Source organism: Pseudomonas sp. HAR-UPW-AIA-41 (assembly GCF_002304225.1).
Taxonomy (GTDB): Bacteria; Pseudomonadota; Gammaproteobacteria; order Pseudomonadales; family Pseudomonadaceae; genus Aquipseudomonas.
This window is the reverse complement of sequence record NZ_NSLB01000006.1, coordinates 115344-171619: the sequence shown is the minus strand read 5'-3', so window position 1 is coordinate 171619 and position 56276 is coordinate 115344. Positions and strand designations below refer to the sequence as shown.

The 56276-nt window shown below is 61.7% G+C and carries 54 protein-coding genes and 4 tRNA genes (2 of these 58 cut by a window edge); 23 read left to right on the top strand and 35 right to left on the bottom strand.

Translation table 11 applies throughout. The features are described 5' to 3' along the window. The 3 genes from CK486_RS13315 to nudC form a co-directional block, all read left to right on the top strand. Positions 1 to 784, top strand: the 3' portion of a protein-coding gene (locus CK486_RS13315) for an Orn/Lys/Arg decarboxylase N-terminal domain-containing protein (protein ID WP_095940799.1). It extends 1475 nt beyond the left edge of the window; only the last 784 of its 2259 coding nucleotides appear in the window; its start codon lies off the left edge, out of view; the stop codon is at positions 782 to 784. 288 nt (positions 785 to 1072) lie between these two features. Continuing rightward, positions 1073 to 2746: a ferrous iron transporter B gene (locus tag CK486_RS13310; protein ID WP_095940798.1), complete on the top strand. Its 1674-nt coding sequence runs from the start codon at positions 1073 to 1075 to the stop codon at positions 2744 to 2746. Continuing rightward, positions 2743 to 3576 carry an NAD(+) diphosphatase gene (gene nudC / locus CK486_RS13305; RefSeq protein WP_095940797.1) on the top strand — a complete coding sequence of 278 codons (834 nt, stop codon included), beginning with the start codon at positions 2743 to 2745 and terminating at the stop codon, positions 3574 to 3576. Before CK486_RS13310 ends, nudC begins: the two co-directional genes overlap by 4 nt. Here nudC and CK486_RS13300 read toward each other — a convergent pair. Next, positions 3544 to 4329, bottom strand: a complete 786-nt coding sequence (locus tag CK486_RS13300; protein ID WP_095940796.1) for a TSUP family transporter — start codon at positions 4327 to 4329, stop codon at positions 3544 to 3546. The two genes, nudC and CK486_RS13300, sit on opposite strands and share 33 nt — an antisense overlap. A 99-nt stretch (positions 4330 to 4428) precedes the next feature. Here CK486_RS13300 and CK486_RS13295 point away from each other — a divergent pair, with 99 nt between their 5' ends. Beyond that, entirely contained in the window at positions 4429 to 5079 is a 651-nt protein-coding gene (locus tag CK486_RS13295) for a hypothetical protein (RefSeq protein WP_095940795.1), read from the top strand. 68 nt (positions 5080 to 5147) lie between these two features. Here the strand turns inward: CK486_RS13295 and CK486_RS13290 are convergent, their stop codons facing one another. The 4 genes from CK486_RS13290 to CK486_RS13275 form a co-directional block, all read right to left on the bottom strand. Further along, entirely contained in the window at positions 5148 to 5915 is a 768-nt protein-coding gene (locus tag CK486_RS13290; RefSeq protein ID WP_021699567.1) for an SDR family oxidoreductase, read from the bottom strand. Between the two features lie 58 nt (positions 5916 to 5973). Continuing rightward, the gene (locus tag CK486_RS13285; protein WP_095940794.1) at positions 5974 to 7041 is read right to left on the bottom strand and encodes a phosphotransferase family protein; all 1068 of its coding nucleotides are present in this window, start codon (positions 7039 to 7041) and stop codon (positions 5974 to 5976) included. A 182-nt stretch (positions 7042 to 7223) separates the two neighbouring features. Next, entirely contained in the window at positions 7224 to 7535 is a 312-nt protein-coding gene (locus CK486_RS13280; RefSeq protein WP_095940793.1) for an SCP2 sterol-binding domain-containing protein, read from the bottom strand. A gap of 59 nt (positions 7536 to 7594) precedes the next feature. After that, positions 7595 to 8305, bottom strand: a complete 711-nt coding sequence (locus tag CK486_RS13275; protein WP_095940792.1) for a histidine phosphatase family protein — start codon at positions 8303 to 8305, stop codon at positions 7595 to 7597. 198 nt (positions 8306 to 8503) lie between these two features. Between CK486_RS13275 and sohB the strand changes: the two genes are divergently transcribed. Next, positions 8504 to 9526, top strand: coding sequence for a protease SohB (sohB, locus tag CK486_RS13270; RefSeq protein WP_095940868.1), 1023 nt, complete (start codon positions 8504 to 8506; stop codon positions 9524 to 9526). Positions 9527 to 9536: 10 nt separating this feature from the next. After that, positions 9537 to 10526, top strand: a complete 990-nt coding sequence (locus CK486_RS13265; protein WP_095940791.1) for a YhdH/YhfP family quinone oxidoreductase — start codon at positions 9537 to 9539, stop codon at positions 10524 to 10526. Between the two features lie 61 nt (positions 10527 to 10587). Here the strand turns inward: CK486_RS13265 and CK486_RS13260 are convergent, their stop codons facing one another. Then, entirely contained in the window at positions 10588 to 11085 is a 498-nt protein-coding gene (locus CK486_RS13260) for a DUF934 domain-containing protein (RefSeq protein ID WP_095940790.1), read from the bottom strand. Further along, positions 11069 to 12727, bottom strand: coding sequence for a nitrite/sulfite reductase (locus CK486_RS13255; protein ID WP_095940789.1), 1659 nt, complete (start codon positions 12725 to 12727; stop codon positions 11069 to 11071). Before CK486_RS13255 ends, CK486_RS13260 begins: the two co-directional genes overlap by 17 nt. Positions 12728 to 13148: 421 nt before the next feature. Between CK486_RS13255 and CK486_RS13250 the strand changes: the two genes are divergently transcribed. After that, positions 13149 to 14237, top strand: a complete 1089-nt coding sequence (locus tag CK486_RS13250) for an ABC transporter substrate-binding protein (RefSeq protein WP_095940788.1) — start codon at positions 13149 to 13151, stop codon at positions 14235 to 14237. On the opposite strand, the gene CK486_RS13245 is transcribed toward CK486_RS13250, so the two are convergent. Genes CK486_RS13245 through CK486_RS13235 form a run of 3 tightly spaced genes read right to left on the bottom strand, consistent with a single transcriptional unit; the run spans position 14219 to position 16490 of the window. Continuing rightward, entirely contained in the window at positions 14219 to 14437 is a 219-nt protein-coding gene (locus tag CK486_RS13245) for a DUF2970 domain-containing protein (protein ID WP_095940787.1), read from the bottom strand. The genes CK486_RS13250 and CK486_RS13245 overlap by 19 nt on opposite strands. A gap of 37 nt (positions 14438 to 14474) precedes the next feature. Beyond that, on the bottom strand, positions 14475 to 15500 hold the full coding sequence (locus CK486_RS13240; protein WP_095940786.1) for a lipase secretion chaperone: 1026 nt from the start codon (positions 15498 to 15500) through the stop codon (positions 14475 to 14477). A 51-nt stretch (positions 15501 to 15551) separates the two neighbouring features. Then, positions 15552 to 16490, bottom strand: a complete 939-nt coding sequence (locus CK486_RS13235) for a triacylglycerol lipase (protein WP_095940785.1) — start codon at positions 16488 to 16490, stop codon at positions 15552 to 15554. A 208-nt stretch (positions 16491 to 16698) separates the two neighbouring features. Here CK486_RS13235 and CK486_RS13230 point away from each other — a divergent pair, with 208 nt between their 5' ends. Continuing rightward, positions 16699 to 17478: a helix-turn-helix domain-containing protein gene (locus tag CK486_RS13230; protein WP_095940784.1), complete on the top strand. Its 780-nt coding sequence runs from the start codon at positions 16699 to 16701 to the stop codon at positions 17476 to 17478. Here CK486_RS13230 and CK486_RS13225 read toward each other — a convergent pair. Together CK486_RS13225 and xthA are read right to left on the bottom strand one after the other, a co-directional pair. Continuing rightward, complete coding sequence (locus CK486_RS13225) at positions 17472 to 18830, bottom strand: substrate-binding domain-containing protein (protein ID WP_095940783.1); 1359 nt, start codon at positions 18828 to 18830, stop codon at positions 17472 to 17474. The genes CK486_RS13230 and CK486_RS13225 overlap by 7 nt on opposite strands. Positions 18831 to 18944: 114 nt before the next feature. Next, positions 18945 to 19757, bottom strand: a complete 813-nt coding sequence (gene xthA, locus CK486_RS13220) for an exodeoxyribonuclease III (protein ID WP_095940782.1) — start codon at positions 19755 to 19757, stop codon at positions 18945 to 18947. A gap of 131 nt (positions 19758 to 19888) precedes the next feature. On the opposite strand from xthA, the gene CK486_RS13215 reads away from it, so the two are divergent. From CK486_RS13215 to CK486_RS13190, 6 genes are all read left to right on the top strand, one after another. Continuing rightward, positions 19889 to 20530, top strand: coding sequence for a GNAT family N-acetyltransferase (locus CK486_RS13215; protein WP_095940781.1), 642 nt, complete (start codon positions 19889 to 19891; stop codon positions 20528 to 20530). Positions 20531 to 20630: 100 nt separating this feature from the next. Continuing rightward, a complete protein-coding gene (gene tpx / locus CK486_RS13210) occupies positions 20631 to 21131 on the top strand; it encodes a thiol peroxidase (protein WP_095940780.1) in 501 nt (166 codons plus the stop codon). Positions 21132 to 21286: 155 nt separating this feature from the next. Next, positions 21287 to 22546 (top strand): MdtA/MuxA family multidrug efflux RND transporter periplasmic adaptor subunit, encoded by a 1260-nt coding sequence (locus tag CK486_RS13205; protein WP_095940779.1) that lies wholly within the window; start codon positions 21287 to 21289, stop codon positions 22544 to 22546. Then, positions 22546 to 25617, top strand: a complete 3072-nt coding sequence (locus CK486_RS13200; protein WP_095940778.1) for an MdtB/MuxB family multidrug efflux RND transporter permease subunit — start codon at positions 22546 to 22548, stop codon at positions 25615 to 25617. The genes CK486_RS13205 and CK486_RS13200 overlap by 1 nt, the downstream gene beginning before the upstream one ends. Further along, positions 25614 to 28724: an efflux RND transporter permease subunit gene (locus tag CK486_RS13195; protein ID WP_095940777.1), complete on the top strand. Its 3111-nt coding sequence runs from the start codon at positions 25614 to 25616 to the stop codon at positions 28722 to 28724. The genes CK486_RS13200 and CK486_RS13195 overlap by 4 nt, the downstream gene beginning before the upstream one ends. After that, the gene (locus CK486_RS13190; protein WP_095940776.1) at positions 28721 to 30187 is read left to right on the top strand and encodes an efflux transporter outer membrane subunit; all 1467 of its coding nucleotides are present in this window, start codon (positions 28721 to 28723) and stop codon (positions 30185 to 30187) included. The genes CK486_RS13195 and CK486_RS13190 overlap by 4 nt, the downstream gene beginning before the upstream one ends. Here the strand turns inward: CK486_RS13190 and CK486_RS13185 are convergent. From CK486_RS13185 to CK486_RS13170, 4 genes are all read right to left on the bottom strand, one after another. Further along, positions 30177 to 30746, bottom strand: coding sequence for a flavin reductase family protein (locus tag CK486_RS13185; RefSeq protein ID WP_095940775.1), 570 nt, complete (start codon positions 30744 to 30746; stop codon positions 30177 to 30179). The two genes, CK486_RS13190 and CK486_RS13185, sit on opposite strands and share 11 nt — an antisense overlap. Before the next feature lie 202 nt (positions 30747 to 30948). Continuing rightward, entirely contained in the window at positions 30949 to 31827 is an 879-nt protein-coding gene (locus CK486_RS13180; RefSeq protein WP_095940774.1) for a metal-dependent hydrolase, read from the bottom strand. Between the two features lie 33 nt (positions 31828 to 31860). Next, positions 31861 to 32691 carry an SDR family oxidoreductase gene (locus CK486_RS13175; RefSeq protein WP_095940773.1) on the bottom strand — a complete coding sequence of 277 codons (831 nt, stop codon included), beginning with the start codon at positions 32689 to 32691 and terminating at the stop codon, positions 31861 to 31863. Positions 32692 to 32727: 36 nt separating this feature from the next. Beyond that, the gene (locus tag CK486_RS13170) at positions 32728 to 34254 is read right to left on the bottom strand and encodes an NAD(P)/FAD-dependent oxidoreductase (protein ID WP_095940772.1); all 1527 of its coding nucleotides are present in this window, start codon (positions 34252 to 34254) and stop codon (positions 32728 to 32730) included. Between the two features lie 145 nt (positions 34255 to 34399). On the opposite strand from CK486_RS13170, the gene CK486_RS13165 reads away from it, so the two are divergent. Beyond that, positions 34400 to 35662, top strand: coding sequence for a CdaR family transcriptional regulator (locus CK486_RS13165; protein WP_095940771.1), 1263 nt, complete (start codon positions 34400 to 34402; stop codon positions 35660 to 35662). Positions 35663 to 35961: 299 nt separating this feature from the next. Further along, a complete protein-coding gene (locus tag CK486_RS13160; protein WP_095940770.1) occupies positions 35962 to 36426 on the top strand; it encodes a copper chaperone PCu(A)C in 465 nt (154 codons plus the stop codon). A gap of 48 nt (positions 36427 to 36474) precedes the next feature. Here the strand turns inward: CK486_RS13160 and CK486_RS13155 are convergent, their stop codons facing one another. Further along, entirely contained in the window at positions 36475 to 37098 is a 624-nt protein-coding gene (locus CK486_RS13155; protein ID WP_095940769.1) for a trimeric intracellular cation channel family protein, read from the bottom strand. 14 nt (positions 37099 to 37112) lie between these two features. Next, complete coding sequence (gene gorA / locus CK486_RS13150) at positions 37113 to 38465, bottom strand: glutathione-disulfide reductase (protein WP_095940768.1); 1353 nt, start codon at positions 38463 to 38465, stop codon at positions 37113 to 37115. A 90-nt stretch (positions 38466 to 38555) separates the two neighbouring features. Between gorA and CK486_RS13145 the strand changes: the two genes are divergently transcribed. Beyond that, entirely contained in the window at positions 38556 to 38999 is a 444-nt protein-coding gene (locus tag CK486_RS13145; RefSeq protein ID WP_095940767.1) for a VOC family protein, read from the top strand. A gap of 24 nt (positions 39000 to 39023) precedes the next feature. Here CK486_RS13145 and galU read toward each other — a convergent pair whose 3' ends face one another. From galU to CK486_RS13090, 11 genes are all read right to left on the bottom strand, one after another. Further along, on the bottom strand, positions 39024 to 39863 hold the full coding sequence (gene galU, locus CK486_RS13140; protein WP_095940766.1) for a UTP--glucose-1-phosphate uridylyltransferase GalU: 840 nt from the start codon (positions 39861 to 39863) through the stop codon (positions 39024 to 39026). Positions 39864 to 39911: 48 nt separating this feature from the next. Further along, on the bottom strand, positions 39912 to 41273 hold the full coding sequence (locus CK486_RS13135; protein ID WP_095940765.1) for a UDP-glucose/GDP-mannose dehydrogenase family protein: 1362 nt from the start codon (positions 41271 to 41273) through the stop codon (positions 39912 to 39914). Between the two features lie 88 nt (positions 41274 to 41361). After that, the gene (locus tag CK486_RS13130) at positions 41362 to 42303 is read right to left on the bottom strand and encodes a DUF808 domain-containing protein (protein WP_095940764.1); all 942 of its coding nucleotides are present in this window, start codon (positions 42301 to 42303) and stop codon (positions 41362 to 41364) included. Between the two features lie 72 nt (positions 42304 to 42375). Continuing rightward, a complete protein-coding gene (locus CK486_RS13125) occupies positions 42376 to 42711 on the bottom strand; it encodes a hypothetical protein (RefSeq protein ID WP_141248909.1) in 336 nt (111 codons plus the stop codon). Positions 42712 to 42793: 82 nt separating this feature from the next. Beyond that, positions 42794 to 42880: transfer RNA gene (locus CK486_RS13120), tRNA-Leu, on the bottom strand. A gap of 134 nt (positions 42881 to 43014) precedes the next feature. Beyond that, positions 43015 to 43088: transfer RNA gene (locus tag CK486_RS13115), tRNA-Cys, on the bottom strand. A 36-nt stretch (positions 43089 to 43124) separates the two neighbouring features. Continuing rightward, a tRNA-Gly gene (locus tag CK486_RS13110) sits at positions 43125 to 43200 on the bottom strand. Positions 43201 to 43267: 67 nt separating this feature from the next. Further along, a complete protein-coding gene (gene pgsA / locus CK486_RS13105) occupies positions 43268 to 43831 on the bottom strand; it encodes a CDP-diacylglycerol--glycerol-3-phosphate 3-phosphatidyltransferase (protein WP_095940762.1) in 564 nt (187 codons plus the stop codon). Positions 43832 to 43862: 31 nt separating this feature from the next. Further along, complete coding sequence (uvrC, locus tag CK486_RS13100) at positions 43863 to 45701, bottom strand: excinuclease ABC subunit UvrC (protein WP_095940761.1); 1839 nt, start codon at positions 45699 to 45701, stop codon at positions 43863 to 43865. After that, positions 45688 to 46332 (bottom strand): UvrY/SirA/GacA family response regulator transcription factor, encoded by a 645-nt coding sequence (gene uvrY / locus CK486_RS13095; protein WP_095940760.1) that lies wholly within the window; start codon positions 46330 to 46332, stop codon positions 45688 to 45690. Before uvrY ends, uvrC begins: the two co-directional genes overlap by 14 nt. Positions 46333 to 46447: 115 nt before the next feature. Then, a tRNA-Ser gene (locus CK486_RS13090) sits at positions 46448 to 46537 on the bottom strand. Between the two features lie 197 nt (positions 46538 to 46734). Here CK486_RS13090 and CK486_RS13085 point away from each other — a divergent pair. From CK486_RS13085 to CK486_RS13060, 6 genes are all read left to right on the top strand, one after another. Then, positions 46735 to 47403, top strand: coding sequence for a Bax inhibitor-1/YccA family protein (locus CK486_RS13085; protein WP_095940759.1), 669 nt, complete (start codon positions 46735 to 46737; stop codon positions 47401 to 47403). A 102-nt stretch (positions 47404 to 47505) separates the two neighbouring features. Then, positions 47506 to 47898, top strand: coding sequence for a sulfurtransferase complex subunit TusD (gene tusD / locus CK486_RS13080; protein WP_095940867.1), 393 nt, complete (start codon positions 47506 to 47508; stop codon positions 47896 to 47898). Beyond that, on the top strand, positions 47898 to 48257 hold the full coding sequence (gene tusC / locus CK486_RS13075) for a sulfurtransferase complex subunit TusC (protein ID WP_095940758.1): 360 nt from the start codon (positions 47898 to 47900) through the stop codon (positions 48255 to 48257). Before tusD ends, tusC begins: the two co-directional genes overlap by 1 nt. Then, complete coding sequence (gene tusB, locus CK486_RS13070) at positions 48257 to 48556, top strand: sulfurtransferase complex subunit TusB (RefSeq protein WP_095940757.1); 300 nt, start codon at positions 48257 to 48259, stop codon at positions 48554 to 48556. Before tusC ends, tusB begins: the two co-directional genes overlap by 1 nt. Continuing rightward, positions 48553 to 48888 carry a TusE/DsrC/DsvC family sulfur relay protein gene (locus tag CK486_RS13065; RefSeq protein ID WP_095940756.1) on the top strand — a complete coding sequence of 112 codons (336 nt, stop codon included), beginning with the start codon at positions 48553 to 48555 and terminating at the stop codon, positions 48886 to 48888. Before tusB ends, CK486_RS13065 begins: the two co-directional genes overlap by 4 nt. Then, a complete protein-coding gene (locus CK486_RS13060; RefSeq protein WP_095940755.1) occupies positions 48885 to 49862 on the top strand; it encodes a glycosyl transferase family protein in 978 nt (325 codons plus the stop codon). The genes CK486_RS13065 and CK486_RS13060 overlap by 4 nt, the downstream gene beginning before the upstream one ends. Here CK486_RS13060 and cysG read toward each other — a convergent pair whose 3' ends face one another. The 6 genes from cysG to ftsK form a co-directional block, all read right to left on the bottom strand. Next, positions 49863 to 51257: a siroheme synthase CysG gene (gene cysG, locus CK486_RS13055; RefSeq protein WP_095940754.1), complete on the bottom strand. Its 1395-nt coding sequence runs from the start codon at positions 51255 to 51257 to the stop codon at positions 49863 to 49865. Positions 51258 to 51327: 70 nt separating this feature from the next. Further along, on the bottom strand, positions 51328 to 52608 hold the full coding sequence (serS, locus tag CK486_RS13050; RefSeq protein ID WP_095940753.1) for a serine--tRNA ligase: 1281 nt from the start codon (positions 52606 to 52608) through the stop codon (positions 51328 to 51330). A 98-nt stretch (positions 52609 to 52706) separates the two neighbouring features. Then, positions 52707 to 53081 (bottom strand): fluoride efflux transporter CrcB, encoded by a 375-nt coding sequence (gene crcB / locus CK486_RS13045; RefSeq protein ID WP_095940752.1) that lies wholly within the window; start codon positions 53079 to 53081, stop codon positions 52707 to 52709. Then, complete coding sequence (locus CK486_RS13040) at positions 53078 to 54403, bottom strand: replication-associated recombination protein A (protein WP_095940751.1); 1326 nt, start codon at positions 54401 to 54403, stop codon at positions 53078 to 53080. Before CK486_RS13040 ends, crcB begins: the two co-directional genes overlap by 4 nt. Positions 54404 to 54411: 8 nt before the next feature. Next, positions 54412 to 55038 carry an outer membrane lipoprotein chaperone LolA gene (gene lolA, locus CK486_RS13035; protein ID WP_095940750.1) on the bottom strand — a complete coding sequence of 209 codons (627 nt, stop codon included), beginning with the start codon at positions 55036 to 55038 and terminating at the stop codon, positions 54412 to 54414. An 18-nt stretch (positions 55039 to 55056) separates the two neighbouring features. After that, on the bottom strand, positions 55057 to 56276 hold the 3' portion of the coding sequence (gene ftsK / locus CK486_RS13030; RefSeq protein ID WP_095940749.1) for a DNA translocase FtsK. 1189 nt of this gene lie beyond the right edge of the window; the window shows 1220 of its 2409 coding nt (coding positions 1190–2409); its start codon lies beyond the right edge, outside the window; its stop codon occupies positions 55057 to 55059.

The window sequence follows — 56276 nt, the reverse complement described above, 5'->3', positions numbered from 1 at the left end:
CGGCAGTGAGCGGATTGCCACCGAGGACTGGCTGCTGGCGGCTGAGGATGACTGGCATGGCTTCGGCCACGTGGCCGACGATTACGTGTTGCTCGACCCGATCAAGGTCACCCTGGTAACGCCTGGCCTTACCGCCAACGGCTCGCTGGAGGCTTCAGGTATTCCCGCGGCTGTGGTCAGCAAGTTCCTCTGGGAGCGTGGTCTGGTGGTGGAGAAAACGGGCCTGTATTCGTTCCTGGTGTTGTTCTCCATGGGCATCACCAAGGGTAAATGGAGCACGCTGCTGACCGAGTTGCTGGAGTTCAAGCGACTGTATGACAGCAATGCCCCGCTCAGTGTGGCGCTGCCAAGTCTCAGTGCGCAGGCCGGCAGCCGCTATGCCGGCATGGGCCTGCGCGATCTGTGTGACCAGCTGCATGGCTGCTATCAGGACAATGCTACGCCAACCTCCATGCGTCGCATGTACACGGTGTTGCCGGAGATCGCCATCAAACCGGCCGATGCCTACGACAAGCTGGTGCGCGGCGAGGTGGAGTCGGTTCCGATCGAGGACCTCGAAGGGCGACTCTCGGCAGTGATGCTGGTGCCGTATCCGCCGGGCATTCCGCTGATCATGCCGGGTGAGCGTTTCACCGCGCAGAGCCGGGCCATCATCGATTATCTGGCATTTGCCCGCAGCTTCGATGCGCAGTTCCCGGGCTTCGATGCGGACGTTCACGGCCTCAAGCGCGAGGAGCGTGAGGGTCAGGTGCACTACAGTGTCGAGTGCATTCGTCAGGCCTGATGGTGCGTTAGTAAAATCAGGCGCTTAGACGGACTATGTAAGGCACGCTGTGAACTCGGAGGGCGTGCCGTGGTTCACAGTGGCCAGCATCGACATTTATATCTCTCTTGTTATAGTGAACAGGTTTATATGTTCACTATATTTCTATGCAGGGCATTAATCCTGCAGCGTTGTACTGCCCTTGTCGCTGGTTTGTTTCAGGCAACTGCCACGACGCGTTGAAATGACAATAATTAATAAGCGCTGGCTGGTGTAAGGCGCACTCCGAACAAGAGGTGAACTCGTTCTATGGTCACTGGAGCTACATCCCTCAGTCTGGTGCGTGACGAGTTGTTTGCCACCATCGAACAGGCCGAGCTGAGTCTCGAGCAGTTCATTGGTGAGCGCAGCAACGGGAACTTGTTGCAGCAGGCTGTTGAAGGCCTGCAGCAGATCCGTGGCACGCTCAAGCTGATCGAGCTGACTGGCGCGGAAATGCTTGCTCAGGAAATGCTCGACCAGGCTAACGACATTCCGGCTGGCGCGGGCAATGAGCGCGATGATCAGCTCACGGCGCTGAGCAGCGCACTCTATGTGCTGCGGCGTTATCTGGAGAGCGTCGACGCCCATCGCCAGGAAATCCCCGAGCTGCTGTTGCCGACCATCAACGAACTGCGTCGGGCCGGCGGTCAGCCGCTGTTGCCGGAAAGTTTCTTTTTCAGTGCCCGTCTCGATCAGCCGCGTCCACCGCGGACTCAGGCTGCCAGCGATGATGTGCATGCCGATGGCCGCCGCCTGCGTCACATGTATCAGGTCGGTCTGCTGGGTTATATCCGTGAGCAGAATGCTGTTGCCAGCCTGCGCCTTATGGGCCGCGCCATGGAGCGGCTGGACTCGCTGCTGGGTGAGCAGACTGCTGCACGCTTGTGCTGGATTGCGGCCGGGGCTATCGAGGCCATCATCGATGGTCAACTGTTGCCCCGGCGCTCGCGCAAGCAGCTGTTCTCGCGTCTGGACCGTGAACTGAAGAACCTGCTGGGCAAGCCGGGCTATGAGCCGCCGCGCGCCATGCTCAAGGAACTGCTCTATCTGGTGGCGCTGGCTGACAGCAAGGGCGAGCGCTGCGAACAGCTGCGCGAAGCCCTGAGCTTCACCTCGCTGCCGTTTACCGATCACATGCTCGAAGAGGAGTATCAGCGCCTGGCCGGACCCGGTCACGCCGTGCTGCGCTCCTTGTCCTCCGCTATTCGTGACGAGCTGACGGCGGTCAAGGACCTGCTCGACCTGATCGAGCGCGGTAGCGCTCAGGGCGAGAGCTTCGGCAACCTCCACGCCGTACTCGGCAAGCTGGGCAAGACACTTGGCATGGTCGGCCTGACCTCCGCCGGCAATGCCCTGCAGGCCCAGATGCCGGTTGTCGCCAGCTGGAGCGAGGGAGGTGAAGTCACCTCCGAGGCGCTCAATCGTCTGGCTGAGGCCGTGCTTTACGTGGAGAGCATGGTTGCCAGTCTCGAGCGCGGCGAGCGCCGAGATGTTCGGCCGCAGGAGGTGCTGCCGGGACAGGAAGCGGAGTCCTTCGCCACGCATCAGCTGGCCGAGGCGCGAATTGTGGTGGTCGACGAGGCTCAGGCCGGTCTGTCGCTGGCCAAGCGGGCGATTACCGCGTATCTGGAGTCCAGTGGCGACAAGCTGCACCTGGCCAACGTGCCCGTGACTCTGCAGGCGGTACGCGGAGGCTTGTGGTTCCTCAATCAGGGACGCGCCGCCATGCTGGTGGGAGCCTGCGCCGATTACATCCAGAGCAAGATGCTGGAAACCTCGCAGATGCCTTCCGAGCAGATGCTGGAAACACTGGCCGATGCCCTGACCAGTCTTGAGTACTACCTGGAAGCGGGTGCTGTGCTGCGCCCGGAAACCACACCGAGTGTGCTGGATCTGGCAGAAGAGAGTGTGCGTGCTTTGGGCATGCCGCTGAGCGCCTGATGCAGCAGTGGCAGCCAGGGCTGCTGGATGCCCGCGCGGTCAAGGGGGGCTGGGCGCTGGCCGCTCTGGACGGGCGCTTTCTGGCTGATTCCAATGGCGTACTATTTCCTTTGCACTGGCTGCGTCAGCAGGAACTGCCGGTGCGCGCAGAGCACGGCCTGGGCCATTACCAGGGCCAGCCTCTGGTGGTGCTGGAGCTGCAGTATCCGGCCGATATTGCCGGTGCCCAGTGGCTGACCTTGCGTCAACTGATGATGCAGTCGGAGCCGACCACCTTCAAACTGCTGGGCTATGCCAGCCAGATCATCACCTGGGCGCGGGAGCATCGTTTCTGTGGCGCCTGTGGCCAGCCGCTGCAGCATCTGGCCGGTGAGCGTGCCATGCACTGCGAGCCTTGCGGGCTGCGTCTTTATCCCAAGCTGTCACCGAGCATCATCGTGCTGATCACCCGCGGCGAGGAAATCCTCCTGGCGCGCTCACCACACTTTGCACCGGGTTACTACAGCACCCTGGCCGGCTTCGTCGAACCGGGCGAGTCGCTGGAGGAGTGTGTGCATCGTGAAGTGTTCGAGGAGGTAGGGGTACGGATTGCTGCGCCGGTTTATCAGGGCAGTCAGAACTGGCCATTCCCGCACTCGCTGATGCTGGGTTTTCATGCCGAGTATGTCAGTGGCGATATCGTCCCGCAGGAAGGCGAGATCGAGGATGCCCAGTGGTTCCACTGCGACCGGCTACCATCCCTGCCGCCGGCGCAAGCCATCTCGCGCTACCTGATCGACCTCTATCTGGCGCGTCGCTCAGGTGGCCGCGAACCAGTGCTGCCAGGCTAGGCGCGCGGTCAGGCACAGCACCACGACAATGAACACCGGGCGAATGATTTTCGCCCCGCCGCCGATGGCGGTACGTGCCCCCCAGTAGGCGCCGAGCATCAGGGCGCCGCCCATGCACAGTCCCAGTGTCCAGTCGACCTGCCCGGCTGCGGCGAATACGCCGAGGGCGAAGGCATTGCTGATGAAGTTCATGCTGCGCGCGACACCACTGGCGCGCAGCAGGTCCAGGGGATACAGCAGCAGGGTGCTGACGGTCCAGAAGGCGCCGGTGCCGGGGCCGGCCACGCCATCATAAAAGCCCAGGGCCAATCCCTGAGGCCACTGCCGCCAGATTTTCGGTCGCAGGCCCTGTACCTGGTGCGGTGCGGGTGTGCGGCCAAACAACAGATACAGGCCGCAGAGGAAAACCACCAGCGGCAGCATCTGGTTGAGCCATTGTGCGGGGAGCAGGTGGGCGGCATAGGCGCCGCAGGCGGCGCCGAAAGCCGTGCCGAGCAGGGCATTGCGCCATTGCCTGGGGTTGAACAACTGGCGGCGATAGAAGGTGTAGCTGGCGGTGGCTGAGCCAAAGGTGGCGCACAACTTGTTGGTGCCCAGCACCAGATGAGGCGGCAAGCCGGCCGTGAGCAGGGCTGGTACGGTCAGCAGGCCCCCGCCACCGGCAATGGCATCGATGAAGCCGGCCGTGAATGCCACGGCGGCCAGCATCAGCAAAGTGGGCAGGTCGACCGCCAGTTCAAACGGGAATAACATGAATTAGCCGCCGGATGCGCAATGCGTGCGCTGGGTACTGGCCGGCGCACGCCGGGCTTTGCATAATGCCGACCTTTGCGCCGATAAGGAATTGCCCGCATGCAGTATGACGGATTGGCCTGGCTGACCGCTCTGGTGGCTTTGCTCATTGCCCTGCTGGCCGCGCGGGTGCTGTTCAACCTCGGCTGGTTGCTGGGCTGGTTGCGCGGCACCCTGGGGTTGGCCTTTGCCGCACTGGCTGGCGTGGTCGGCCTGGCCGCCTATGATCTGACCCGCTACAGCCCACTGCCGCAGGACAAGCCGCTGGTAACCATCAGCTTCACCGCAGCCGGCGAGCAGCGTTTTGAGGCGACCTTGCTGGAAGGCGGACACGAGCGTCAGGTCACGCTCGAGGGGGATCTGTGGCAATTGGATGCCCGGCTGTTCGGCTGGAAGGGGCTGGCGGCACTGATCGGCCTGCAGCCCGGCTATCGCCTCGAGACCCTGTCGGGACGTTATCTGGCGATCGAGCAGCAGAAGCTGACGCTGAATACACCGCAGGCGCTGGCTGCCAGCCCTTATGGCGTGGATGTATGGCGCTGGGTGCGCAACAGCGGGCGCGATTTTCTGCTTTTTGACCTGCAGCCGGCCCGGGTCAATTACCTGCCCATGGCGGCTGATGCGGTGTACAGTGTCAGCCTGACCCCGACCGGTCTGCTGGCCCAGCCGATGAATCAGGCGGCCCAACAGGCCTTGCGTGACTGGCAGTAATGCCGGAGTAGGTCGCTGAATCGAAAAAGGGGAGCCGAAGCTCCCCTTTTTCATGCCTGTGATCCGGATCAGGACAGAAAACCACCGTCGACATTCAGAGCAACACCGGTGGTATAGCTGGACGCTTCGCTGGCCAGGTACAGCACGGCGCCGGCCATTTCGCTCGGTGCCGCTACGCGCTTGAGCGGAATGCGCTGCAGTGCCATGTTGAGGATGGCGTCGTTCTTGGTCAGAGCCGAAGCAAACTTGGTGTCGGTCAGGCCCGGCAGCAGGGCGTTGCAGCGGATGCCGAACTGCGCGCACTCCTTGGCGAAGACCTTGGTCATGCTGATCACGGCGGCCTTGGTCACCGAGTAGATGCCCTGGAACTCGCCCGGCGAGACGCCGTTGATCGAGGCAACGTTGATGATCGAGCCGCCGCCGTTGGCCTTCATCAGCTTGCCGCCTTCTATGGACATGAAGTAGTAGCCGCGGATGTTCACATCCACGGTCTTCTGGAAAGCGCCCAGATCGGTATCCAGTACGTTGCAGAACTGCGGGTTGGTGGCGGCGTTGTTGACCAGAATGTCGAGGCGGCCGAACTGCTCGCGGATGAAGGCGAAGACGCTCTGGATCTGCTCCATTTCGCCAATGTGGCAGGCAATGGCGGTGGCTTTGCCGCCGTCAGCCACGATGGCGTCGGCAACCTTCTGGCAATCATCGATCTTGCGGCTGGAGACGATCACGTGGGCGCCTTGCTGGGCCAGCAGCTTGGCAATGGCTTCACCGATACCGCGGCTGGCGCCGGAGACGAAGGCAATCTTGCCGTCGAGATCAAACAGATGCGTCTTGGACATGGGAGTTCCCTGGTGGTTTTCGTCTGAGCCGGCCCGCTGTGCGAGCCGGTGCGGTGGATCAGAGGGTGGATTTGCCGATGACCTGCAGGCTCATCATTTCCAGCAGCTTGTTCATCTGCACGAACTGCGCGAAACGCTTGTCCTGGGTCTGGCCGTGGTAATAGCGGTAGTAAATCTGCTGCACGATGCCGGCCAGGCGGAACAGACCGTAGGTGTAGTAGTAGTCGAAGTTGTCGATCTGAATGCCGGCCTGTTGCGCGTAGTAATCGACAAATTCGCGGCGAGTCAGCATGCCCGGCGCATTACTCGGCTGGCGGCGCATCAGTTGCACCGGCGCCGGATCATTCGCCTCGATCCAGTAGGCCAGGGTGTTGCCCAGGTCCATCAGCGGATCACCGATGGTGGTCAGTTCCCAGTCCAGCACGCCGATGATCTGCATCGGGTTGGCGGGATCGAGGATCACGTTGTCGAAGCGGTAGTCGTTGTGCACGATGCCCGGCTTATGGTGGTCGGCCGGCATCTTGTCGCGCAGCCATGCTTTTATCGGCTCCCAGGTGGGCGCATCGGGTGTCAGGGCTTTTTCGTAGCGGTCGCTCCAACCTTCGATCTGGCGCTTCACATAACCTTCCGGCTTGCCCAGATCGCCCAGGCCGCAGGCGTTGTAATCGACGTTGTGCAGCTCGACCAGCTTGTCGATGAAGCTTTTGCACAGCTCGCGGGTCTGCTCGGCGCTGAAGTTCAGTTCGGCCGGCATGTCGCTGCGCAGAATGATGCCCTTGACCCGCTCCATGACGTAAAACTCGCAGCCCAGGACCGACTCATCAGTGCAGTGCACATAGGCTTTCGGGCAATACGGGAAGCCGGCATTGAGCTGGTTGAGGATACGGTACTCGCGCCCCATGTCATGGGCCGACTTGGCCTTGTGACCGAAAGGGGGGCGGCGCAGGACAAATTCCTGCTCGGGATACTCGATCAGGTACGTCAGGTTCGAGGCGCCACCAGGGAACTGACTGATGTTCGGCGTGCCTGACAGGCCGGGGATATGGGCCTTGAGGTACTGGTCGATGACGCTGGCGTCGAGTTCCTCACCGTCGCGGATGCGGGTGGACTGATCGGTAAGAGTCATGCGTATCCCTTCTGCTTATGATGGGGGCTATAGATTATTGGCTAATCTAATGCTGGTGACTGAGGGGCTCAAGCCAAAAGCGCCGTTATAGACTGGCGTGTTGCTGCCCATTGATCATCTGAATGGCGAAAAAAAACCGGAGCGCCAGGCTCCGGTTTTTCGTACGGGATAAGCCGTTGGGCTTAGACCGGGAACAGTTCGCCGAGCTTCATGGCGAGCATCATGTCGCCTTCAGCGCGCAGCTTGCCGGCCATGAAAGCCTGCATGCCATCGGTTTCGCCGCTGGTGATGCCCTGCAGGGTAGCGGTGTCCATGATCAGGGTGACGTTGGCATTGGCGTTGGTGCCTTGCTCAACGGCGCAGGTGCCGTCCTTAACGATCAGGGCGTAGTTTTCGCCGTCTTCGATGTTGAACTGGAATACCAGATCCAGGCCGGCGGCAGCGCTGGCGTTGAACTTGGACTGCATGGTGGAAATGATGTCAGCAACGCTCATGGTTCTTTCCCTTGTTGTTTCAGGTTATGGGTGGCCTGTGCGGCCAGAATGGGCCGGGCTTATCGAAAGGTGATCAGCTCCGGCGCCTTCAGCAGCTCAAGATGCACCTGACTGTTGAAGGAAGCTAGTGCCACTTCGCGCCCTCGGAATTTCAGGCGGCTCAGTGATGTGTTGACGATCTGCCAGTTCAGCTCGAAGGCCTTGTCCGCCGGCACGCCGGTAATCAGGCGGAGCAGGGCTGTAATGGTGCCGCCCGAGGTGAAGATGGCGATATTGTGTTTGCTCTCGGCCTGCTCCAGTACCCGCTGCAGGCCACCGGTCACGGTTTCGACGAAGTCGTCCCAGCTCTGCAGGCCGGGCTTGTCGTGCTCACCGGACACCCAGCGCTGGATCAGCAGGGAGAACAGGCGCTGGAATTCGGCGCGGTTCTGCGCGCCATTGCGCAGCACGTCGAGGGCATGGGGTTCCTGCGGCAGCAGGTCAGGCAATAGGTGGCGAATCACTTCATCGGCATCGAACTCATTGAACGCCGGGTCGATTTCGACATCGGCGGCGTGCAATCCGGATACGCGCAATTGGCCGATGGCTGCTTCGGCGGTGTGCTGCTGACGGCGCAGGTCGCCACTCAGGCAGCGATCGAGGCTCACACCCAGTTGGCCAAGATGGCGGCCCAATACTTCGGCCTGGCGCACACCGACGGGCGATAGCACATCGTAGTTGTCGCTGCCGAAGGACGCCTGGCCATGTCGAATCAGGTAAATACTGCCCACACCCTAACCCCGGCAGTGAGTAAAGTGTCGCGAGGTTATGGCCACTGGCCGGGCACTGTCAACGAAAAAACATACGCTTGTTTGAAATTGCGCGAACAAATGTTTCCCCGCCTGCGGCGCGGCTGGCAGGGGCTGAGGGGCATGGGTATGCTTGCCCGCTGCTACTGACCGATCGTCGGACAGGCTAGGAGGATGATTGTGGAGTTTCTTGCGGAATATGCCGGCTTTCTTGCCCGCACGGTGACCGTTGTGGTGGCCATCGTGGTGGTCCTGCTGGTGATAGCGGTGTTGCGCCAGAAGGGGCAGCGCAGCAGCGGGCACCTGAGTGTGCGCAAGCTCAATGAGTTTTACCGCGAGCTGCGTGAGCATCTGGAAGACAGCGTGCTGCACAAGGATCAGCTCAAGCGTCAGCGCAAGGCAGAAGCCAAGGCGCACAAGGCCGAGCAGAAAAAGCCGGTCGAGAAGCCGCGGGTGTTTGTCTTGGATTTTGATGGTGACATCAAGGCATCGGCCACCGAGCAGCTGCGCCATGAAGTCACCGCCGTGCTGAGCATGGCCCAGCCGGCCGATGAAGTGGTGGTGCGCTTGGAAAGTGGCGGCGGCATGGTCCATGCCTATGGTCTGGCGTCGTCGCAGCTGGCGCGTTTGCGCGATGCAGGCGTGCCGCTGACCGTGTGCGTCGACAAGGTGGCGGCCAGTGGCGGCTACATGATGGCCTGCGTTGCCAACCGGGTGCTCGCAGCACCCTTTGCTGTGCTCGGCTCGATCGGCGTTGTGGCCCAACTGCCCAATGTTCACCGGCTGTTGAAGAAGCACGATATCGATGTTGAAGTGCTAACGGCCGGTGAGTTCAAGCGCACGCTGACGGTATTTGGCGAAAATACCGAGAAAGGCCGGGAAAAGTTCCAGGAAGACCTGGAGCTGACTCACCAGCTGTTCAAGGGCTTTGTCAGCCGCTACCGCCCGCAGCTCGATATCGACAAGGTCGCCACGGGTGAGGTCTGGCTCGGCCTCTCGGCGCTGGAGCACGAGCTGGTCGATGCGCTGCAGACCAGTGACGAGTATCTGGCCCGGCGGGCCAACGAAGCCGAGCTGTTCCAGCTACGCTTCATTAATCGTAAATCCTTGCAGGAGCGCATTGGCCTGGCGGCCAGTGTGGCCATCGACCGGGTGTTGCTCGGCTGGTGGGAGCGCTTACTGCAGCAACGTTTCTGGCAGTGAGGTCTCGGCCATGAGTGGATTCAAGGCGCTGGTGATCAGCGAGGACGGGCAGGGCGGTTACCAGCAGAGTCTCTGTGAGCGCGATTTCGACAGTCTGCCGGCAGGCGAAGTGTTGATCCGTGTGCGCTATTCCTCCCTCAATTACAAGGATGCGCTGTCTGCCACGGGCAACAAGGGCGTGACCCGTCGCTATCCGCATACGCCGGGCATCGATGTGGCGGGTGTCGTCGAGCAGTCGGCGGTCAGCGAATTCGTCGCCGGTGATGAGGTCATCGTGACCGGCTACGACCTGGGCATGAACACCTCGGGTGGTTATGCCCAGTACGTGCGTGTGCCGGCGGCGTGGCTGCTCAAGCGCCCCAAGGGGCTCAGTCTGCGCGAGTCGATGGCGCTGGGCACGGCTGGACTGACGGCTGCGCTGTGTGTTGAAAAACTCGAGCAGGCTGGCCTGACGCCATCGGCCGGGCCTGTACTGGTGACCGGCGCCACAGGTGGCGTGGGCAGTATTGCCGTGGCCCTGCTGGCCAGTCGTGGCTACGACGTGGTGGCCTGCAGTGGCAAGGCCGATGCGGCGGAGTGGCTCAAGTCGTTGGGGGCGCGCGAGGTGATTGCCCGCGAGCAGTTGCAGGAGGGCAGCGAGAAGCCTCTGCTCAAGGAGCAGTGGGGCGGGGCGGTAGATACCGTCGGCGGCGAAATCCTGTTCAATGTGGTCAAGTCGCTGCGTTATGGTGCCAGTGTGGCCTGTTGCGGGCTGACGGCCGGAACCGGCTTCAAGGCGAGCGTGCTGCCGTTCATTCTGCGCGGGGTCAATCTGCTGGGCGTGGATTCGGTGGAGCTGCCGCTGGTGGTCAAGGCCTCCATGTGGGACAAGCTTTCCCTGCAGTGGAAGCTTGATCTGACTCCGTTGGTGGAGGAGATCGGGCTGGAGCAACTGCCGTCTGCTATTTCGCGCATCCTGGCGGGCCAGGTGAGTGGCCGCGTGCTGGTGCGTATCGACTAAGTTCGTCAGTGCAGCACAAAAAAGCCCCGAATTTCGGGGCTTTTTGCTGACTGCGGCAAAGTCAGGCGCGGCGCCGGAACAGCGGCAGCGGCTCGTCAGCAGAAGCCTGGTAGACCTCGGAGAAGTCCTCGAAGGCTTTCAGAGCATCAACCGGGTCCTTGTCGGCACGCAGGGCGAACGCATCGAAACCACAGCGTTTGAGGGCGAACAGCTGGTCACGCAGGATGTCGCCAATGGCGCGCACCTCACCCTTGTAGCCATAACGGGTGCGCAGCAGGTAGGCGGTGGATGAATGGCGGCCATCAGTGAAGGCCGGGAAATTCAGAGCGATGACCTGGAAGTTATCCAGGTCGTCAGCGATTTCCTCGATTTCCTCGCCGGCTTCCAGCCAGACGCCCAGGCCGCCGTCGCGGGCCTTGAGCGCCGTGCTGTGCTCGACCCACAGGGCCAGCGGCACGATGTAGTCGTCGCAGTTGCTCAGGCTGTCGAGGGTGGCGTCCTTGGGCAGCAGGTGCCAGCTTTCGTCAATGATCTGACCGTTCTTAATGATTCGCTGCATAGACACGCTCCTTGAACGGATCGACGCCGACGCGGCGGAAGGTGTCGAGGAAACTTTCTTCGTCGGTACGCTGCTCGACATAGACCTTGATGATCTTTTCGATCACGTCCGGCATCTCGTCCTGGGCAAAGGAGGGGCCGAGGATCTGTGCAAGGCTGGCGTCACGGCCGGCGCTGCCGCCGAGGGAGACCTGATAGAACTCCTGACCCTTCTTGTCCACGCCGAGGATGCCGATGTGGCCGACGTGGTGATGGCCACAGGCGTTCATGCAGCCGGAGATGTTGAGGTCCAGGTCGCCGATGTCGAACAGGTAGTCCAGGTCATCGAAGCGACGCTGAATGGCTTCTGCCACCGGGATCGACTTGGCGTTGGCCAGCGAGCAGAAATCACCACCCGGGCAGCAGATGATGTCGGTCAGCAGGCCCACGTTCGGGGTGGCAAAGCCCAGCTCACGCAGCTCGCCCCAGAGGGTGAACAGCTGCTGCTGCTCGACGTCGGCGAGGATGATGTTCTGGTGATGGCTGTTGCGTACCTCGCCGAAGCTGTAGCGATCGGCCAGGTCGGCGATGGCATCAAGCTGCTTGTCGGTGACATCGCCCGGCGCCACACCGGTGGGCTTCAGCGACAGGGTCACGGCGACATAGCCAGGGCGCTTGTGGGCCACGGTGTTGCGCTGGCGCCAGCGGGCAAAGCCCGGGTGCTCGGCATCCAGCTTTGCCAGGTCGGCATCCAGGTCCACCAGCTCGCGGTAGTCCGGATCGACGAAATGGTCGGCAACGCGGTGCACTTCTTCGGCGCTGAGGGTGGTGGGGCCATCCTTGAGGTGGGCCCACTCGGCATTGACCTTCTCGGCAAAGACTTCGGGAGTCAGTGCCTTGACCAGAATCTTGATGCGCGCCTTGTACTTGTTGTCACGACGGCCATAGCGGTTGTAAACGCGCAGAATGGCGTCGAGGTAGGAAATCAGGTGCTGCCAGGGCAGGAATTCGTTGATGTAGCTGCCCACGATCGGCGTACGGCCCAGACCACCACCTACGGCAACGCGGAAGCCCAGCTCGCCGGCCTCGTTCTTCACTGCTTCCAGGCCAATATCGTGCACCTCGATGGCCGCACGATCGCTGGCCGCCCCGTTGACCGCAATCTTGAACTTGCGCGGCAGGTGGGAGAATTCCGGGTGGAAGGTCGACCACTGACGGATGATCTCGCACCAGGGGCGCGGGTCGATGATTTCATCGCGTGCCACACCGGCGAACTGGTCGGTGGTGGTGTTGCGGATGCAGTTGCCGCTGGTCTGGATCGCGTGCATCTGCACGGTCGCCAGCTCGGCCAGAATGTCCGGTACATCCTCCAGCTCCGGCCAGTTGAACTGCACGTTCTGGCGGGTGCTGATATGGGCATAGCCCTTGTCGTAGTCACGAGCGATCTTGGCCATCATCCGCACCTGGGCGGAGGACATCAGGCCATAGGGCACCGCCACGCGCAGCATCGGCGCATAGCGCTGGATATACAGGCCATTCTGCAGGCGCAGCGGGCGGAACTCCTCACCGGAGAGTTCGCCGGCCAGATAGCGGCGGGTCTGGTCGCGGAACTGCTTGACGCGGTCCTCGACGATGCGTTGATCGTACTCGTCGTATACGTACATGAAATGTCCTGTTCTCAGGCTGCTTACAGCTTTGTTGCGCTCACGGCAGCGCACTCCAAAAATGGAGGCGAAGCACGATACCAGCAATGGTTTATGCGCAAAAGTGAAGTTTGAGCATATACACAGAGCATTCAGTTCTAAGCATGCAGTCGAGCATAACCTGACTGGCTTGCTGCCGTGGCCAGCCTGATCTTTACTGCCAACGTGGTCCTCTGCCTACAACAACTATATGGGTGTGCCATGAACGAACCGTCCAATGATTCCCAGGCTGATAGCCTGGCTGATGCCAAAGCGATTTTCTGCCTGATTGTGCTGGTTGTGGCCTTCGCGGTGTTCTGGGTCAGCCAGCAGTAGCAGAGGGCCGGCATAGAACGGCAGCTAGCTGTATGATGCGCGGCTGCCGTGATGCTGAGGTTTCCCGATGCGTGCATTTATTCATGGCTTGCTGCTGTGGCTGGCCCTGTCGGTGCCCATGGCACAGGCCACTCAAGTGGTGTTTATCAATCCCGGGCGTACCGATGAACCCTTCTGGCGTGGCTACGCCCGCTTCATGCAGGCCGCGGCCGGCGATCTGGGGCTAGATCTGCAGATCGTTTACGCCGAGCGCGACCCGCAGCGTCTGATCAGTATTGCGCGTCAGGTTCTGCAGGGCGCGAAGCGTCCGGACTATCTGCTGTTCGTTAACGAGTATTACACCGGCCCGGAAATCCTCCGCCTGTCAGCTGGTTCCGGGGTCAAGCTGTTCTCGGTCAACAGCACGCTGACGGCTGACCAGCAGAAAGTCATGGGCGGCACGCGGGAAAAGTATCCCAACTGGATTGGCAGCATGGTGGCCAACGAAGAGGAGGCCGGTTACTTGATGGCCCGCGCCCTGATTCGACAGGCCGGCAGTCAGCAACCTGTGCAGATGCTGGCTTTTTCCGGGGTCAAGAACACCCCCGCGGCGCAGTTGCGCGAGCGGGGATTGCAGCGGGCGCTCAGCGAGCATCCCCAGGTTCAGTTGCGCCAACTGGTTTATGCCGACTGGAACCGGCAGCGCGCCGCCGAGCAGGCTGACCTGCTGCTTCGTCGTTATCCGGATGTACATCTGATCTGGTCGGCCAATGATGAAATGGCCTTTGGTGTCATGGCTTCCGCCGCACAATTGCCTGGCGAGCAGAAGCCAAGGTTGTTGTACTCGGCGCTGAACAATTCCGATGAGGTGCTCCAGGCACGTCAGACCGGGCGTGTCAGTGCGCTGGTGGCCGGGCATTTCACCCTTGGCGGCTGGGCTCTGGTGCTGATCAGTGATCATGCAGCGGGGCTGGATTTTGCCCAGCGCGGCGGCAAGGATCGCACTGTTCCCCTGTTCATGGAGCTGGATGCCACTCAGTCGGCACGCCTGCAGCATGTGCTGCGCCGGGAAGACTACGGCCTTAACTTCCGCCGCTTTACCGCCAGGCAGCAACCGGGCATGCGTGACTATGCCTTCTCGCTGAAACCACTGTTGAGTCAGGCTGTGGCGAAGTAAATCACCAGCTGAACCGTGCCATACAGCAACAGCACGAACAGCGCGGTGGCCAGCAGTCCGATCGCCACGAAGTGCAGCGGCTTACCGCGGCTGAAGTCGCGCTGACGGTTCTTGCCCGACTGAACACCGAAGGCAGCAGCCAACACGCTCTGCAGCATTTGAATAAAGCCTAGGGGTTTTTCGTTTTGCTCGTCGCTCATAGGCACCTCGCTCCCCACAGCATAGTCACAAGCCAGGTTACAGCTCGGCATCCAGAGCGTTTACGCGAATGCGCTCCAGTTCGTCGAAACGACTGGCCAGCAGTTCGCTCAGTGCGTTCTGAAAGTCGGTCTCGCTGAGGCCTAGAGCGCGCAGGCGATCTCGCTCGCTTGCGTAATCGCTAAGGCGTTGTTGCCACTCGGCCTGTTGCTTATCCAGTTCAGCCAGCCGCTGCGCGGCCTCGCTGCCCAGTGTCTGCTCTCGTAGCAACCGAATTTCTTCGGGGCTGGCGCCGGCGGCCTGCATGGCTTGTGTAGCTTCATAGAGGTCGCCATGACGCGTGCTTTCGCTGCGTATCCGGCGGATATCTTCGGGTAGTTGTGTCTCCAGTTCATTCAGCGCCTGTTGTCGCTGAAGGTTGCTCAAACCCTGCTGCTGGACGAGAGCCAGACGCTGCAACATGTATTCGTCCTGGGCGTTATCGCGGCCGAAAAAAGCCTGGTATTCCTCGGCGGAGAAGAACTGCTGGCGAATTCCACTGAGCGCTTCGTAGCGTTGACGAAGCGTGCCAGGGTCAAGGTTGTGGTCGTGGCGTGGCAGTATCTGCAGCGCTAGGCGGTAGTCCACATAACGGCGCAGAAGGTCTCGCGCTTGCGTTAGTGCAGCACCACGCAGCTGTTGGGCCAGCTCTCGATGAATACGTAACAGAACCTTGTCGACGCCTTCCTCTTCCAAACCCGCCAGATAGAACTCGAAGAGTTTGATTTGAGCGAGCTCAATCACCAGCCCCCCCTGATCATTCTGGCGCAACAGCACGCCGTGATGACTGCCAAGCAAAGAAGGGGGAAGAGGGCCAGGATCGTCTAACTGCGCAGCAGGCGTTTGTTGAAGTTGCTGATTGTACGTGGTGGCCTGCTGACTACGCGGGTCCTTCGGGACCAGAGTGGCGGGTTTACCCTGAGTTTCAACAGAGGGAGGGTTTAACTCACCAAAGAAGAGGACGGCAGTAATACCGAGTGCGCTAAAGCCAATAGCCCAGCTATTCAGGAAAAATTTCTTTGACATCGATAGCTCCTGAAAGCGGGCATGCAGGGATTCTGCATACCCGCCTACGACTTACAGTCCGAGATTCTTCAGGCGATTAGCCTGATTCTGGAGCAGCGTTTTCGGATTGATCTCGAACAGAGATACCAAGCCAAGCACGTGGTTATTAACGTCCAGATGGTTCATTACATAGTTGTCTTTCAGCACCTTGCCGAAATGGCTGGAGCATCGTCCGGTCACGCCATCGTTAGATTCACTGATTGCCAATGAGGTGATTTTGAACAGAGGGTCGGAGGCATCCAGCGCATTTGTAAACTTCCAGGTGCCGCTCATGGAGTACATGCGCACGCTGTTACCTGCAATAGTCGCGGTTTCCGGGCCTTCACCACAGGAGGTAGTCGGGATACCTGTTGGAAACTTTTGATTGTTGGCAGCAGCGCCGGTTTTATTGAACTCAGCGAGCATGGCACGGATATCCGATTGGCTCTTCTTGTTGTTTGACAGTAGGTTCACCAGGTCGCCCACCGCGTTGGCAAAAACATCGAAGGCTACGCCCTGTAGGGTTCCAGAGGGAGCAATACCGGTCGCGACATCAGCTAGTGGTGATCCTTTGTGTGGGGTATTTAGCGTGGTGACCGATGCCACCATGTCCGGGCGCGTGTTCATCACATAGCGTGCGGTGATGCCACCCTGGCTGTGACCGATCAGATTGAACTTCTGGATGCTGCCGCCAGAGGCCGCACGGATGCTCTCGAGCTGAGCAATCAGTGCTTCGCCACGTTTGGCCGAGCTGTCGAAGGCATTGATCTTTGGTACATAAACTCTGGCGCCTTCACTCTGCAGGGCGGCTGGAATCTTGTACCAGTAGTCGACCCCGGCGATCGTATCGAAAGCGAAGATACCAGGTACCAGCACGATAGGATGTTTGGTCTGAGCGCTGGTACCGGCGTGGCTGGCACAGGCAATGGACAGGCCGAGTGTGGCCAGGGATAGGCTGAGCAGTTTTTTCACGTTGTGCGTCCTGTATTGTTTTTGTTGTGGACTCCGTACTGCCTGAGCGGAGCGGGCGTTATCTGAGCACGTCGCCGTAGCTGCTGACTTGTAAGAACGGATGAAGGCAAAAACGCTACTGCATCACTTGGTGTTTGTTCGCAGTCGAGGTAAAAAGCACTCGCACGATTGACCACATCACGACAACAACAGGGTCAGCGAGTCCACCATGCATGACGAATCTGCGCCGTCGCTGATCTATCTATGGGATCGGCGTACCTTCTTTCTTGGGCGCCTGAATGTGCAGTTGAGCATGTCCCAGGCGGCAGCCACCCTGCTGGTTAGCCTTGCCGGGCCGTTGCATTTTTCCTGTGCGGGGCAGCGCTTGAGTGCGAAGTCGGTTCTTTTGCCAGCCGGGATCGATGTGGAGATGCACGAAGGATCGGAACTGGTTGCCGTGTGCTATCTGGATCCGTTTGGTGAGGATTTTCAGCGTCTGCGAGGCCGCTTTCGTCTGAGCGGGTCGCCACTGCTGGTCGACTACGCCGAGGAGGAGCAATTGCTTGCGCAGCTACAAGAGTTGCGCCAGGCGCGGGCAACACCGGAGCAAGTGGCAGCGTTTCTTGAGCAACTGATTGGTCAGGAGCCCCTGCCTGTTGAATATCGCATCGATCCGCGAATCGTGCGTACCGTGGCGCTGATCAAGGCAGATGTCAGCAGCAACCTCAGCGCCGAGTACCTGGCAGAACAGGCGGGGTTGTCAGTACCGCGCCTGACACAGCTGTTTCGCGAGACGCTGGGAATCTCCATGCGCCGCTACCGGCAGTGGCACCGCTTGTTTGTGACCACCTGCGGGGTAGCGCGTGGCCTGTCACTGACTGATGCCGCGATCGAGGCCGGGTTCACCGATTCGGCGCATCTTTCCCATACCTTTCGCAGCATCATCGGCATGAAGCCCTCGGAGATGCTGCGTCAGGCCGGGAATATGCGCCTGTATGCCGGTCAGTAGACCCACACTTCTACACGTCGATTCTTCTGCCGGCCGCTGTCTGCGGTGTTGGCCGCCACCGGCAACTGGTCACCCATGCCGACGATCTCGCGCAGCAACACGCCTTCGCGGCTCAGTTCGCGGCGCACGGCCATGGCGCGCAGCTTGGAGAGCAGGGCTGCACGCGCCGGGTCGTTCTTCGGATCGCCGAAGCCGACCAGCGCCACCTGATTGATCAGTTTGTTTTCACGCTTGATGTAATCCATCAGCCGTTCCAGATCGCGCAGTGCCTTGTTGTCCAGCTGGGCGCTGCCTTCCTGGAAACGGAAGTTGACCGTCAGACGGCGGGCCTCGCCGGCCAGTTGCTGGTAGTAGGCAGGCATCTCCAGATCAGCTTCGACCTGTGTCGCTTCCACCCGCTGGGCGATGAAACCGGTCTGCGCGACGATGGCCTGACCGGCGTCACTGTGGGCGAACTCGATCAGCGCGTCGCCCCAGGGATTGCTCACTGTGGCCGGGCGGTAGAAGAACAGCCGGCGCGACAGCGGGTAATCCTCAGTGGCAATCAGGGCCGGGGTCGGCAGCATGGCCAGCGATTCTCCATCGGCAATCGCCAGGGCCTTGCTCTGGCGTACATAGGGCAGGCCGATGAAACCGATGCCGTCGATATCCTGACTGACCGCGTCGGACAGCTGATCGCTCGACTCGAAGCGCTGCGCCGATGCCGACAGGGATTTGCCCTGACGCACCAGTACCAGCTCCTTGAAGGTGTCGAAGGTGCCCGACTTGTCGTCGCGGGCATACAACCGGATCGGCGCATTGCGGCCGCCCAGTTCGGCCCAGTTGCTCACTTCACCGGCGAAGATGCGTGCGACCTGCTCGGTATTGAGCTGACTGAGCGGGTTCTGCGGATGCACCACCACGGCCAGGCCGTCGATGGCGATGATGTGCTCGCTGGCGCGGCTGGTCATGTCGCCAAGGCTGCGCAGGCTTTGGGCCTCGGCCTCCTTGATCGGGCGCGAAGATGCGGCCAGATCCGCGCTGCCATCCTGCAGGGCGGTAAAGCCGGTGCCCGAACCATGGGCGGCCACATCGAGGATCAGTGGCTCGCCCTTGGCCGAGGTGGCCTGGATGCGTACTTCGTTTTCCTGATCGCCGGCACTTTGCCGAATATCCACGGCGCCTTGGCTTTGCAGCAAACCCTTTACCAGCGCCGGGCCGAGTTTGGCACCAATGGTGTTGGAGCCCTGGATGCGCAGTAACGCCGAATCAGCCTTGGGCGCGGCAAATACCGACCAGGGCAGGGCGTAACAGAGAAAGCCGAGAATCAGCAGGCAGCTGGTCGGGCTCCAGGCATCGCGTTCCGTCGTCATGACTACAGGCACCTTATGCACAGTGGCAGAGTTAAAGTGCGCGCAGATTAAGACGCTCGCGTTACACAACTGTGACAGGCGCGCCCGCTCTGGGGCGCGTCTTGCCGCGTGGCGTCAGTCGAGCTTCAGCCAGATCGGCGCATGGTCGGAGGGCTTGTCCATACTGCGCAGCTGGTAGTCGATACCGGCGTCTTTCACTCGAGCCTGAAGGCCCTGGCTGGCTAGGATGACGTCGATGCGCAGACCGCGCTTGGGCTCATCCTCGAAGCCACGGCTGCGGTAGTCGAACCAGCTGAACTGGTCATTCACCGCCGGATGCAACTGACGGAAGCTGTCGCTCAGGCCCCAGGCCTTGAGGCGGTCCAGCCACTCACGCTCCTCGGGGAGGAAGCTGCACTTGCCGGTTTTCAGCCAGCGCTTGCGGTTGTCCTCGCCGATGCCGATGTCGCAGTCCTCCGGTGAGATATTGATGTCGCCCATGACCACCAGGGCCTGCTCGGGGCTGAACTGGGTCTCCAGGAGCTGTTGCAGGTCGGCATAGAAGCGCTGCTTGGCCGGAAACTTGGTGGGGTGGTCACGGCTCTCGCCCTGGGGGAAGTAGCCGTTCATCACGGTGAGCGGCTGGCCATTGGCGTCGGCAAAGCGGCCCCAGATAAAGCGGCGCTGGGCATCGGGTTCATCGCCCGGGAATCCCTTGTGCAGCTCCAGCGGCTTCTCGCGAGAGAGCAGGGCGACGCCGTAGTGACCCTTCTGCCCGTGATAGTGCACGTGATAGCCAAGCTGGCGGATCTCCGCCTCGGGGAACTGCTCGTCGGACACCTTGGTTTCCTGCAGGCCGATGACATCCGGCTGGTGTGCCTCGATCAGCGCCTGCAACTGGTGGGGACGGGCACGCAGGCCATTGATGTTGAAGGAAACAATCTTCATGGGGCAGTTCCGGGTAAAAAAAGAGGGTGATGCTAGCCCAGCGGCCAGCCGGCCGACCAGTGTCATGGCACGGTGCCAGGGGGCCTGCTAGTGTCAGAACAGACCCATAAACACAACAAGAGGTCCTGGCGATGACGCCGATAAACGCCGAAGTCCACCTGCTCGATCACGGTTACAGCCGCGAGGCCCGTTCGCTGCTGTATCACGCCTACCGTCATGAACCGACCTTCGCTTATCTCTTTGAAGCGGAGCGGCCGGGTTTTGACCAACGTGTGCGTGCCACTGTGCGTGAGCTGGTGGAGCAGCATTTTGCCGAGGAACTGCCGGCTATCGGCCTGCTGATCGATGATCGCCTGGTGGGCATGGCGCTGATCGCACCGCCGCAGCGGCGCATGGACATTACCGAAAGCTGGGGCTGGCGCCTGCGTATGCTGCTGACCACCGGTTTCCGCTGCACCCGCCGCTATCTGGACTATCACGAGGCCGTTCTGGCGTGCCTTCCGCCTGGTCCGTTTCATGTATTGCCACTGCTCGGCGTACACCCGGAATTTCAAGGGCGCGGCCTGGGCGAGCAGCTGGTGGCCGAACTGCACCGCTGGTGTGCCGAGGACAGCAGCTCACGCGGTGTGGTGCTGGATACCGGTGATCCACACTACCTGGCCTACTACCAGCGTCTGGGTTATGAGGAAATCGGCGAGGTAGCAATTGGGCCGATTCGTCAGCATGTGCTGTTTCATGCCAATCCGCCGGCCACCTGGCAGGCCAGTGCCTGAGTCATTTGTTTAAAAGAAAGCCCCAGGTTCTGGGGCTTTTGTCTGTCAGGCGTGTTTTACTGCACACTCCAATTCCGACTCCCATACAAGGATATTCAAGATGGCAACCGTCACTCTGCGTGGTAACCCAGTCGAAGTAGCCGGTCAGCTGCCGCAACCGGGCCAGCAGGCGCCGGCTTTCACACTGGTTGGCGCAGATCTCGCCGATGTCAGCCTGGCGAGCTTCGCCGGCAAGCGCAAAATCCTCAATATCTTCCCGAGTGTCGATACGCCGACCTGTGCCACCTCGGTTCGCACCTTCAATGCCAAGGCCAGCGGCCTGGCCAACACCGTGGTGCTGTGCATCTCCGCCGACCTGCCGTTTGCCCAGAAGCGCTTCTGCGGCGCCGAAGGTCTGGACAATGTGGTCAACCTGTCGACCATGCGTGGTGCCGAATTCCTCAAGGATTACGGTGTGGCCCTGGCCAGCGGTCCGCTGGCGGGTATCGCCGCCCGCGCGGTGCTGGTGCTGGACGAGCAGGGCAAGGTGCTGCACAGCGAGCTGGTGGCCGAGATCGCTGACGAGCCGGACTACGAGGCGGCGCTGCGCGCGCTGGCATAACCGCCATAGCTGTACCGACGGCCTGCCTTTGCAGGCCGTTTTTCTTTGTCTGGAGAGGGTTTACACAAACCTTGCAAAGGTAAAAGTTGGGTAAATGACTTCGCCTTGTTGTCGAGATTGTTTATCGTTCGCGCTCATTTCCATTGGATCTGCCCATGCTTCGTTCCCTCGCCAGTCGTTTTCTGAAATTGCCCAGACCTTTGCAGGCTGTACCTGTGATCGTGGTAGCTGCTGCCCTGTGGTGGGCCTGGCCAGCCGAGTCCGTCAGTGAAAAGGGGCGATCAGCTGCCGCGGGTGGTCCGGGAGGCCCCGGCGGTCCTCGCGGCCCGGTGCCGGTGCGCGTAGCTCAGGTGGTGCAGGCTGATTTCGCCGTCTATGAAAAGGCGCTGGGCACGGTGACGGCGCTCAATACGGTCAATGTCCGTGCCCGTGTCGGTGGTGAGCTGGTCAAGGTGCTGTTCGAGGAAGGGCAGATGGTCAAGGCCGGTCAGTTGCTGGCGCAGATCGATCCGCGCCCCTACGAGGTGGCGGTGCAGCAGGCCGAGGGCACCTTGCTGCAGAACCAGGCCCAGCTGAAGAACGCCGAGATCGACCTGGCGCGCTACCGCGGCCTGTATGCCGAGCAGAGCATTGCCAAGCAGACCCTGGATACCCAGCAGGCGCTGGTGGGGCAATATCAGGGCACGCTGAAGAGCAACCAGGCGACCCTGGCCGAAGCGCGCCTGAACTTGCAGTTCAGCCAGATCAAGGCGCCGATCAGCGGCCGCGTGGGGCTGCGTCAGCTGGATGCCGGAAACCTGCTGGCGGCCAACGACAGCACGGTGCTGGCGGTAATCACCCAGACCCAGCCGATTGCCGTGGCCTTCACCCTGCCCGAGGGGCAGGTGCCGGCCCTGCGCGCGGCTCAGCGCCGCGGCGCACAGCTGCTGGTTGAAGCCTGGGACCGCAATGAGCAGAACCTGCTGGCCAGCGGCACGCTGCACAGCCTGGACAACCAGATCGACAGCGCCACCGGCACGCTCAAGCTCAAGGCGCAGTTTGCCAACGCCGATGAGGCCCTGTTTCCCAACCAGTTCGTCAATGTGCGCCTGCGTCTGGACGTACTGCCGCAGGTGCTGCTGATGCCGACCGCCGCCGTGCAGTTCGGCAGCCAGGGCAACTTTGCCTTTGTCGTTGGCGAGAGCGACAAGGTACGTGTGCAGCGCCTGGAACTGGGCGCCAGTGATGGCCGGCAGACCGTGGTACTGGACGGGCTCAAGGCCGGTGAGCGGGTGATTCTCGAAGGCACCGACCGCCTGCGCGAAGGCGATGCGGTGGACGTGATCGACGGCTTGTCGGCCCCGGCTGATCCCAGCCGCACGCCCAGTGGCGAGCGCAAGGGCCAGTCGCTCAAGCGTCCGGGGCTGGGCGGCTGATGCACCTTTCCCGTCTGTTCATCCTGCGGCCCGTTGCCACCACCCTGAGCATGCTGGCCGTGCTGCTAGCCGGCCTGATCGCCTACAAGCTGCTGCCGGTGGCGGCGCTGCCCCAGGTGGATTACCCGACCATCCGGGTCCTCACCCTGTACCCGGGCGCGAGCCCCGAGGTTATGGCCAGCAGTGTCACCAGCCCGCTGGAGCGCCAGTTCGGGCAGATGCCCGGCCTGCAGGAGATGACCTCCAACAGCTCCGGCGGCGCGTCGGTCCTGACCCTGCGCTTTGCCCTGGATGTGGAGCTGGATGTGGCCGAGCAGCAGGTGCAGGCGGCGATCAATGCGGCCAGCAACCTGTTGCCCAATGATCTGCCGGCGCCGCCGGTGTACAACAAGGTCAACCCGGCCGATACCCCGGTGCTGACCCTGGCTGTCACCGCGCAGACCCTGCCGCTGGCGCAGGTGCAGGATCTGGTGGACACGCGCATGGCGCAGAAGCTGGCTCAGGTGTCGGGCGTCGGCATGGTCAGCCTGGCCGGCGGGCAGCGCCCGGCCGTGCGCGTGCGGGTCAATCCCGAGGCGCTGGCTGCCCACGGCCTGTCGCTGGCCGAAGTGCGCAGCCTGATCACCGCGGCCAACGTCAATCAGCCCAAGGGCAGTTTCGACGGTCCCAACCGGGTCTCGACTCTGGATGCTAACGACCAACTGAAATCCGCCGAGGAATACGGCCAGCTGATTCTCAGCTACCAGAACGGCGCGGCCCTGCGCCTGCGCGATGTCGCCGAGCTGGTGGACGGTGTGGAGAACTCGCGCCTGGCTGCCTGGGCCAACCAGCAGCAGGCCGTGCTGGTCAACGTGCAGCGCCAGCCGGGGGCCAACGTCATCGACGTGGTCGAGCGCATCGACGCGCTGCTGCCCAAGCTGCAGGCCGCTCTGCCGGCAGGTCTTGAGGTGCAGATTCTTTCCGACCGCACCCAGACCATCCGCGCCTCCATCGACGCGGTGCGCCACGAGCTGTTCATGGCCATCGGCCTGGTGGTGCTTGTGACGCTGCTTTTCCTGCGCAAGCTGTCGGCGACCCTGATTCCCTCGGTGGTGGTGCCGCTGTCGCTGATCGGTACCTTCGTGGTCATGTACCTGGCCGGGTTCTCCATCAACAACCTGACGCTGATGGCGCTGACCATCGCCACGGGCTTTGTGGTCGACGACGCCATCGTCATGCTGGAGAACATCGCCCGCTACCGCGAGCAGGGCGAGACGCCGCTGGGCGCTGCGCTCAAGGGTTCGAAGCAGATCGGCTTCACCCTGATCTCGCTGACCCTGTCGCTGATCGCTGTTTTGATTCCGCTGCTGTTCATGCAGGACGTGGTGGGCCGCCTGTTCCGCGAGTTCGCCATTACCCTGGCGGTGGCCATCCTGATTTCCCTGGCGATTTCCCTGACCCTGACGCCGATGATGTGCGCGCGCCTGCTCAAGGGCGGTGGCGAGGAGCAGCCCCCACGCTGGCTGCAGCGGATCAATGCTGGTTACGGCCGGCAACTCGCCTGGGTGCTGGAGCATCAGGGCCTGACCCTGTGGGTGGCGCTGGGCACCTTCGTGCTCACCGTGCTGTTGTACCTGGCGGTGCCCAAGGGCTTCTTTCCGGTGCAGGACACCGGCCTGATTCAGGGCGTGTCCGAGGCGCCGCAGAGCATCTCGTTCCGTGCCATGAGCGAGCGCCAGCAGGCTCTTGCAGAGGTAATTCTGGAAGACCCGGCGGTGGCCAGCCTGTCCTCGTCGATCGGCGTGGATGGCAGCAACCTGACGCTCAACAGCGGGCGTCTGCTGATCAACCTCAAGCCCCATGGCGAGCGCGACGAAACCGCGCAGGAGGTAATCGAGCGGCTCAAACCGCGACTGGCACAGGTGCCGGGCATCGAGCTGTTCCTGCAGCCGGTGCAGGACCTGTCAATCGAGGACCGAATCAGCCGTACCCAGTACCAGTTCAGCCTGCAGTCGCCGGATCAGGCGCTGCTGGAGGAGTGGGTACCGAAGTTGCTGGAAGCCTTGCGTGAGCGTCCGGAGCTGACCGATGTGACCAGCGACCTGCAGGTGCGTGGTGTTCAGGCCTATGTCGAGATTGACCGCGACACGGCCGCGCGCCTGGGCATCAGCGTGTCGACCATCACCGATGCGCTGTATGACGCCTTCGGTCAGCGTCAGGTGTCGACCATTTTCACCCAGACCAGCCAGTACCGCGTGGTGCTGGAGTCCAGTGGGGCCGCGACCCTGGGGCCCAAGGCTCTGGAGCAGCTGCATGTGCGCAGCGCCGATGGTCAGGCGATACCGCTGTCGACCCTGGCGCGTATCGAGCAGCGCCCGGCGCAGTTGCTGATCAGCCGGGTTGGCCAGTTCCCGGCCGTGACCCTGTCGTTCAACCTGGCGCCCGGCCAGTCCCTGGGCGGCGCTGTCGCGGCGATCGAGGCGGTGGAGGCCGAGCTGGGACTGCCTCTGGGCATTCAGACCCGCTTCCAGGGCGCGGCCCAGGCCTTCCAGGCGTCGCTCTCGAGCACGCTGCTGCTGATTCTGGCGGCGGTGGTGACCATGTACATCGTGCTGGGCGTGCTCTACGAGAGCTATATCCACCCCATAACGATCCTGTCGACGCTGCCGTCTGCGGCGGTCGGCGCCTTGCTGGCCCTGTTGCTGGCCGGTGAGGATCTGGGCCTGATCGCCATCATCGGCATCATCCTCCTGATAGGCATCGTCAAGAAGAACGCCATCATGATGATCGACTTCGCCCTGGAGGCCGAACGGCATCAGGGCATGAGCCCGCGTGAGGCCATCTACCAGGCGGCGCTGCTGCGCTTTAGGCCGATCCTGATGACCACCCTGGCCGCGTTGTTTGGCGCCGTGCCGCTGATGCTGGCTACCGGCTCCGGTGCCGAGCTGCGCCAGCCACTGGGGCTGGTGATGGTCGGCGGCCTGTTGCTCAGCCAGTTGCTGACCCTGTTCACCACCCCGGTGATCTACCTGGCGTTTGACCGGCTGGCGCGACGCGCCAGCGGAGAGTCGCTGGCGGAGCAGGGCGCGTGAACCTTTCGGCACCGTTTATTCATCGTCCGGTGGCGACCTGGCTGTGCAGCCTGGCCATTGTCCTCTTGGGCATCATCAGCTTCCGCCTGCTGCCGGTGGCGCCGTTGCCGCAGATGGATTTCCCGGTGATCGTGGTTCAGGCCAACCTAGCCGGTGCCAGCCCGGCGATCATGGCCAGCAGTGTTGCCACGCCGCTGGAGCGGGCCATGGGCACCATTGCCGGCGTGGAGCAGATCACCAGCCGCTCCAGCCAGGGCTCGACCCGGGTCATTGTGCAGTTTGCCCAGGACAAGGACATCAACGGCGCCGCGCGGGAAGTGCAGGCGGCCATCAATGCCGCGCGCAGCCTGATGCCCAGCGGCATGCGCAGCATGCCTACCTACAAGAAGGTCAATCCGTCGCAGGCGCCGATCATGGTGCTCTCGCTGACATCCAAGGAACTCGATAAGAGCCGCCTGTACGACCTGGCTTCGACCATCCTGGCGCAGAGCCTCGCCCAGGTGAATGGCGTGGGCGAAGTGCAGATTGGCGGCAGCTCCCTGCCGGCGGTGCGCGTGCAGTTGCAGGCGCAGCAGCTGGAACAGTACGGCGTGTCACTGGATGAGGTGCGCCAGACCATCAGCGCCGCCAACCAGCGCCGGCCCAAGGGCTTTGTCGAGAACGACGCGCAGCAGTGGCAGGTGCAGGCCAACGACCAGCTGAGCAAGGCCGCCGACTACCTGCCGCTGCTGATCCGTTATCAGGACGGTCGCAGTCTGCGCCTGGCCGATGTGGCCAAGGTCGAGGACAGCGTCGAGGACCGCTACAACAGCGGTTTCTTCAACGATGAATCGGCGGTGCTGCTGGTGATCAACCGCCAGGCCGGCGCCAACATCATCCAGACCATCGAGCAGATCCGCGCCCAGTTGCCGGCCCTGCAGGCGGTGCTGCCGGCCAGCGTCGAGCTGAACGTGGCCATGGACCGCTCGCCGGTGATCCGCGCGACCCTGCACGAGGCCGAACGCACCCTGCTCATTGCCGTGGGGCTGGTGATCCTGCTAGTGCTGGCTTTCCTGGGTAACTGGCGCAGCGCCCTGATTCCGGCGCTGGCGGTGCCGGTGTCGCTGATCGGCACCTTTGCAGTGATGTACCTGGGCGGCTTCTCGCTCAACGTACTGTCACTGATGGCGCTGATTCTCGCCGCCGGCCTGGTGGTGGACGATGCCATCGTGGTGCTGGAGAACATCGCCCGGCATATCGACAACGGGGAGCCGCCGCTGACCGCCGCGCTCAAGGGCACCCGCGAGGTTGGTTTCACTCTGTTGTCGATGAACCTGTCGCTGGTGGTGGTGTTCATCTCCATCCTGTTCATGGGCGGCATCGTCAACCAGATGTTCCGCGAGTTCTCCCTGACGCTGGCCGCCGCCATCATCGTGTCGCTGCTGGTGTCCCTGACTCTTACGCCAATGCTCTGCGCACGCTGGCTCAAACCGCACCAGACCGGCCGCGGCAACCGCCTGCAGCAGGCCGGGCAGCGCCTGCAGGCACGCGTGCTGGAAGCGTACCGCCGGAGTCTGGGCTGGGCTCTGCGCCATCCGCGCCTGACTCTGGCCAGCCTGCTGGCGACCATCGCCCTGAATATCGGCCTGTTCGTGCTGGTGCCCAAAACCTTCCTGCCGACCCAGGACTCCGGCCAACTGATCGGTTTCATCCGTGGCGACGATGGCCTGTCGTTCCAGGTCATGCAGCCGAAGATGGAAATCTTCCGCCGTGCCGTGCTCAAGGACCCGGATGTGGAGAGCGTGGCCGGCTTTATCGGCGGCAACGGCGGAATCAACAATGCCTTCATGATCGTGCGCCTCAAACCGCGCAGCGAGCGCGCCCCGGCGCAGGTCGTGGTCGACCGCCTGCGCCGCGAGATGCCACGGGTGCCGGGTGGTCAGCTGTTCCTCATGGCCGACCAGGACATGATGTTCGGCCGTGGTGGTGGCCGCGAACAGCGTACCTCGGCCTACGAGTACAGCCTGCTGGCCACCGATCTGGACGATCTGCGCATCTGGCTGCCCAGACTCGCTCAGGCCTTCAAGGAACTGCCGGAACTGACCGCCATCGACGCCAACGAAGGCGAGGGCGCCCAGCAGGTGCGTCTGCAGGTCGATCGCGCCGCGGCCCAGCGCCTGGGGGTGGACATGGCCACGCTGACCACCCTGCTGAACAACGCCTTCAGTCAGCGGCAGATCTCGACCATCTACCAGAGCCTCAACCAGTACAAGGTGGTTCTGGAGGTGGAGCAGCGCTTCAATCAGGACCCGAGCGTGCTGCGCGATCTGCAGGTGATCACCGGCAGCGGGCAGCGCGTACCCCTGGCGGCCTTCACCCGATTTGAAACCTCGTTGGAAGAGGACCGCGTCAACCACGATGGCCAGTTCGCCGCCGAGAGTATTTCCTTCGACCTTGCCGAAGGCGTCAGCCTCGATCAGGCCACCCGTGCCATCGACCGCGCCGTGGCGGCCATCGGCATGCCTAGCGAAGTGCAGGGGCGCATGGGCGGCAGTGGCGATGCCTTCCAGCAGACGCAGCAGCAACAGCCGCTGATGATTCTCGGCGCGCTGCTGGTGGTGTACATCGTGCTGGGCATCCTCTACGAGAGCTACATCCATCCGCTGACCATTCTCTCCACGCTGCCCTCTGCGGGCGTTGGGGCGCTGCTGGCGATCCTGCTGGTCGGTGGCGAGTTCAGCCTGATCTCCCTGCTCGGGCTGTTCCTGCTGATCGGTATCGTGAAGAAGAACGCCATCCTGATGATCGACCTGGCGCTGCAGCTGGAACGCCAGCAGGGCATGAGCCCGCTGGACTCGATCCGCGAGGCCTGCCTGCTGCGCTTCCGGCCGATTCTGATGACCACCCTGGCCGCCATTCTCGGGGCCGTGCCGCTGCTGATCGGTGGGGCCGAGGGGGCGGAGATGCGCCAGCCGCTGGGCCTGACCATCGTCGGCGGGCTGATCCTCAGTCAGATCCTCACGCTTTACACGACGCCGGTGGTCTACCTGTACCTTGACCGTCTGCGTCATCGCTTCAATCAATGGCGCGGCGTCCGCAGCGATGCCGCCCTGGAAACGCCGCTATGAACAGCCAAAGCCATCGTCTCAGCTTCATTGCTCTCAGCCTGTTGCTGAGCGCCTGCACCGTCGGCCCGGATTACCAGACGCCGGCACTCAACACGCCCGAGTCGTTCAAACAGGTGGCGGGCTGGAAGGTGGCCGAGCCGGCCGCGCAGATGCCGGAGGACTGGTGGAGCCTGTATGGCGATGCCGAGCTCAACGCCCTGATCGGGCGCCTCAACGCCAACAACCAGAGCCTGGCCAGCGCCGCTGCCAGTTACCGCCAGGCGCAAGCCATCGTGCGTGGTGCGCGGGCCGGTTTCCTGCCGCAAATCAATCTGAACACCGGCGTCAGCCGCGCGGGGCAGGGTGGTGGCAGCAGCACCATCGGCACCACCGAAGGGGTAAGCGTCAGTGGCGCCAATGCCGCATCAGTATCCAAGACCTACGAGGCCAGTCTGGGCGTGAGCTGGGAGCTGGACCTGTGGGGCAAGCTGCGCCGCCAGCTGGAAGCCGATCAGGCCAGCCTTGAGGCCAGTGCGGCCGACCTCGCCGCCGTGCGCCTCAGCCAGCAGAGCCAACTGGTGCAAAACTACCTGCAGCTGCGTGTGCTGGACGAACAGAAACGCCTGCTGGAAGCGACGCTGGCAGCCTACGAGCGCTCGCTCAAGCTGACGGAAAACCAGTACAACGCCGGCATTGTTCCCAGGTCGGATGTCAGCCAGGCACAGAGCCAGCTGCACGGCACCCGCGCGCAGCTGATTGACCTCGAATACCAGCGCGCCCAGTTCGAACATGCCATCGCCGTGCTGATCGGCGTGGCGCCCAGCGAGCTGAGCCTGGCGCCTCGCACCGGCGTGCCCGAATTGCCGGGGGTCCCGGCCAGCGTGCCGTCACGTCTGCTGGAACGCCGCCCGGACATCGCCGCCGCCGAGCGTAGGGTAATGAGCGCCAATGCGCAGATCGGTGTGGCCGAAGCGGCCTGGTATCCGGATCTGACCCTCAGCGCCACCGGCGGTTACCGCAATGGCGCGCTGGATGACTGGTTCAGCCTGCCCAATCGCTTCTGGTCGATCGGCCCGAACTTCGCGACTGTGCTGTTCGACGGCGGGCTGATCCGTTCCCAGGTCGAGCAGGCCGAGGCGGCCTATGACGTCAGCGTGGCCAATTATCGCCAGACGGTACTGACCGGCTTCCGCGAGGTTGAGGATTATCTGGTGCAGCTGGATGTCTACACCCGTGAACTGGCGGCCCGCGAGCAGGCGCTGGAAGCAGCGCGCGAAGCGCTGCGTCTGGTGGAAAACCAGTACAAGGCCGGTACCGTGGACTACAACGCTGTGGTCAGCCTGCAGGCCAGCGCGCTGGACAGCGAACGCAACTGGCTGAGCCTCAAGGGCAACCGCCTGCTGGCCAGCGCTCAGCTGATCACGGCGCTTGGCGGCGGCTGGCAGGCGGGAGAGGGCGCAGAGGCCGCTGCGACTAAGCCTTGAGGGCTTCACCGATGGCATAGTAATGGCCACCGGCGACATGGTGCAGGCTGCGCCAGGCCGGGTCGGCGTCCTCGAAGTGCCAGCGTCCGTCGCGGAATACCCGGTCATCAGCCCAGGCAGCGATCACCTCGCCGATAAACAGGTCATAGCTGTCTTGGTTGTGCGGTTCGGCAACCAGCTCGCACACCAGCCAGGCCGAGCAGCCGGCCACCAGTGGCACGGGCTGATCGGGCAGTTCGAACAGTTCGACGCCAGCTTGGGCCAGCTTGTCCGGCGCCTCGCGCAGGCTGTGGTTGCCGACGGCGTTGACCAGCTGCAGCTGCGCCACGGTCGGCACCTGTACCGCGAAGCGGCCGCTACCCTCGATCAGCTCGCGGGTACGGGTGCTCTTGTCCAGCACCACCGTCAGCTTGGGCGGGTCGAAATCCAGCGCGCAGCACCAGGCCGCGGCCATCACGTTGTCCACCCCGGCATGCCTGACGGACACCAGTACGGTGGGGCCATGGTTGACCAGCCGGTAGGCCTTGGCCTGATCGACGGGGGCGAGATGGGGATTCATGCGGGCTCCTAGGGTATGCGAAAGGCAATGCGCCGATCCTGGCCGCTGTTCTGCGCTTTAGCAACCTTCGCCCGTTCGATCAGACGCGCCTGCCGGCGAACACCAGCCCAGCCAGGATGGCCGTCATCACCCGCCAGCCGGCCAGAATCAGCCAAGTCCTGTGCCAGTTGGAAGGCCGGCACCGTTGACTAGCGCACGGTGGTCAGTGGGCCGCTGCCAGCATCGCCTCGCAGGCCTTGCCCGGGTCGCCGCTCTGGCTGTAGGCCTCGATCCAGTGCGGATAGTTGTGCACCACCGGGATGTCGTCGGGGTGAAAACCGGGCTTGAGGTATTCAATGATCTTGCCGGTAAAGCTGCTGAATATTCCTTTGCGGCCATACATCCAGGGCAGATGAGTGATGAACAAACGCTTACGCTCCAACCAGCTAAACCCATCGGCTTTGAGCAGCACGTCGGTGCTGCGGTAGGTCTCGTACGTCATCTGCCAAGTGGCGTAGAGCATGGCAGCACAGCGTTTCAGGTAGCCCACACGTGCAACATTGGTCATGACGTTGAAGACGACGGCTTTATGCTCCATTTCCTCGATGGCGTGCCAGGCAAACAGCGCTTTGACCTTGGGATCAGCACCTGCCATGACCTCTTTGCGACTGAAGAAGGCCTCAGCGAGTAGGGCGGTGAAATGCTCAAACGCGGCGGTTAACGCCAGGTTGAAGTCGGCGGAGTAGTGGCGCAGCCAGTAGGCATTTCGTTCGTTCTGCAGGGCCAGCATCTGCTCCACTGGCATACCTTGGTCGCGCAGCAACTGGTTAAAGCGGGTATGAGCAATGCCATGCTGGCCTTCCTGGCGGATAAAGTCCTTCACATGCCTGGCCAGGATCGGGTCAGTGATGCGCTCTCGGTAGGGGCGCACACTGGTTATGAAATAGCGCTCACCATCCGGAAAGTACAGCTGCATACCGTCCATTACACGGGTCTTGTAGGGGTTGTTGTCGTACCAGTAGCGCGGGATGCTGGCATCCAAGCCGAAGTCTATGTTCTCGCGCGGGACGATACGCTCGGGATCGTTGTTTCTGCTGTTCATAGGGCAGGTTCTCGTGCTTGTTCAGGCGAAAGATCAGGATCGGCGGCGTACCAGGTCGTACTGACGCGGGTCGAGCATGCTCTTGAGCATCCGGTAGAGCAGGCGATTGCGGCGCTCCAGTGTCATCGCCCACGATGCGAGCCAGACCGGACGCGACTGGTGACCGATGACAATGCGTTGCTTGCCGCTGCCAATGCAGCGGATCACTTCATGAACGACATCAAGTGGGTCGGTCTTGAGAAACTGGCGGGTAAAGGCCTCGCCGTTCGGCGAATCCTTGGCGATGTTGGTGTTGATGCCGCCGGGATGCAGCAGGTGCACAGAGATCGGACTTTCCTGCAGCTCGACCATCAGCGACTCGGTGAAGCCGCGCACGGCGAACTTGGCCGCGCAGTAGTCCGAGGCGTTGGGTGTGCCGACCAGGCCGAAGATGCTGGAGACGTTGACGATCGCACCCTCGCCGTTGGCCAACAGCTGCGGAAGGAAGGCGCGGGTGCCGTGCACCACGCCGAAGAAATTGATGCGCAACGTGCGCTCGTAGTCTTGGTCTTCCATGGCCCAGACCGGCTGGCCGCCACCCCCGACGCCGGCGTTGTTGATCACCACATGGGCATTACCCAATGCCTGCTGCACCGCAAGGGCAAATGCATACATGGCCTCGCGATCGCCGACGTCGAAGGCCTGGCTGAACACAGCTGCGGCCTGTGATCCTTCCAGCATGCGCACGGTTTCGGCCAGACCCGCCGCGTCGTAGTCGTTGAGCGCCAGGCGGGCGCCGAGGCGGGCGAACTCCAGGGCATAGGCGCGGCCCATGCCGGAACCGGCGCCAGTGATGACGATGACCTTGTTGGCAAAATTTTTCATTGTTGTTGTCCTGACCAATAAGGGCTGTGCCCGGCTTCAGGCCGGTGCGAGCTGAGGGCTGGCCGCATCGCCTGCGGTAATGCGGGTGCCGGCTTTGGCGAAACGCAGATTGGGGTCGGTGACCGGTCCCTCGCGCAGCACCTTGGCGTCATGCAGGTAATTCATCGACATCAGCCACGGCGACTCCATGCCCTGGCGCGGCAGCATCGGCAGGGCGCGCTGTACGTAGCCGGCGCCGAAGTCGAGCAGCGGGCGAGTAGGCATGTCGGGGCTGGGCAGGTGTGGATAGCAGAACGCCTGTCCACGCTGCTCGGTGTGCTTGATCAGGCGGCAGAAGTGCTCACAGAGCAGACCTACCTTCAATGTCCAAGAAGAGTTGGTGTAGCCGACAGCGAAAGCAAAGTTGGGCACGTCATCAAGCATCATCCCCTTGAAGGCAACCTTGCGCGATAAATCCAATGGCTCGCCATCGACGCTTATTTGCATGCCACCAAACAGCTGCAGATTGAGGCCTGTTGCGGTGATGACAATGTCTGCCTCCAACTCGCGACCGGACTGCAGCGACACGCCACGTGGAGTGAAGCTGCGGATGCGGTCGGTGACTATCGAGGCGCTGCCATCTGCCAGGCGCTTGAACAGGTCGCCGTCGGGCACAGCGCACAGGCGCTGGTCCCAAGGGTTGTAGGGCGGGTTGAAATGTTCGTCGACCGGGTAATCCTTCGGCAGGCTGAGCTTGGTGAAGAAGCGGATCAGCCGCCGGGAGAAGTGTGGAAACTTCTGGCACAGCAGCCAGATCCAGCGCGCCAGCAGGATGTTCTTTTTTCGCGTCATGGCGTAGGCGCGCTCGGCGGGGAACCATTTGCGCAGGAGCAGGGCAACCGGGTCTTTCTGCGGCACGGTCAGCACGTAGGTGGGCGTGCGCTGCAGCATGGTCACGTGGGCGGCCTTGTCGGTCATGGCCGGCACCAGGGTAACGGCGGTGGCACCGCTGCCGATTACCAGCACGCGCTTTCCGCTGTAGTCCAGATCTTCCGGCCAGTGCTGTGGGTGGATCACCTGGCCGCCGAATTGCTCAATGCCCTCGAATTTGGGTGTGAAGCCCTGGTCGTAGCGGTAATAGCCGGCGGCGGAAAACAGCCAGTTGCAGGTCATGCGCTGCTGCTCGCCGCTTTCCAGGCATTCGATGTCAACTGTCCAGCAGGCAGTGTCACTGCTCCAGGCCGCTCGGCTGACCTTGCGTTGGTAACGGATATGCCGGTCGATTCCGTTCTCGCTGGCGGTTTCGCGCAAATAATCGAGGATCAGATGGGCATCGGCGATGGCCTGGCTGCTGCGCCAGGGCTTGAACTCGTAGCCAAAGGTATAGAGATCCGAGTCGGAGCGAATACCTGGGTAGCGGAACAGATCCCAGGTGCCGCCACTGGCCTCGCGGGCCTCGAGGATGGCATAGCGCTTGTCCGGCAGGTCGCGTTGCAGATAGTAGGCTGCGCCGATACCGGAAAGGCCGGCGCCGATGATCAACACATCGACATGCTCGATGGATGGTTGCTGCTGGACAGTCAAGGACGCCTCCCGGGGTGATTGTGTCTGAGGTGATGCTCAAGTGTTTTTGACAAGGGTTATGCCAGGCAAGGTATAAACTGCAGCCTATTGAGTTGATATTGGTGCAGTTCGCACCTTTGTCGGCGGTGCTGATGGAGGTCAGTTGATGCAGTTAAGCTTTCCAACCCCTGCAGCAGGGCCCTGGCCCGCGGCTTCGCCGCGGGTGCGCGAGTTGCTGCGCCTTGGTGCCGAGCATGTGCTCAATGCCCCGGCCGAATGGTTGGAAGCCATCGATCTGGCCGGGCTGAGCCACCACAGTATGAAGTCGCTGGCGGAAGACCCGGTGCTGATGTCGGCCTCGCGCCGCGCCGCTCGCTTCAGTCTGATCCACTGGGCCCGCGCCAATATCGAAAGGCCTGGCGATCCTGTGCCGCCTTATATGCCTGCCGATGAGTTGAGCGTGGCGCGCGAACTGCTGCGCTTGGGCAAGACGGAACTGCTGTTCTACGGCGCCCGAGCCGCACAGGCTGCAGCCTGGCAGCAATGGATGGGCATTGCATTTGAACTGACTAGCGATCGTGATGAGCTTCGAAATTTGCTGGAAGTATCGGCACGCTCAATCGATGACTACATCGGTGCGGGGATGGACATTCTTTCTGACTTTCTGCGTCGCGAGCGAGAAGCAGAGCAACATGACTCACACGTGGAGCGACGTGAACTGGTGACCGCTATTGTCGAGGGTAGCGAAGTCCAGGTAGCCCAAGCGAGCCGAAAACTCGGCTACGCACTTGAGCAGCCGCATCATGCAGCGGTCATTTGGTGCGAGGAGGGTGATACCCGCCTGGCCGATCTGGAAGCCGCTGCCAGTGTGCTAATCCGCTCCAGCTCGGATGGAAAGGCATTAAGCGTGATCGCCAACGCAGCCACACTTTGGGTCTGGATATCTGGACTGAGGCCTATCGATCAGGGGCATCTCGAAGCTTCGATCAGGAAAGTTCCTGGCGTTCATGTTGCCATCGGCAGTGCGGGGCACGGAGTAGAAGGCTTCCGCCGGGCCCATCTTGATGCTCTCACGACCCAACGGGTATTGGGGCGCCTTCGGTCCACGGCCCAGGTTGTCAGCTTCGATGATATCCGCCTGGTTTCACTTATGACGCGGGATCCCAAAGCCAACCAGCGTTTTGTCGCCCACACGCTTGGCCAGCTAGCGAATGCGCCTTCGCAGCTCAGGCGTAGCCTCCTGGTTTTCTTGGCGTGTGGCAGCAATGCCAGCCAGGCAGCACAGCGTTTACACACACATCGGAATACGCTTCTACGGCGACTGGCACGGGCACAGGAGCTGTTACCCAGACCTCTTGAGGATAATCGAGTCCATGTTGCCGCCGCGTTGGAGGCCTTGAATTGGACGCAACTAGGAGAACGCTCGTAGCTTATCAGTCACAGGCACAACAGCAGATGATGTCAGTTCCTTGATATCGACAAGCTTGAGATTCTGTCAGTTGCTTGAGGCTCGATTTGGAGCATTTGCTTCGCAGAGCCCAGCATCGCCCAAGCCAGCCTCACTCCCACACCGACAGATACACAGGTTCGCATAATGTATATTATGTTAAATTAAGCATTTGGATTATGTTTCTTGGCCATGCGCCAGTTTGTCGCGCGGCAGCTACGCGCAGCACTTGACCAAGCCACATGCTAATGTGTGCTCTCACCCTTCGATCGGAGTTCTATATGCTGCGTAATCTGTTTGCCAGCGCGGTACTGCTGTCGCTTTCAACCTTGAGCCTGGCCCACGAGTACAAGACCGGCGATCTGATGATTGATCATCCATGGGCACGCGAATTACCGCCGACTTCACCTACTAGTGCGGCTTTTTTCATCCTGCATAACCATGGCGATCAAGAAGATCGTTTGCTTGGCGCGAGCACTCCAATTGCTGGAAAAGCTGAACTGCACACGCATGTGCATATGGGGGAAGTAATGCGCATGCAGAAAATCGACTCAGCGGCCATTCCTCCGCACGGAATGACAGAGTTCGTGCCTGGTGGCAATCATGTGATGCTGTTCGATCTGAAACAACCGCTCAAAGCTGGTGACAGTTTTCCTTTGACCTTGGAGTTCGAGAAAGCAGGCAAGCTCGAAGTTCAGGTCAAAGTTGAAACTGCTCCACCCGGGCATGAGCATCAAGGGCATTAAAAGAGCGAGTTTGGGCGGTGCTGCTGCGCCGCCCTCTTCTCTTTGTGTTTAGTCGCGGTCTAGCAAGTGGAACCGTGGCAAGGACAGTCCCCAGCGCAATGCCGCCAGTCGCGCGAGCAATACCACCAACATTGCTACCCCGGTCGCAAGCCAGTGCGTCAATTCCAGCTCCCTAAGTGCAATGAACACAACAGAGCCAAAAATGCAGGCTGTGGCGTAGATTTCCTTGCGGAAGATCAGCGGGATCTCGTTGCAGATCACGTCGCGCATGACGCCACCCGCCACGCCGGTCATTACTCCCATGATCACGGCCGTGCTGTGAGGCACGCCTTGGCGCATCGCCACTTCGGTGCCGATCACGGTAAATACGGCAAGGCCGAAGGCGTCAGCCAGTAGCAACCCTTTCTCGTGGATAGGCTGAGTCAAGCGCACCCAGACCACCGTGCCGATGGCAGACAGCGAGGCCACCACGATGTACAGGTCATTGCGGATCCAGCTCACCGGATGGTTGTCGAGAATCAGGTCACGCAGGGTGCCGCCGCCCAATGCAGTCACGATGGCAATCACCAGCACGCCGAACAGATCCATGGACTTGCGCCCGGCCATCAGCGCGCCGGTAATGGCGAAAACGGCCACACCAAACAGGTCGGAAAGGTAGAAAAGTTGTTCCATGAGTCAGCTTTGCCCTAAATTGGGGCGCGCATGGTAACAAACTCTTCCGCAGCCGTTGGATGAATGCCGATGGTTTCATCGAAAATCCGCTTGGTGGCGCCGGCCTTGATGGCGATGGCGATGCCCTGAAGGATTTCTCCGGCCTCAGGACCGACCATATGGCAGCCGAGAACGCGGTCCGTTTCGGCATCCACCACCAGTTTCATCAGGCTGCGCTCCTGGCAGTCGGTAAGCGTCAGTTTCATCGGCCGGAAGCGGCTCTCAAAGATTTTCAGCGTGTAGCCGGCGGAGCGGGCCTGCTCTTCGCTAAGGCCTACGGTGGCCACATTGGGCAGGCTGAATACGGCCGTGGGAATGTTCTGGTAATCCACCGGCCTGTATTCTTCGGGCTTGAACAGGCGCCGGGCCACCGCCATTCCCTCGGCCAGGGCAACAGGCGTGAGGGCGATGCCGCCGATCACATCGCCGATGGCCAGTATCGATGGCGTACTGGTTTCATAACGCTCGTTGACCTGAATGAAGCCACGCGCATCGAGCTGGACATTGACGTTTTCCAGCCCCAAGTCATCCAGCATCGGCCGGCGCCCGGTGGCGTAGAACACACAGTCGGTTGCCAGCTTGCGGTCATCATTCAGGGTGGCCAGCAGGCTGCCATCAGCCTGGCGTTCGATACACTGGATGTCCGCGTTGAACTGCAGGTCCAGGCCCTTCTTGACCAGTTCCTCCTTGAGGTGCGCCCGCACGGACTGGTCAAAGCCTCGCAGGAACAGCTCGCCGCGATAAAGCAGCGATGTCTGTGCCCCCAACCCCTGGAAGATTGAGGCAAATTCCACGGCAATGTAGCCACCGCCGACCACCAGCACGCGCTTGGGCAGCTCCGGCAGGAAGAAGGCGTCATTCGAGGTGATGGCCAGCTCCTTGCCGGGAATATCCGGAATCTGCGGCCAGCCGCCGGTGGCGATGAGGATATGGCGTGTCCGGTAGACCTGCCCCGCCACCTCGACACTGTGTTCATCGCGCAATCGGCCATGGCCCTCCAGCAGGGTCACACCGCTACCTACCAGCAGGTTGCGGTAAATGCCGTTGAGCCGTTCAATTTCGCGGTTCTTGTTGGCAATCAGGGTCGGCCAGTCGAACGCCTGCTCGCCCAGTGACCAGCCAAACCCGGCCGCCTGAGCGAAGTCCTCATGGTAATGGGCGCCGTAGACCAGCAGCTTCTTTGGCACGCAGCCTACGTTGACGCAGGTACCGCCGAGATAGCGGCTCTCGACGATGGCCACGCGGGCGCCAAACCCGGCGGCGAAACGTGCGGCACGGACGCCGCCGGAACCTGCACCTATTACCAGCAGATCGAAATCAAAGGACATGGCTATTCTCCTGAATCAGGCCGCCAGCATACGCAAGTTGAGCCTGGCTGCCGATAACCGGGCCTGTGCAGCATCATGCGGAGGAACGTCATGCGCCCCACCCTCACCCATATTGCCTTGCATGTTGTCGATCTGGACGCCTGCATTGCCTTCTATGAACGATTCTGCGGCATGGTGGTGATTCACCAGCGGCCCGGCAAGGGCTCGCGGATCGTCTGGATGAGCGAGCCGGGCAAGGAGCACAGCTTTATCCTGGTCATGATGCCGGGCGGTGTTGACCGCAACCTGTCGGCGACTGACTACAGTCACTTCGGCTTCGCCGTGGAGAGTCGGGCGGCCGTGGATGCCATCGCCGCGGAAGCCTTACGCGAGGGATGTCTGATCTGGCCGCCGCGTGATGAGCCCTACCCTGTTGGGTACTACTGCGGGCTGCGAGACCCAAACGGTAACTATGTCGAGTTCAGTTACGGCCAGCCGCTGGGGCCGGGCGCTGAACAAGTGCCTATTCCCCAGAATGCACAAAGCCACCCGTAGGTGGCTTTGTGAGGACCGTCTGGCTTAGTAGGCCTTGCCGGTCTTGTAGAGGTTTTCGTAGCAGAAGTTGGTCGCCTCGATGTAACCCTCGGCGCCACCGCAGTCGAAACGCTTGCCCTTGAATTTGTAGGCAATCACACAGCCGTCCTGGGCCTGCTTCATCAGGGCATCGGTGATCTGGATTTCGCCACCCTTACCCGGTTCGGTCTGCTCGATCAGATCGAAGATATCCGGAGTGAGAATGTAGCGGCCGATGATCGCCAGGTTCGACGGAGCATCTTCCGGCTTGGGCTTCTCGACCATGCTGTTCACCCGGTAGATGTCGTCACGGATCATCTCGCCGGCAATCACACCGTACTTGGAGGTCTCTTCTTTAGGGACTTCCTGAATCGCGACGATGGAGCAGCGGAACTGGTTGTACAGCTTGACCATCTGCTGCAGCACGCCGTCACCTTCCAGGTTGAAGCACAGGTCATCGGCCAGTACCACGGCGAAGGGCTCGTCACCTATCAGCGGACGGCCACAGAGGATCGCATGACCCAGGCCTTTCATTTCGACCTGGCGGGTATAGGAGAACGAGCACTCATCAATCAGGCGACGGATACCGACGAGGTACTTCTCCTTGTCGGTCCCCTGAATCTGGTGCTCCAACTCGTAGCTGATATCGAAATGGTCTTCAAGTGCGCGCTTGCCACGACCGGTAACCATGGCGATCTCGCTCAGGCCGGCTTCCAGAGCCTCCTCAACACCGTACTGAATGAGTGGCTTGTTGACCACCGGCAGCATTTCCTTGGGCATGGCCTTGGTGGCAGGCAGAAAACGAGTACCGTAACCAGCAGCCGGGAACAGGCATTTCTTGATCATGACAAACCTAGTGTTGAGGGGTGGGCCAGTAAATGCCGCGCAGTCTAATCAGGCGGCCTCTTCCTTACAATGCCCCTGAATAGCGCGACCGACGCCCTGATAGACAAAACCCAGCGCGCGTAGTTCAGCAGGGTCATAGAGATTGCGGCCATCCAGTAACAATGGCCTGCGCATCAGTTGGCGCACCTGAGCAAAATCCGGTTGGCGGAACTGTTTCCACTCGGTTACCAGTACCAGTGCTTCGCTGCCTTCCACCGCCGCCAGGGCGCTTTCGCAGAGTTGCAGCTGGCCACTGGCGACCTCCCTGGGATAACGGCTGGCCACTCCTGCATTCGCCACCGGGTCGTAGGCACGCACCTGACAGCCGGCTAGCAACAGTGCATCCAGCAAGACCAGGCTCGGGGCCTCACGCAGGTCGTCGGTACCCGGCTTGAATGCCAATCCCCAGAGCGTGACGACACGACCTTGCAATAACCCGCTGAAGTGTTCGCGCAACGCCTGGAACAGCAGCGTCTTCTGCAGCGCATTGCGGGCCTCCACCGCTCGCAATACGCCGGGCTCGATCCCGAGCTGCTCGGCGCTGCGGATCAGGGCTCGCACATCCTTGGGGAAGCAGGAGCCCCCATAGCCGCAACCGGCGTAGATGAAATGGGTGCCAATGCGCCGGTCACTGCCGATACCCCGCCGCACCTGCTCGATATCCACCCCAAGCCGGGCGCACAAACTGGCCATTTCGTTGATAAAGGAGATCTTGGTGGCGAGAAATGCATTGGCGGCGTACTTGCTGAACTCGGCTTCGCGCCGGGGCATCAGCAAGATGCGCTCATGGTTGCGCACGAAGGGGGCATAAAGCCGTCGCAATACGTCACCCGCATGCGGGCAGTCACTGCCAATGATCACCCGGTCCGGGCGGGTGAAGTCCTCCAGCGCACTGCCCTCCTTGAGAAATTCCGGATTACTCAGGACCGGCACACTGAAGTTCAGGCTGCGCTGCTGTAAGGCATTGCGGATGCGCTGCTCGACCCGCTCGGCGCTGCCGACAGGCACCGTGGACTTGTTGACCACGATGCACGGCTTGCGCAGCACCCTGCCCAGCTCATCAGCCGCTTCCAGCACGTGGCGCAGGTCGGCCGAGCCATCCTCCTGCTGCGGCGTGCCGACCGCAATGAAGATCACGTCGGCGTGCAGCACTGCTCCGCGCAGGCTGGCGCTGAAACTCAACTGACCGCTGGCCTGATGCTGGGCAAGCAGGCTTTCCAGGCCTGGCTCATAAATCGGACTCCGGCCGCCTCGCAGTTGCGCAAGGCGCGCTGTGTCGCGCTCCACGCAGATCACCCGATTGCCCATTTCGGCGAAACAGGCCGCCGTTACCAGTCCGACATAGCCGGCGCCAATCACGCATAGCTGCATTGCCCGCCCCTCATCTTGTGCTGAAGGCGATTGCAGCGCAGCTACGTGGCAGGCGAGTGACAGGTGAGCGACGGGCCGATGACAGTGCTTATGCGCTTGGCCGCAGCTGTTGCCACAGTTTGCTGCTCAGGCTGACCAGCAGCAGACAGACAGCACCGGCGGCAATGCCCAGCAGGCCATCCAGCAGCGTTGGTGTAACGACTGCCAGCGCAGGCCCGACGCTGCCAAGACTGGAAAGGCTCTGAGTGGCCGCCTGGATCGCATGATGAGCCCAAGGCCAGCCATGACTGAGGATGCCTCCACCGACCAGGAACATCGCCGCCGTGCCGACCACCGACAGAGCCTTCATCAGCCAGGGGGCAAAGGCCAGTATGCCGCGGCCTATACGTTGGCTGAAGGCAGAGGGTTGCTGCAGCAGATGCAGGCCGGCGTCATCGAGTTTGACGATGCCGGCAACAAAACCGTAAACCCCGACGGTCATCAGCAACGCAATGCCAGACAAGACCGCGAGTTGCTGGCCAAAGCTGCTGGCGGCGACAACTCCGAGGGTAATGGCGATGATCTCCGCCGAGAGGACAAAGTCAGTACGGATGGCGCCTTTGATCTTGTCCTGTTCGAAGGCCAACAGGTCGATGTTCTCGTTCTGCAGGGCAGCTATTTCATCGGCATGCGCCTGCTCGGTTTCAGCTGCGCTGTGAAGAAACTTGTGCGCCAGCTTCTCGAACCCTTCGAAACAGAGGAAAGCCCCGCCCAGCATCAACAACGGGGTAATCAGCCAGGGTGCAACAGCACTGATGAGCAACGCCGCCGGTACGAGAATCAGCTTGTTGCGCAGCGAGCCCTTGGCCACTGCCCAGACCACGGGCAGTTCACGATCGGCTTTCACGCCGGTGACCTGCTGGGCATTGAGCGCCAGGTCATCACCCAGTACGCCCGCCGTCTTCTTGGCGGCTACTTTGGTCATCACCGACACATCGTCGAGTACGCTGGCAATATCATCGAGTAGAGCAAGCAGGCTGGTTCCGGCCATTCAGGCAGTCCTTGTCATTGATGGAGGGTTGAGAACGGCGCGTAGTAAACCAGCAACTTTGTGCGCTGAACACTAGGGGCGATAGCCCTGCTGCACATCCGTGCGCTGTCCCGGTGTCTGCTCAATTACCCGGCCATCGGGATACTCGGTGCTCTGCCGCAAGCCTCCGCTGGTCTGGGTCTGCTCGCTGCCGTAGCGATATACCTGGGTATTGCTGACGTCGCTGGGCACCCGCGTGCCGTTGTACACGTCATAGCGCTGCTGACTGCTCGAGGACTCAATGCTGCCTGAAGCCCCGGGGCTGACGTACACCCGCTCGATCGGCTGCATGTTTCGTGTCTCGGCCTGGGACACTACGAACGGAGCAAAGACTGTGCTGCAGATGAGGAAAACGGCAGATGTGCGCATGACATGTCTCGCAGGCTGAAGTCCCGCCAGATTCACGCGAAGTTAGGACTTGTGCAAGCGTTGCGCAAAAAGTTGCTGAAGGTGGTGCCCCGAGCCGGACTCGAACCGGCATGACCGTGAGGTCGAGAGATTTTAAGTCTCCTGCGTCTACCGATTTCGCCATCGGGGCGGTAGCGCTTCCCGGCCAAAGCCGTGGCTGGCCGGGACTATATAAGTCCATTCGGAAGCCTGCAAGGCGTGCAGGCAGTTCCGTTAGGACAAACAAAAAGCCCCGTACATCTGAAATCTACGGGGCTTTTCATATGGAGGCTGAGGTCGGAATCGAACCGGCGTTCACGGATTTGCAATCCGGTGCATAACCACTCTGCTACTCAGCCATTATGCAAACGGGCCGTATTACGGCCCGTAAAATTTGGAGCGGGAAACGAGACTCGAACTCGCGACCCCGACCTTGGCAAGGTCGTGCTCTACCAACTGAGCTATTCCCGCGTTGTCGTGCTGACGGGGGCCATTCTAGCGTTTTAAAAACGCTCGTCAACCCCTTGATTCAAAAAGTTTATTTTTTTTCGACTTCGGTGCTGAGGTGTGGCCAGGCAGCCAGCAGATACTGCGCCATGGACCACAGTGTGAGCACCGCCGCTACGATCAGCAGCAGGTAACCCAGCACTACATAAACCGAGAGTTGCGGCGGATTGGCAATCAGAATGACCAGCGCGACCATCTGTGCGGTGGTCTTCCATTTGCCCAGATTGGATACCGCCACCTGAGCACGTGCGCCCAGTTCGGCCATCCATTCACGCAGCGCGGAAACCACTATCTCGCGGCCGATGATAATCACCGCAGGCAGGGTCAACCAGAAGCTGGCGTGCTCCTCTACCAGCATCACCAGGGCGACAGCCACCATCAGCTTATCTGCCACCGGGTCAAGGAATGCACCAAATGGCGTGCTCTGCTCCCAGCGCCGCGCAAGGTAGCCATCCAGCCAGTCGGTCAGGCTGGCGACGGCAAACACCGCACTGGCGGCGAGGTAGCTCCACGCAAAGGGGAGATAGAACAACAGGATGAAGACCGGGATGAGCAGCACGCGCAGCAGGGTCAGCAGGTTCGGAATATTGGTCATCAGTCTGTTCGCAACAGGAAGTGGCGCGATTCTACTCGCTGTGCAGCACCGCATAAATCGACTCGGCGAGCTTTTTGCTAATACCCGGCGCTTTGGCGATCTCATCAATACTGGCGCGACCCAGCTCCTGCAACCCGCCGAAATGCTTGAGCAGGTCGCGCCGACGCTTGGGGCCTATGCCGGGCACATCTTCCAGACTTGAGGTGCGCCGGGCCTTGCCGCGGCGCGCACGATGGCCGGTGATGGCAAATCGGTGCGCCTCATCGCGCACCTGCTGGATCAGGTGCAGGGCCGGGGAATCGGCCGGCAGGGTGAATTCGTGCTCGGCATCATTGAGGTAGAGGGTTTCCAGCCCGGGCTTGCGCGTCACCCCTTTGGCCACGCCAAGCAGCACCTGATCGGTGAGGCCTAGCTCCTGCATGACAGCCTGAGCCATGGCCAGCTGGCCTTTACCCCCGTCAATCAGCAGGATGTCAGGGCGCTTGCCCTCGCCGTCCTTGACCTTGCTGAAGCGTCGCGTCAGGGCCTGGTGCATGGCTGCATAGTCGTCGCCACCGGTAATGCCTTCGATGTTGTAGCGACGGTAATCCGACTTGAGCGGGCCTTCGGGGCCGAATACCACGCAAGAGGCAACGGTGGCCTCACCGCTGGAGTGGCTGATGTCGAAACACTCCAGACGCTGCAAGGGTTCGGCGAAATCCAGTGCATCGGCCAGTGCCTCAAAGCGCGCTGCCAGATGCTGACGGTTAGCCAGGCGGGCGCCGAGGGCCTGCTCGGCATTGGTCAGGGCCAATTGCTGCCACTTGGCTCGGGTGCCGCGTACCCGCACACTGATTTCAGGCTGGCGCCCGCGCTGGCTGGCAATAGCGCCGGCCAGGGTCGGCAGGTCTTCATGCTGCACGTTGACGATCAGCTCGCTGGGTACCTCACGTTCTTGGCTGCCCAGGTAATACTGGGCAAGGAAGGCCATCAGCACATCGCCGCCCTCCTCCTCGATGGCGACCTGCGGGTAGAAGTTCTTGCTGCCCAGCACGCGGCCACCACGTACGCTGAGCAGATGAACGCAGGCACCGCCCGGGTTGACCACCGCAGCGATAATGTCGACGTCGCCACTGCCGCCTTCCATGCTCTGCTGATCCTGCACGCGGCGCAGCAGCGCGATCTGATCGCGCAATTCGGCTGCGCGTTCGAAATCCAGGGTCATGGCCGCCTGTTCCATATTGCGGCTCAGCTCGTCAGTTAGCTGATTGCTGCGTCCCTCCAGGAACAGTACAGAGAGGCGCACGTCCTCGGCATATTCCGCAGGTTCTACCAGACCGACACAGGGCGCCTTGCAGCGCTTGATCTGGTACTGCAGGCACGGTCGCGTGCGGTTCTTGTAATAGCTGTCCTCACACTGCCGGACCTGAAAGGTTTTCTGCAGCAGATTGAGGCTCTCACGGATGGCTCCGGCGCTGGGGTATGGCCCGAAGTAACGCCCCTTGGCCTTCTTTGCGCCGCGATGAATACCCAGTTGCGGAAAGTCGCCCTCCCCGAGCAAGACATAAGGGTAGGATTTGTCGTCGCGCAGCAGGATGTTGTACGGCGGCCGCCATTCCTTGATCAGCGTCTGCTCGAGCAGCAGGGCTTCGGTTTCATTGGCGGTGATGGTGGTGTCGATCTGGGCGATGCGCGCGACCAGTGCCGCGGTCTTGGGTGCCAGGCCGGTCTTGCGGAAATAGCTGGCAAGACGCTTTTTCAGGTTCTTGGCTTTGCCGACATATAGCAGACGGCCTTCGCCATCCTGCATGCGGTAGACGCCGGGATGGCTGCTGCAGTGAGCGAGGAAGGCCGAGGCGTCGAATGCCGGGCTGGCTTCAGGCGCCGGCATCGACCATGCCATGCCGCACGGCCAGCAAGGCCAATTCGACGTCGCTGGTGATGTCCAGTTTTTCGAAGATGCGGTAACGGTAGGTGTTGACCGTTTTGGGCGACAGGCACAGCTTGTCGGAAATGTCCTGCACCTTCTGGCAGCTGACGATCATCAGAGCGATCTGGATCTCCCGCTCGGACAACAGTTCGAACGGCGACTCGCTGGCTTTCGGCTGGAACGACTTGAGGGCCATCTGCTGGGCAATCTGCGGGCTGATATAGCGCTGCCCGGCAAAAACCTGGCGAATGGCCTGAACCATTTCCTCTAGAGCGGCGCCCTTGGTCAGATAGCCGGCGGCACCCGCCTGCATCAGGCGCGTGGGGAACGGATCATCCTCGCACACGGTGACAGCAACGACTTTGGTATCGGGATGGCTGTGCTGCAGCTTGCGGGTAGCCTCAAGGCCGCCGATGCCGGGCATCTTGACGTCCATGAGGACGACGTCTGGCTTGAGTTCGCGAACCTTTTTCAGGGCTTCCTCGCCCGTTTCGGCTTCACCGACCACTTGCAGGCCGCTGATATCGGCCAGCATGCGGGTAATGCCTGTGCGAACCAGATCGTGGTCATCGACCACCAGAACACGAATCACACATCACCTCGCCTAAACGCGAGCCGCCATCCATTGAGCGGTCTTGTTCGGAATGCCAGACGGGCTGCTGCCTGTGGCTCTGGCTCACCTGCGCAGCGCGCAGGCAGAGCAAATATGGCGGAAGCGGTGAGATTCGAACTCACGGAAGAGTTTCCCCTTCGACGGTTTTCAAGACCGTTGCATTCAACCGCTCTGCCACGCTTCCGGCGTATGCGGGCGGCAATACTACCGCAACCTTTTCGCCTTTCAAATAGTTGATTTGCCGGCATTTCATCAGCAACAGGAAGAAAGTGCGCTGCACTGCAACAACCTGATAAATACCTGTGGTTGGTTGCCGCAGTGGATTTGCTATGCTCGCCTCAAACCCTGGTCAGGGACTGTCCAATCACTGGGAGTGATGTCATGCAACAACAACCCTATTCCATCGAGCAACTTCAGGGTGAGCAGACGCAGGTCAGCTCCGTACTGCGCAACACCTATGGCCTGCTGGCCATGACCCTCGGCTTCAGCGGCCTGGTCGCCTACATGGCGCAGCAGATGAACGCAGCCTATCCGAACATTTTCGTCGTTCTGATCGGTTTCTACGGTCTGTTCTTCCTCACCGTCAAGCTGCGCAACTCGGCCTGGGGTCTGCTGTCGACCTTTGCCCTGACTGGCTTCATGGGCTACACGCTCGGCCCGATCCTCAACCGCTACCTGGGCATGGCCAATGGTGGCGAGGTGATCACGGCGGCCTTTGCCATGACCGCGCTGGTGTTCTGCGGCCTGTCGGCTTATGTGCTGACTACCCGCAAGGACATGAGCTTCCTCAGCGGCTTCCTTACCGCCGGTTTCTTCGTCCTGCTGGGCGCTACCCTGGTAAGCATCTTCTTCCAGATCAGCGGCCTGCAACTGGCGATCAGCGCCGGCTTCGTGCTGTTCTCCTCCGCGGCGATCCTCTACCAGACCAGCGAGATCATCCACGGCGGTGAGCGCAACTACATCATGGCGACTATCAGCCTGTATGTGTCCATCTACAACCTGTTTGTCAGCCTGCTGCAGCTCTTCGGCATCATGGGCAGCGACGACTGATCAACCAGTCTCTGGAGAAGCCCGCTTCGGCGGGCTTTTTCATGCCTGTTTGCCGCCAAACGGCGTTATCATGCGCGGCTTCATGGATTGCCAGTGACGCTGATGAAATTTGCCATCGCCCTGCACGCCCCTGCCCACTCCCCGGCTGCCCGCCGTGCCCTGCGCTTTGCCGAGGCCACGCTGGCTGGCGGTCACGAGATAGTGCGCCTGTTCTTCTATCAGGACGGTGTCTACAGCGCGTCCAGCACGGTGGTCAGCCCACAGGATGAGCTCGATACCGCGCGGCAATGGCGCGAGTTTGTCGAGCAGCACCAGCTGGATGCGGTGGTATGCATTGCTGCCGCCCTGCGTCGCGGCGAGCTTAACAGCGAAGAGGCTCAGCGCTACCAGCGTTCGGCAGCCAGCATCGGGGCGCCCTGGGCGCTGTCCGGCCTCGGTCAGCTGCACGAGGCGATCCAGCAGTGCGATCGTCTGATCTGTTTTGGAGGCAACTGATGGCTCAGTCACTCTTGCTGATCAGCCGTCAGGCGCCGTGGTCTGGCCCCGGCGCACGTGAGGCGCTGGATATTGCCCTGGCAGGCGGAGCTTTCGATCTGCCGCTGGCGCTGCTGTTTCTCGATGACGGCGTCTTCCAGCTGCGCAAGGATCAACAGGCTGCGCTGCTGCAACAGAAAGATCTGGCCGCCAACCTGCAGGCACTGCCGCTGTTTGGTGTGGAAGAACTTTATGCCAGCCAGCGTAGCCTAGACGAACGCGGCCTTGTGGCGAGTCAGCTGGGTTTGCCGGTGAAGGTTCTGGATGACGAGGCACTGCGCGCCCTGCTTGGCCGCTTCGACCAGGTGATGACGATCTGATGAGTACCCTGCATATCCTTGCGCATTCGCCCTTTGCCGACAGCCGTCTGGCCAGTTGCCTGCGTCTGCTGAGCGGCGATGATGGCCTGCTGCTGTGTGGCGATGCGGTGTATGCCCTGCAACACGGAACACGCATGAGCCAGGCCCTGGAACTGATGCCAGCCTCCATCAGCCTCTATGCCCTGCAGGAAGATGTTCAGGCGCGCGCCATGGAGCTGCCCGAGCGCGTGCAATGCATCGATTATCCGCAGTTTGTCGCCCTGACGCTGCACTATGTCAAGGTCAACAGCTGGCTATGACTGAGTTACATGTCGATGGTCAGCGGATTGCCCTGGATCAGGACGGCTACCTCTGTGAACTAACGGACTGGTCGCCGTCCGTGGCAATTGCGCTGGCCGAAGCAGAAGGCCTTGCACTGACACCGACGCACTGGGCCGTGCTCAATGCCCTGCGTGAGTTCTATGCCGAGTTCCAGCTGTCTCCGGCCACTCGCCCGCTGGTCAAATACATCGCCCTCAAGCTCGGCCCCGAGACAGGCAACAGCGCCTGCCTCAATCAGCTGTTCAAGGGCACTCCCGCCAAGCTCGCAGCCAAGCTGGCCGGGCTCCCCAAGCCGACGAACTGCATATGATCCTTGAAACTCCGCCTGAGCATCCCTTTGCCGTTTTTGTCCGCATTCTGGGTAAAGGCAAGCGCGGCGCCCGCGATCTGACCCGGGCGGAAGCCCGTGAAGCCATGGGCATGCTGCTTGATGGTCAGGCCGAGGATACCCAGCTTGGCGCCTTTCTCATGCTGCTGCGGCACAAGGAGGAAAGCGCCGAGGAACTGGCCGGCTTTACCGAGGCCGTACGTGCACGCTTGCCGGCAAATGGCATCTCGGTGGATATCGACTGGCCCAGCTACGCGGGCAAGAAACGTCACCTGCCCTGGTATCTGCTGGCAGCCAAGGCTCTGGCGGCCGGTGGTGTTCGTATCTTCATGCATGGCGGCGGCGCCCATACCGCCGGCCGGATGTATGCCGAGCAGTTGCTGGCGGAGCTGGATATTCCGCTGTGTCGTGACTGGAATAGCGTTAAGCAGGCGCTGGACAGCCAGCATCTGGCCTTCATGCCGCTGGGCGACTGGATGCCCGGCCTGCAGCGCATGATTGATCTGCGCAACACCCTGGGCCTGCGCTCGCCCATTCACTCGCTGGCACGCATCCTCAACCCTCTCGGCGCCCGTTGCGGCCTGCAGAGCATCTTCCATCCCGGCTATCAGGAGCCGCACCGCGAAGCCAGCCGCCTGCTGGGGGATCACGCAATCGTCATCAAGGGTGAAGGCGGTGAGATCGAGATCAACCCGGATTCGGCCTCCCACCTCTACGGCACCAGCAATGGCGAAGCCTGGGATGAAGAATGGCCGGCGCTGTCGGCCCAGCGCCACGTCAAGCCTGCGCAGCTGGACTCCGCGCACCTGACTGCCTTCTGGCGGGGCGAGGTTGCTGATGACTATGGTCGTCTGGCCGTGGTGGCAACCATGGCTCTGGCGCTACGTGGTCTTGGGGAGCCTCGTGAAAGCGCCTTGCAGCGGGCCGAAGCCTTGTGGGCTGAGCGTCTGGCTTGATCAGACGCAGGCCTGGGCGCCTTCGAACCAGGCCAGTTTTTCCCGCAGGCTGACCACTTCACCAACGATGACCAGTGTCGGCGCGTGCACATCATGCCTGGCCACCAGTTCGGCCAGATTGCTCAGGGTGCCGCTGTAGACACGCTGCTGCTGGGTCGTGCCCTGCTGAATCAGGGCCGCCGGTGTGTTGGAAGCGCGACCATGGGCGATCAGTTGCTGGCAGATGTCCGCCAGACCGGTCAGGCCCATATAGAACACCAAGGTCTGGCTCGGGCTGACCAGATCCGCCCAGTTCAGGTCGAAACTGCCGTCCTTGCGGTGCCCGGTGACAAAGCGCACCGACTGCGCGTGGTCGCGATGGGTCAGCGGAATACCGGCATAGGCGGCGCAGCCGGAGGCGGCGGTAATACCCGGGACGACCTGGAAAGGAATGCCTTCGGCGGCCAGCTCCTCGATCTCCTCACCGCCGCGCCCAAAGATGAACGGGTCGCCACCCTTGAGGCGCAGAACCCGCTTACCCTCTTTGGCCAGCTTGACCAGCAGGCGGTTGATCTCTTCCTGCGGCACCGCATGCTCGGCACGGCGCTTGCCGACATAGAGACGCTCGGCATCACGGCGGCACAGCTCGATGATGGCGGGCGCCACCAGACGGTCATAGAGCACCACGTCGGCCTGCTGCATCAGGCGCAGGGCACGGAAGGTCAGCAGATCAGGGTCGCCCGGACCTGCGCCCACCAGATACACCTCGCCCAGCGCACGTGGCGCCGCGCCATTGACCTTCTCCTGCAGCAGACGCTCGCCCTCGGCCAGTTTGCCGGCAAACACGCTTTCGGCGATCGGCCCCTGGAAAACATCCTCCCAGAACACGCGGCGCTGCTGCACATCGGGGAACAGACCTTTGACCTGCGCGCGGAACTTCTTCGCCAGACCGGCCAGCTGCCCGTAGGTAGCCGGTATCCAAGTCTCGATCTTGGCGCGGATCAGTCGTGCCAGGACCGGCGCGTCGCCGCCGCTGGTGACGGCGACGATCAGCGGCGAGCGGTCGACGATGGCCGGGAAGATCACGCTGCACAGTGCCGGCGCATCGACCACGTTGACCGGGATGCCGAGCCCTTTGCAGTCTTCTGAAATCCTAGCGTTCAGCGGTTCGTCATCGGTGGCGGCGATCACCAGGCTGACACCCTGCAGATCACTTGCCTGATAGCCACGCAGCAGCAGCTCGCCGGAGCCCTGCTCCACCATCTCGCGCAACTCATCGCGCACTTCGGGGGTGACTACCCGCAGGCGGGCGCCGGCATCGCTGAGCAGACGGGCCTTGCGCAAGGCAACCTCGCCACCGCCGACAACCAGCACCAGACGATCCTTGAGTTTGTGGAACAGCGGCAGGAAATCCATGGCTCGATCTCACCAGAGGTAAAAAAACGGGGTGGCCTTCGCCACCCCGCATTGTGTACTGCGACCTGTCTTAGCCGATCACTTCCAGCCCGGCCATATAGGGCTTCAGCACTTCAGGCACGCGGATGCTGCCGTCGGCCTGCTGGTAGTTCTCCAGCACCGCCACCAGGGTGCGGCCCACCGCCAGGCCGGAGCCATTGAGAGTGTGCACCAGCTCCGGCTTGCCGGTTTCCGGGTTGCGGTAACGCGCCTGCATGCGGCGCGCCTGGAAGTCGCCACAGTTGGAGCAGGAGGAAATCTCGCGGTATTTGTCCTGGCTCGGAATCCACACTTCCAGGTCATAGGTCTTGGTTGCGCCAAAGCCCATGTCGCCGGTGCACAGCGCCAGCTTGCGATACGGCAGTTCAAGCAGCTGCAGAACGCGCTCGGCGTTGCCGGTCAGACTTTCCAGCGCTTCGTAGGACTTGGACGGCTCGACGATCTGCACCATCTCGACTTTGTCGAACTGATGCTGGCGGATCATGCCGCGGGTATCGCGCCCCGAGGCGCCGGCCTCGCTGCGGAAGCATGGGGTATGGGCCACGAACTTCAGCGGCAGTTGTTTGGCATCGAGAATCTCGCCGGCCACGATATTGGTCAGTGAAACTTCGGCAGTCGGGATCAGGTACAGGTCGGCCTGGTCTTCCCGGCCGATCTTGAACAGGTCTTCCTCGAACTTGGGCAGCTGCCCCGTGCCCTGCAGGGCGGAAGCCTGGACCAGATAAGGCGTGTAGGCCTCTTCATAGCCGTGTTCAGCGGTGTGCAGGTTGATCATGAACTGAGCCAGTGCCCGGTGCAGCCGGGCAATAGGCCCGCGCATCAGGGCAAAACGGGCGCCGGAGAGCTTGGCGGCCGTCTCGAAGTCCAGCCAGCCATGCTGCTCACCCAGAGCGACGTGGTCCTTGACCTCGAAATCGAAGCTGCGTGGAGCCCCCCAGCGCGACACCTCGACGTTGCCGTCTTCATCTTCGCCAACCGGCACCGACTCGTGCGGCAGGTTGGGGATGTTCAGCAGCAGCGCATCAAGATCGCCCTGGATGCTTTCCAGTTCGCGCTTGCCGGCTTCCAGATCGGAACCCATCTGATCCACCTCGGCCAGCAGAGGGGCTATGTCTTCACCGCGGGCCTTGGCCTGACCGATGGCCTTGGAGCGGGTGTTACGCTCGTTCTGCAGCTGTTCGGTGCGGGTTTGCACGGTCTTGCGCTGAGCCTCGAGGGCTTCGAAACGCGCCACGTCGAGCTGGAAGCCACGGGTAGCCAGACGCTCCGCTACTTCGTGGAGCTGCGAACGTACGAGTTTGGAATCGAGCATGGTGATCTTCTCAAACAAAACAGTCAGTTAGGGCCCGCAAGGAGCATGATGCTGCGCAGTTTACGGAGTCTGCGCAGTCAAGCCGAGTTTTTTTGCGTTTATAGCCGCGCCAGGCTCATGCCCAGCCAGGCGGCACCCAGCCCACCGAGCACACTGCCGAGCAGGTAGCTGATGGCCAGTCCATGCTGGCCGCTTTCCAGCAGGCGCAGCACTTCCAGGCTGAAACTGGAAAAGGTGGTCAGGCCACCCAGCACGCCGACGGTAAGGCCGGTACGCAGAACCAGCGGAATATCGCTGCGAAGCAAAAACCAGGCGGAGAGAAAACCGATGGCCAGGCAACCGATCAGATTGACCGCCAGAGTGGCCAGGTAGTAATGCCGTGGCCAGTTGGCCACCACCCAGGTGCTGGTCAGAAAGCGCAGCAGGGAACCGGCGGCGCCGCCCAGCGCGACAGCAATGGCTACCTTGATCATGGTTTTCTCCGTTGCCGCGGGCTCTGCCGGTCGAGCCTGGCCAGGTGCTCAAGCTTGTCACGAATCTTCAATTCAAGGCCGCGCGGCACAGGCTGGTAATACTGGCGCGGCTCGAGCTGCTCGGGGAAATAGTCCTCGCCGGCGGCGTAGGCATCCGGCTCGTCATGGGCATAGCGGTATTCCTCGCCGTAACCCAGCTCCTTCATCAGCCTGGTCGGCGCATTGCGAAGGTGCAGCGGTACCTCCAGCGAACCGTGCTCGGCGGCATCGCGCATGGCGGCCTTGAAGCCCATGTACACCGCATTGCTCTTGGGTGCGCAGGCGAGATAAACCACTGCCTGGGCCACGGCCAGCTCGCCTTCGGGGCTGCCCAGACGCTCCTGCACATCCCAGGCATTGAGGCACAGTGTCAGGGCACGCGGATCAGCATTGCCAATATCCTCGCTGGCCATGCGCACCACGCGCCGGGCCAGGTAGAGCGGGTCGCAGCCGCCATCTAGCATGCGCGCGTACCAGTACAGGGCAGCGTCCGGGTTCGACCCACGTACCGATTTGTGCAGTGCGGAAATCTGGTCGTAGAACGCCTCGCCGCCCTTGTCGAAGCGCCGACGGCTGTCGCCCAGCATATTCTGCAGCAGATCAACGCCCAGCTGGCCACCGTCTTCGGCCAGATCGGCAGCGTTTTCCAGCAGATTGAGCAGACGCCTGCCATCGCCATCGGCAGCGGCCAGAAGGATCTGGAAGCTCTCTTCGGACAGCTGCAACTGGCGCTTGCCCAGCCCCTTCTCCTCGCCCAGTGCGCGCGCCACCAGTTTGCGCATCGCAGCCTCATCCAGGCTTTTCAGCACATAGACGCGGGCGCGAGAGAGCAAGGCATTGTTCAGCTCGAACGAGGGATTTTCGGTGGTGGCGCCGATAAAGATCAGCGTGCCGTCTTCGACATAGGGCAGAAAGGCATCCTGCTGACTCTTGTTGAAGCGGTGTACCTCATCGACGAAGAGGATGGTGCGGCGGCCATACTGGGCGGCCTGCTGCCTGGCCATCTCCACTGCCTGACGGATCTCCTTGACCCCGGACAGCACAGCGGAAATCGTCTCGAAATGGGCATCTGAGACCTGGGCCAGCAACTTGGCCAGGGTGGTCTTGCCCACACCTGGTGGCCCCCAGAAGATCATGGAGTGCAGGGCGCCCTGCTCCAGCGCTTCGCGCAGCGGCTTGCCGTGGGCCAGCAGGTGCTCCTGGCCGACATACTCGTCCAGGCTGCTGGCGCGCAGCCGCGCCGCCAAAGGCTGGGCGATGGGCGCGCGGCCGAACAGGTCCATGGCGAGTGTTATTCCTCGATCACATCCGCGCCCGGCGGAACTTCGAAGTTGAACTGCGCCGCATCCAGCGGCTGGTTCATCTTCACTTCGCGGAACAGGATGTTGGTGCGCTGACCGATGGTGTCGAGCAACTGCATGTCGTTGATCACGCCATCGCGGAAGGACAGACGCAGGGTATCGAACAGGCTGTCCTTGGCTTTGGGCTTGAGGAAGAAGTCGACGATGTTGCCGCCTTCCTTGTGAGTGATGGAAAAGCTCTCGCTGATCTTGGAGATGTCACCGGAGAGCAGCAGCGCCGGGGTTTGGCTCAGGCGCTGATCCAGATTCTGGATGGTCACCTGCTCCAGGTCCGGGTCATACAGCCAGACTTTCTGTCCATTGGAAACCAGCAATTGCTCAAGGGGCGGGTCGGTATGCCAGCGCATCAGACCGGGGCGCTTGAGGGCCATCTTGCCGGTGGTTTCCTGCAGGTTGACCCCCGAACCATCGAGGCTTAGCTGGGAAAAGCTGCCGGTGATGGTCTGCGCCTGCGTCAGCAGTTTGGTCAGGCGGGCAATGGATTCGGTTTCGTCGGCCTGTGCCAGAAGGCTGGCACAGGACAGAGCGGCAATACAGAACAAGCGAAACAGGCGCATCGAATTCCTCACGGCAACTTAATCACGGATAGGCGCAGGGGCTATGACCTCGCGCGAACCGTTGGTGTTCATCGAGGTAACTACGCCGGCCATTTCCATCGACTCGATCATTCGCGCGGCGCGGTTGTAGCCGATTTTCAGCTTGCGCTGCACGGCGGAGATGGACGCACGGCGGCTTTCGGTAACAAAACGCACGGCCTCGTCATACAGCGGGTCTTCTTCACTGCCTTCACCACCCTCGCCGCCGGTGGTGTCGAAGGAACCACCGCTGCCTTCGTCGGCTCCATTGAGGATGTCCTCGATGTAGTCCGGCGAACCACGCAGCTTCCAGGCCTCAACCACGCGGTGCACCTCATCATCGGAGACAAAGGCACCATGCACGCGGATCGGCAGGCCCGTGCCCGGGGGCAGGTAGAGCATGTCACCATGCCCAAGCAGCTGCTCCGCGCCACCCTGGTCGAGAATGGTGCGCGAGTCGATCTTGCTCGATACCTGGAAGGCCATGCGGGTCGGAATGTTGGCCTTGATCAGACCGGTGATCACGTCCACCGAGGGGCGCTGGGTGGCGAGGATCAGGTGAATGCCGGCGGCTCGGGCCTTTTGCGCGATACGGGCGATCAGCTCTTCGACCTTTTTGCCGACGATCATCATCATGTCGGCAAACTCGTCGACCACGACCACGATGGTCGGCAGCGGCTGCAGCTCGGCCGGCTGATCGTCCTGATTTTCGCGCTTGAACAGAGGGTCGTAGATCGGTGTGCCGGCTTCGGCAGCGTCCTTCACCTTGCGGTTGAAGCCGGCCAGGTTGCGCACGCCAAGCTTGGACATCAGCTTGTAGCGGCGCTCCATCTCGGCCACCGACCAACGCAGGGCATTGGCGGCCTCTTTCATGTCCGTTACCACCGGGCACAGCAGGTGCGGGATGCCCTCGTAGATCGACAGTTCCAGCATTTTGGGGTCGATCATGATCAGTCGCGCCTCTTCCGGCGTCGACTTGAACAGGATCGACAGCAGCATGGCGTTAACGCCGACCGACTTACCCGAACCGGTGGTACCGGCTACCAACAGGTGAGGCATGCGCGCCAGATCGGTGATCACTGGCTTGCCGCCAATGTCATGGCCCAGTGCCAGGGTGACCGGCGACTTGGCTTCATCGTATTCGCGGGACGACAGCACCTCCGAGAAACGCACGATTTCGCGGTCCTCGTTGGGAATCTCGATGCCGACGGTTGTCTTGC

Coding starts and splice junctions, on each gene's coding strand:
- CK486_RS13310 (WP_095940798.1), top strand. CDS start 1,073: ATGGTCACTGGAGCTACATCCCTCAGTCTGGTGCGTGACGAGTTGTTT.
- CK486_RS13300 (WP_095940796.1), bottom strand. CDS start 4,329: ATGTTATTCCCGTTTGAACTGGCGGTCGACCTGCCCACTTTGCTGATG.
- CK486_RS13295 (WP_095940795.1), top strand. CDS start 4,429: ATGCAGTATGACGGATTGGCCTGGCTGACCGCTCTGGTGGCTTTGCTC.
- CK486_RS13290 (WP_021699567.1), bottom strand. CDS start 5,915: ATGTCCAAGACGCATCTGTTTGATCTCGACGGCAAGATTGCCTTCGTC.
- CK486_RS13285 (WP_095940794.1), bottom strand. CDS start 7,041: ATGACTCTTACCGATCAGTCCACCCGCATCCGCGACGGTGAGGAACTC.
- CK486_RS13280 (WP_095940793.1), bottom strand. CDS start 7,535: ATGAGCGTTGCTGACATCATTTCCACCATGCAGTCCAAGTTCAACGCC.
- CK486_RS13265 (WP_095940791.1), top strand. CDS start 9,537: ATGAGTGGATTCAAGGCGCTGGTGATCAGCGAGGACGGGCAGGGCGGT.
- CK486_RS13260 (WP_095940790.1), bottom strand. CDS start 11,085: ATGCAGCGAATCATTAAGAACGGTCAGATCATTGACGAAAGCTGGCAC.
- CK486_RS13255 (WP_095940789.1), bottom strand. CDS start 12,727: ATGTACGTATACGACGAGTACGATCAACGCATCGTCGAGGACCGCGTC.
- CK486_RS13250 (WP_095940788.1), top strand. CDS start 13,149: ATGCGTGCATTTATTCATGGCTTGCTGCTGTGGCTGGCCCTGTCGGTG.
- CK486_RS13245 (WP_095940787.1), bottom strand. CDS start 14,437: ATGAGCGACGAGCAAAACGAAAAACCCCTAGGCTTTATTCAAATGCTG.
- CK486_RS13240 (WP_095940786.1), bottom strand. CDS start 15,500: ATGTCAAAGAAATTTTTCCTGAATAGCTGGGCTATTGGCTTTAGCGCA.
- CK486_RS13230 (WP_095940784.1), top strand. CDS start 16,699: ATGCATGACGAATCTGCGCCGTCGCTGATCTATCTATGGGATCGGCGT.
- CK486_RS13225 (WP_095940783.1), bottom strand. CDS start 18,830: ATGACGACGGAACGCGATGCCTGGAGCCCGACCAGCTGCCTGCTGATT.
- xthA (WP_095940782.1), bottom strand. CDS start 19,757: ATGAAGATTGTTTCCTTCAACATCAATGGCCTGCGTGCCCGTCCCCAC.
- CK486_RS13215 (WP_095940781.1), top strand. CDS start 19,889: ATGACGCCGATAAACGCCGAAGTCCACCTGCTCGATCACGGTTACAGC.
- tpx (WP_095940780.1), top strand. CDS start 20,631: ATGGCAACCGTCACTCTGCGTGGTAACCCAGTCGAAGTAGCCGGTCAG.
- CK486_RS13205 (WP_095940779.1), top strand. CDS start 21,287: ATGCTTCGTTCCCTCGCCAGTCGTTTTCTGAAATTGCCCAGACCTTTG.
- CK486_RS13200 (WP_095940778.1), top strand. CDS start 22,546: ATGCACCTTTCCCGTCTGTTCATCCTGCGGCCCGTTGCCACCACCCTG.
- CK486_RS13190 (WP_095940776.1), top strand. CDS start 28,721: ATGAACAGCCAAAGCCATCGTCTCAGCTTCATTGCTCTCAGCCTGTTG.
- CK486_RS13185 (WP_095940775.1), bottom strand. CDS start 30,746: ATGAATCCCCATCTCGCCCCCGTCGATCAGGCCAAGGCCTACCGGCTG.
- CK486_RS13180 (WP_095940774.1), bottom strand. CDS start 31,827: ATGAACAGCAGAAACAACGATCCCGAGCGTATCGTCCCGCGCGAGAAC.
- CK486_RS13175 (WP_095940773.1), bottom strand. CDS start 32,691: ATGAAAAATTTTGCCAACAAGGTCATCGTCATCACTGGCGCCGGTTCC.
- CK486_RS13165 (WP_095940771.1), top strand. CDS start 34,400: ATGCAGTTAAGCTTTCCAACCCCTGCAGCAGGGCCCTGGCCCGCGGCT.
- CK486_RS13160 (WP_095940770.1), top strand. CDS start 35,962: ATGCTGCGTAATCTGTTTGCCAGCGCGGTACTGCTGTCGCTTTCAACC.
- CK486_RS13155 (WP_095940769.1), bottom strand. CDS start 37,098: ATGGAACAACTTTTCTACCTTTCCGACCTGTTTGGTGTGGCCGTTTTC.
- gorA (WP_095940768.1), bottom strand. CDS start 38,465: ATGTCCTTTGATTTCGATCTGCTGGTAATAGGTGCAGGTTCCGGCGGC.
- CK486_RS13145 (WP_095940767.1), top strand. CDS start 38,556: ATGCGCCCCACCCTCACCCATATTGCCTTGCATGTTGTCGATCTGGAC.
- galU (WP_095940766.1), bottom strand. CDS start 39,863: ATGATCAAGAAATGCCTGTTCCCGGCTGCTGGTTACGGTACTCGTTTT.
- CK486_RS13135 (WP_095940765.1), bottom strand. CDS start 41,273: ATGCAGCTATGCGTGATTGGCGCCGGCTATGTCGGACTGGTAACGGCG.
- CK486_RS13130 (WP_095940764.1), bottom strand. CDS start 42,303: ATGGCCGGAACCAGCCTGCTTGCTCTACTCGATGATATTGCCAGCGTA.
- CK486_RS13125 (WP_141248909.1), bottom strand. CDS start 42,711: ATGCGCACATCTGCCGTTTTCCTCATCTGCAGCACAGTCTTTGCTCCG.
- pgsA (WP_095940762.1), bottom strand. CDS start 43,831: ATGACCAATATTCCGAACCTGCTGACCCTGCTGCGCGTGCTGCTCATC.
- uvrC (WP_095940761.1), bottom strand. CDS start 45,701: ATGCCGGCGCCTGAAGCCAGCCCGGCATTCGACGCCTCGGCCTTCCTC.
- CK486_RS13085 (WP_095940759.1), top strand. CDS start 46,735: ATGCAACAACAACCCTATTCCATCGAGCAACTTCAGGGTGAGCAGACG.
- tusD (WP_095940867.1), top strand. CDS start 47,506: ATGAAATTTGCCATCGCCCTGCACGCCCCTGCCCACTCCCCGGCTGCC.
- tusC (WP_095940758.1), top strand. CDS start 47,898: ATGGCTCAGTCACTCTTGCTGATCAGCCGTCAGGCGCCGTGGTCTGGC.
- tusB (WP_095940757.1), top strand. CDS start 48,257: ATGAGTACCCTGCATATCCTTGCGCATTCGCCCTTTGCCGACAGCCGT.
- CK486_RS13065 (WP_095940756.1), top strand. CDS start 48,553: ATGACTGAGTTACATGTCGATGGTCAGCGGATTGCCCTGGATCAGGAC.
- CK486_RS13060 (WP_095940755.1), top strand. CDS start 48,885: ATGATCCTTGAAACTCCGCCTGAGCATCCCTTTGCCGTTTTTGTCCGC.
- cysG (WP_095940754.1), bottom strand. CDS start 51,257: ATGGATTTCCTGCCGCTGTTCCACAAACTCAAGGATCGTCTGGTGCTG.
- serS (WP_095940753.1), bottom strand. CDS start 52,608: ATGCTCGATTCCAAACTCGTACGTTCGCAGCTCCACGAAGTAGCGGAG.
- crcB (WP_095940752.1), bottom strand. CDS start 53,081: ATGATCAAGGTAGCCATTGCTGTCGCGCTGGGCGGCGCCGCCGGTTCC.
- CK486_RS13040 (WP_095940751.1), bottom strand. CDS start 54,403: ATGGACCTGTTCGGCCGCGCGCCCATCGCCCAGCCTTTGGCGGCGCGG.
- lolA (WP_095940750.1), bottom strand. CDS start 55,038: ATGCGCCTGTTTCGCTTGTTCTGTATTGCCGCTCTGTCCTGTGCCAGC.